Annotated in this window: 43 protein-coding genes and 1 tRNA gene; 24 read left to right on the top strand and 20 right to left on the bottom strand. The window is 70.5% G+C overall.

Annotation, left to right across the window (positions count from 1 at the left end):
- On the bottom strand, positions 1–712 hold a 712-nt coding region (locus tag Q8S40_RS10960; RefSeq protein WP_305670416.1), incomplete at its 3' end, for an ABC transporter substrate-binding protein.
- 113 nt (positions 713–825) lie between these two features.
- Positions 826–1899, bottom strand: coding sequence for an AI-2E family transporter (locus tag Q8S40_RS10955; protein ID WP_305670415.1), 1074 nt, complete (start codon positions 1897–1899; stop codon positions 826–828).
- A 159-nt stretch (positions 1900–2058) separates the two neighbouring features.
- Between Q8S40_RS10955 and otnI the strand changes: the two genes are divergently transcribed.
- The 4 genes from otnI (at position 2059) to Q8S40_RS10935 (ending at position 5542) form a co-directional block, all read left to right on the top strand.
- Entirely contained in the window at positions 2059–2838 is a 780-nt protein-coding gene (otnI, locus tag Q8S40_RS10950) for a 2-oxo-tetronate isomerase (RefSeq protein WP_305670414.1), read from the top strand.
- Positions 2839–2841: 3 nt separating this feature from the next.
- Complete coding sequence (locus Q8S40_RS10945; RefSeq protein ID WP_305670413.1) at positions 2842–3486, top strand: nicotinamidase; 645 nt, start codon at positions 2842–2844, stop codon at positions 3484–3486.
- A 38-nt stretch (positions 3487–3524) separates the two neighbouring features.
- Complete coding sequence (locus Q8S40_RS10940) at positions 3525–4409, top strand: 2-hydroxy-3-oxopropionate reductase (protein ID WP_371136827.1); 885 nt, start codon at positions 3525–3527, stop codon at positions 4407–4409.
- A gap of 257 nt (positions 4410–4666) precedes the next feature.
- Positions 4667–5542, top strand: coding sequence for a helix-turn-helix domain-containing protein (locus tag Q8S40_RS10935; RefSeq protein ID WP_304814721.1), 876 nt, complete (start codon positions 4667–4669; stop codon positions 5540–5542).
- A gap of 37 nt (positions 5543–5579) precedes the next feature.
- Here the strand turns inward: Q8S40_RS10935 and Q8S40_RS10930 are convergent, their stop codons facing one another.
- Complete coding sequence (locus tag Q8S40_RS10930) at positions 5580–8207, bottom strand: GNAT family N-acetyltransferase (RefSeq protein ID WP_305670412.1); 2628 nt, start codon at positions 8205–8207, stop codon at positions 5580–5582.
- On the opposite strand from Q8S40_RS10930, the gene Q8S40_RS10925 reads away from it, so the two are divergent.
- Complete coding sequence (locus Q8S40_RS10925) at positions 8194–9282, top strand: alpha/beta hydrolase (RefSeq protein ID WP_305670411.1); 1089 nt, start codon at positions 8194–8196, stop codon at positions 9280–9282. The genes Q8S40_RS10930 and Q8S40_RS10925 overlap by 14 nt on opposite strands.
- On the opposite strand, the gene Q8S40_RS10920 is transcribed toward Q8S40_RS10925, so the two are convergent.
- Positions 9279–10427 carry an amidohydrolase gene (locus Q8S40_RS10920; RefSeq protein ID WP_305670410.1) on the bottom strand — a complete coding sequence of 383 codons (1149 nt, stop codon included), beginning with the start codon at positions 10425–10427 and terminating at the stop codon, positions 9279–9281. The genes Q8S40_RS10925 and Q8S40_RS10920 overlap by 4 nt on opposite strands.
- Positions 10428–10534: 107 nt before the next feature.
- Between Q8S40_RS10920 and Q8S40_RS10915 the strand changes: the two genes are divergently transcribed.
- Both Q8S40_RS10915 and Q8S40_RS10910 read left to right on the top strand, forming a co-directional pair.
- The gene (locus tag Q8S40_RS10915; protein ID WP_305670409.1) at positions 10535–12442 is read left to right on the top strand and encodes an autotransporter assembly complex family protein; all 1908 of its coding nucleotides are present in this window, start codon (positions 10535–10537) and stop codon (positions 12440–12442) included.
- Positions 12426–16298 carry a translocation/assembly module TamB domain-containing protein gene (locus tag Q8S40_RS10910; protein WP_305670408.1) on the top strand — a complete coding sequence of 1291 codons (3873 nt, stop codon included), beginning with the start codon at positions 12426–12428 and terminating at the stop codon, positions 16296–16298. Before Q8S40_RS10915 ends, Q8S40_RS10910 begins: the two co-directional genes overlap by 17 nt.
- A 1-nt stretch (position 16299) precedes the next feature.
- Here the strand turns inward: Q8S40_RS10910 and Q8S40_RS10905 are convergent, their stop codons facing one another.
- Positions 16300–17982 (bottom strand): class I SAM-dependent methyltransferase, encoded by a 1683-nt coding sequence (locus Q8S40_RS10905; RefSeq protein WP_305670407.1) that lies wholly within the window; start codon positions 17980–17982, stop codon positions 16300–16302.
- 47 nt (positions 17983–18029) lie between these two features.
- Here Q8S40_RS10905 and Q8S40_RS10900 point away from each other — a divergent pair, with 47 nt between their 5' ends.
- The 3 genes from Q8S40_RS10900 to Q8S40_RS10890 are packed head-to-tail and all read left to right on the top strand — an operon-like array spanning position 18030 to position 21717.
- Positions 18030–19844 carry an ABC-F family ATP-binding cassette domain-containing protein gene (locus Q8S40_RS10900; protein WP_305670406.1) on the top strand — a complete coding sequence of 605 codons (1815 nt, stop codon included), beginning with the start codon at positions 18030–18032 and terminating at the stop codon, positions 19842–19844.
- Positions 19841–21055: a Xaa-Pro peptidase family protein gene (locus Q8S40_RS10895; protein WP_305670405.1), complete on the top strand. Its 1215-nt coding sequence runs from the start codon at positions 19841–19843 to the stop codon at positions 21053–21055. The genes Q8S40_RS10900 and Q8S40_RS10895 overlap by 4 nt, the downstream gene beginning before the upstream one ends.
- A gap of 5 nt (positions 21056–21060) precedes the next feature.
- Positions 21061–21717, top strand: a complete 657-nt coding sequence (locus Q8S40_RS10890; protein ID WP_305670404.1) for a glutathione S-transferase family protein — start codon at positions 21061–21063, stop codon at positions 21715–21717.
- Between the two features lie 3 nt (positions 21718–21720).
- Here Q8S40_RS10890 and Q8S40_RS10885 read toward each other — a convergent pair whose 3' ends face one another.
- Positions 21721–22413: a FadR/GntR family transcriptional regulator gene (locus Q8S40_RS10885; RefSeq protein ID WP_305670403.1), complete on the bottom strand. Its 693-nt coding sequence runs from the start codon at positions 22411–22413 to the stop codon at positions 21721–21723.
- A gap of 129 nt (positions 22414–22542) precedes the next feature.
- Between Q8S40_RS10885 and Q8S40_RS10880 the strand changes: the two genes are divergently transcribed.
- The 7 genes from Q8S40_RS10880 to Q8S40_RS10850 all read left to right on the top strand — a co-directional run bounded on the left by Q8S40_RS10880 (position 22543) and on the right by Q8S40_RS10850 (position 31820).
- On the top strand, positions 22543–23532 hold the full coding sequence (locus Q8S40_RS10880) for a tripartite tricarboxylate transporter substrate binding protein (protein ID WP_305670402.1): 990 nt from the start codon (positions 22543–22545) through the stop codon (positions 23530–23532).
- On the top strand, positions 23529–24992 hold the full coding sequence (locus Q8S40_RS10875; RefSeq protein WP_305670401.1) for a sulfatase: 1464 nt from the start codon (positions 23529–23531) through the stop codon (positions 24990–24992). The genes Q8S40_RS10880 and Q8S40_RS10875 overlap by 4 nt, the downstream gene beginning before the upstream one ends.
- 13 nt (positions 24993–25005) lie before the next feature.
- Complete coding sequence (locus Q8S40_RS10870; RefSeq protein WP_305670400.1) at positions 25006–25974, top strand: tripartite tricarboxylate transporter substrate binding protein; 969 nt, start codon at positions 25006–25008, stop codon at positions 25972–25974.
- A gap of 8 nt (positions 25975–25982) precedes the next feature.
- A complete protein-coding gene (locus Q8S40_RS10865) occupies positions 25983–27464 on the top strand; it encodes a sulfatase-like hydrolase/transferase (RefSeq protein WP_305670399.1) in 1482 nt (493 codons plus the stop codon).
- A gap of 4 nt (positions 27465–27468) precedes the next feature.
- Positions 27469–28401: a formylglycine-generating enzyme family protein gene (locus tag Q8S40_RS10860; RefSeq protein WP_305670398.1), complete on the top strand. Its 933-nt coding sequence runs from the start codon at positions 27469–27471 to the stop codon at positions 28399–28401.
- A gap of 210 nt (positions 28402–28611) precedes the next feature.
- A complete protein-coding gene (locus tag Q8S40_RS10855) occupies positions 28612–30564 on the top strand; it encodes a BCCT family transporter (RefSeq protein WP_305670397.1) in 1953 nt (650 codons plus the stop codon).
- 8 nt (positions 30565–30572) lie between these two features.
- A complete protein-coding gene (locus Q8S40_RS10850; protein WP_304814749.1) occupies positions 30573–31820 on the top strand; it encodes an MFS transporter in 1248 nt (415 codons plus the stop codon).
- Here the strand turns inward: Q8S40_RS10850 and Q8S40_RS10845 are convergent, their stop codons facing one another.
- The 10 genes from Q8S40_RS10845 to Q8S40_RS10800 all read right to left on the bottom strand — a co-directional run bounded on the left by Q8S40_RS10845 (position 31821) and on the right by Q8S40_RS10800 (position 40408).
- A complete protein-coding gene (locus Q8S40_RS10845; RefSeq protein WP_305670396.1) occupies positions 31821–32810 on the bottom strand; it encodes a tripartite tricarboxylate transporter substrate binding protein in 990 nt (329 codons plus the stop codon).
- Positions 32811–32842: 32 nt separating this feature from the next.
- A complete protein-coding gene (locus tag Q8S40_RS10840; protein WP_305670395.1) occupies positions 32843–34030 on the bottom strand; it encodes a hypothetical protein in 1188 nt (395 codons plus the stop codon).
- A gap of 103 nt (positions 34031–34133) precedes the next feature.
- Complete coding sequence (locus Q8S40_RS10835; protein ID WP_304814754.1) at positions 34134–34628, bottom strand: GAF domain-containing protein; 495 nt, start codon at positions 34626–34628, stop codon at positions 34134–34136.
- Complete coding sequence (locus Q8S40_RS10830) at positions 34625–35527, bottom strand: branched-chain amino acid ABC transporter permease (RefSeq protein WP_304814756.1); 903 nt, start codon at positions 35525–35527, stop codon at positions 34625–34627. The genes Q8S40_RS10835 and Q8S40_RS10830 overlap by 4 nt, the downstream gene beginning before the upstream one ends.
- Positions 35527–36399, bottom strand: coding sequence for a branched-chain amino acid ABC transporter permease (locus Q8S40_RS10825; RefSeq protein ID WP_304814758.1), 873 nt, complete (start codon positions 36397–36399; stop codon positions 35527–35529). Before Q8S40_RS10825 ends, Q8S40_RS10830 begins: the two co-directional genes overlap by 1 nt.
- Before the next feature lie 168 nt (positions 36400–36567).
- Positions 36568–37773 carry an ABC transporter substrate-binding protein gene (locus Q8S40_RS10820; protein WP_304814760.1) on the bottom strand — a complete coding sequence of 402 codons (1206 nt, stop codon included), beginning with the start codon at positions 37771–37773 and terminating at the stop codon, positions 36568–36570.
- A 31-nt stretch (positions 37774–37804) separates the two neighbouring features.
- Positions 37805–38554 carry an ABC transporter ATP-binding protein gene (locus Q8S40_RS10815; RefSeq protein ID WP_305670394.1) on the bottom strand — a complete coding sequence of 250 codons (750 nt, stop codon included), beginning with the start codon at positions 38552–38554 and terminating at the stop codon, positions 37805–37807.
- A 52-nt stretch (positions 38555–38606) separates the two neighbouring features.
- A complete protein-coding gene (locus Q8S40_RS10810; RefSeq protein WP_305670393.1) occupies positions 38607–39365 on the bottom strand; it encodes an ABC transporter ATP-binding protein in 759 nt (252 codons plus the stop codon).
- Positions 39366–39451: 86 nt separating this feature from the next.
- Positions 39452–39664 (bottom strand): hypothetical protein, encoded by a 213-nt coding sequence (locus tag Q8S40_RS10805; protein WP_305670392.1) that lies wholly within the window; start codon positions 39662–39664, stop codon positions 39452–39454.
- Between the two features lie 135 nt (positions 39665–39799).
- Positions 39800–40408 carry a nuclear transport factor 2 family protein gene (locus Q8S40_RS10800; RefSeq protein WP_305670391.1) on the bottom strand — a complete coding sequence of 203 codons (609 nt, stop codon included), beginning with the start codon at positions 40406–40408 and terminating at the stop codon, positions 39800–39802.
- Positions 40409–40523: 115 nt separating this feature from the next.
- Here Q8S40_RS10800 and Q8S40_RS10795 point away from each other — a divergent pair, with 115 nt between their 5' ends.
- Positions 40524–41510 carry a tripartite tricarboxylate transporter substrate-binding protein gene (locus Q8S40_RS10795; protein ID WP_305670390.1) on the top strand — a complete coding sequence of 329 codons (987 nt, stop codon included), beginning with the start codon at positions 40524–40526 and terminating at the stop codon, positions 41508–41510.
- A gap of 17 nt (positions 41511–41527) precedes the next feature.
- Positions 41528–42130, top strand: coding sequence for a nitroreductase family protein (locus Q8S40_RS10790; RefSeq protein ID WP_305670389.1), 603 nt, complete (start codon positions 41528–41530; stop codon positions 42128–42130).
- 76 nt (positions 42131–42206) lie between these two features.
- On the opposite strand, the gene Q8S40_RS10785 is transcribed toward Q8S40_RS10790, so the two are convergent.
- Complete coding sequence (locus tag Q8S40_RS10785; RefSeq protein ID WP_305670388.1) at positions 42207–43517, bottom strand: aspartate aminotransferase family protein; 1311 nt, start codon at positions 43515–43517, stop codon at positions 42207–42209.
- A gap of 175 nt (positions 43518–43692) precedes the next feature.
- Between Q8S40_RS10785 and Q8S40_RS10780 the strand changes: the two genes are divergently transcribed.
- Both Q8S40_RS10780 and Q8S40_RS10775 read left to right on the top strand, forming a co-directional pair.
- Positions 43693–44589: a LysR family transcriptional regulator gene (locus Q8S40_RS10780; RefSeq protein ID WP_304814118.1), complete on the top strand. Its 897-nt coding sequence runs from the start codon at positions 43693–43695 to the stop codon at positions 44587–44589.
- A 56-nt stretch (positions 44590–44645) separates the two neighbouring features.
- On the top strand, positions 44646–44909 hold the full coding sequence (locus Q8S40_RS10775; RefSeq protein ID WP_304814119.1) for a DksA/TraR family C4-type zinc finger protein: 264 nt from the start codon (positions 44646–44648) through the stop codon (positions 44907–44909).
- On the opposite strand, the gene glpD is transcribed toward Q8S40_RS10775, so the two are convergent.
- A complete protein-coding gene (glpD, locus tag Q8S40_RS10770) occupies positions 44902–46374 on the bottom strand; it encodes a glycerol-3-phosphate dehydrogenase (protein WP_305670387.1) in 1473 nt (490 codons plus the stop codon). The two genes, Q8S40_RS10775 and glpD, sit on opposite strands and share 8 nt — an antisense overlap.
- Positions 46375–46539: 165 nt before the next feature.
- Between glpD and Q8S40_RS10765 the strand changes: the two genes are divergently transcribed.
- Positions 46540–46956, top strand: a complete 417-nt coding sequence (locus Q8S40_RS10765; RefSeq protein WP_305670386.1) for a hypothetical protein — start codon at positions 46540–46542, stop codon at positions 46954–46956.
- A gap of 38 nt (positions 46957–46994) precedes the next feature.
- Here the strand turns inward: Q8S40_RS10765 and Q8S40_RS10760 are convergent.
- Both Q8S40_RS10760 and Q8S40_RS10755 read right to left on the bottom strand, forming a co-directional pair.
- A tRNA-Ser gene (locus Q8S40_RS10760) sits at positions 46995–47086 on the bottom strand.
- 95 nt (positions 47087–47181) lie between these two features.
- The gene (locus tag Q8S40_RS10755; protein WP_305670385.1) at positions 47182–47811 is read right to left on the bottom strand and encodes a glutathione S-transferase family protein; all 630 of its coding nucleotides are present in this window, start codon (positions 47809–47811) and stop codon (positions 47182–47184) included.
- 119 nt (positions 47812–47930) lie between these two features.
- Here Q8S40_RS10755 and Q8S40_RS10750 point away from each other — a divergent pair, with 119 nt between their 5' ends.
- Entirely contained in the window at positions 47931–48230 is a 300-nt protein-coding gene (locus Q8S40_RS10750) for a hypothetical protein (protein ID WP_304814124.1), read from the top strand.
- A 109-nt stretch (positions 48231–48339) separates the two neighbouring features.
- Positions 48340–49365 (top strand): SDR family oxidoreductase, encoded by a 1026-nt coding sequence (locus Q8S40_RS10745; RefSeq protein ID WP_305670384.1) that lies wholly within the window; start codon positions 48340–48342, stop codon positions 49363–49365.
- Positions 49366–49389 lie beyond the last annotated feature (24 nt).

Raw genomic sequence — 49389 nt, 5'->3', positions numbered from 1 at the left:
GCGTGGCGTCCGAGGAGATTGGCCGGAAGATGATTTCCTGCACGTTGGAACGGGCCGCATCCTGCTCCCGCCACCCATACCAGTCCGCATTGCGGCGCAGCACGGTGCGAACGTCATTCTCCCGGGATTCGAGGCGGAAGGCGCCGGTGCCGTTGGTGTTGCGGGTGGTGTGCATCTCCTCCCGCGCCCTGGTGTTCTGCGGGCGGGCCGCCCCGTTCGCCTCGGACCAGGCCTTCGACATCATGTAGACGGAGGCGAACTTGTTCGGGAGGATCGGGTCCGGGACGCGGGTGACGACGTCCACCGTCATCTCGTCCACCTTCACCACATCGGCGATCGTATCGACGAAGATGCCGAAATTGGAGGTGGGCTGGCGGGCGCGGCCGATGCTGAAGACCACGTCATCGGCGGAGAACGCCTCGCCGCCATGGAATTTGACATCCCCGCGCAGCACGAAACGCCAGCGCGTCGGCTCCACCTGGGTCCAGGACAGCGCGAGGCCCGGGCGCAGCGACAGGTCCGGGTTGCGGGCGATCAGCGGATCATAGATCTGCTGGAGCACCATGGTGACGGTCCCGACATTCTGGCTGTGGGGGTCCATGGTGTTGGGATCGCCGCTGGCGGTCCAGCGGACGGTCTGTGCCGTGGCGGGCGCTGGTGCTGTCACCCCCAGCGCAACAATGGCGGCGGCCGCCAGAAGCAGTCTTCGCATCATCCCCGAGCTCCCATTCCTGGGGGGCGGTGGGTCGTTGCGCCCACCTGCCCGCCAGCCTGCCTGCAAGCCTTCGTGCATATCGTGATGCAAACGCCGGCGGAAGGCCGAATTCAAGTCTTCGGACCGACCAGGCTGGTCGCCGCACCATTGCCTGCCCAATCGCGCAGCAGGGTGAAGCCGACCGCCAACAGAACAGGCCCAAGAAACAGGCCGAGGATGCCGAAGCCGATGACGCCACCGATCGCGCCCAGCAAGGTCAGCAGCAGCGGCAGGTCGGCGCCGCGGCTGATCAGCCAGGGGCGGATGACATTGTCCACCGAGGAAATGCCCGCCGCGCCATACACCGCCATGAACAGCCCCCAGCCCGTCTCCCCCTGGGTGAACAGCCAGATCGCGGCCGGCGCCCAGACAAGCGGCGCCCCAACCGGCAGGATGGACAGCACGCCGGCCACCACGCCCAGCAGCACCGGCTGCGGCACGCCGGCAATCCACAGCCCGAAGACCGTCATCGCCCCCTGCAGCACGGCGGTGCCCAGCAGGCCATAGACCACGCCGCGGGTGACGTTGCCGGTCAGCAGGATCAGCCGGCGCGTGCCGGGCCCGGCCATCTTCTCCATCACCGCCTCGGCATGGGCGGCCATGGCGGGGCCGTCGCGGTAAAAGAAGAAGGCCAGGAAGATCGCCATGATCAGTTCCGCCAGGCCGGACAGCACGGCCAGCAGTACCGCCAGCGCGCTGCTCGCGATCTGCCCGGCATAGGGGCTGATGGTCTCGAACAGCCCGGCGAAAGTGGTATCCCAACCACTCAGCAGGCCGCGGAAGGTCTCACCCACGAAGGGCAGGCCGCCGAGCCAGGTGGCCAGCTCCGGCAGGCCGGTGACCAGCGAACGCTCGAAGGCGGCCCGGAGACCTTCGATCTCCTCCCGCGTCGTCGGCGTGGCGAAGACCAGGGGTAGGCCGATCAGCACGAATTCCACCGTCACCATGACCAGCGCGGCGGAACCCGGCCCGAGGCCGGTCTTCTCCCGCAGCATGCGGAAGGCGGGCCAGGTGGTGTAGGCCAGGATCACCGCCCATAGCAGGGCGGAGATGAAGGGCTTGATCACCCAGAAACAGCCGAGCCCCAGCGCGAACAGCGCCGCCAGGCCGAGCAGGCGGGCGGGGCGGATGGATTCCTGGCTCATGCTGGCTCCGGTGTGGGAATCGAGACTTAGCCGAAGCCCCGGCCGGGTGCACCTACTCCGCGCATCACCCCGCAGGCACGCGGCGGGCTTGCCCCCCGGCGGGGGCCAAGGCATCACCCGCGAAACCCCCCAGGGCAAAACTCCAGGAAAGACACTGCCATGCCGCGCTTCGCTGCCAACATCTCCCTGATGTTCACCGAGCTGCCCTTCCTCGATCGCTTCGAGGCAGCGGCCAAGGCCGGCTTCAAGGCCGTGGAATTCCTGTTTCCCTATGATTTTCCCGCCGCCGAGATCGCCAGGCGTTTGAAGGCTAACGGCCTGTCCCAGGTGCTGTTCAACGGCCCGCCGGGGGACTGGAACAAGGGCGAGCGCGGCCAGGCCGCCCTGCCCGGCCGCCAGACGGAATTCAGGGAAGGCTTCAAGAAGGCGCTGGACTACGCCGCCACGCTGCAATGCCCGCGCATCCATGTGATGTCCGGCCTCGCCCCGGCGGGCGTGCCGCATGACACGATGACGGCGACGCTGGCCGCCAACCTGGCCTGGGCGGCGGAGCTGGCGCAGCCGGCCGGCGTGAAGCCGGTTATCGAGCCGATCAACCACCGCGACATCCCCGGCTTCTTCCTGAACACCACCGACCAGGCCGCGGCGATCATCGAGGCGATTGGCGCCGACAGGATCGGCATGCAGTTCGACCTGTATCACTGCCAGATCACCGAGGGCGACATCGTCAAGCGGGTGGAGAAGCACCTGCCGCTGATCGCCCATATGCAGGTGGCGGATAATCCCGGCCGCAACGAGCCGGGCACCGGCGAGGTGAACTGGCCCTTCGTCTTCGAGAAGATCGATGCGCTGGGCTTCCGCGGCTGGATCGGCTGCGAATACCGCCCGGCCGGCGAGACGGTGGCCGGCCTCGGCTGGTTCGCGCCCTACAAGGGCTGAGCCATGCCAGGCGCGCTGCACCCGGTGGAGGATCTGCTGCTGGTGGTGGACCCGCAGCCGACCTTCATGAAGCTGTGCCCGGATGAATTGCCGGTGCCGGGGGCGGAGGCGGTGATCCCGGTGATCAACCGCATCCTGGCCGGGCCAGTCGCGCGTGCCGTGGTGACGCAGGATTGGCACCACCCGGCGCATGCCTCCTTCGCCTCCCAGCACCCCGGCCGGGCGCCCTACGACCAGGTGCGGCTGGACTACGGCGCGCAGGTGCTGTGGCCGGACCATGGCGTGCGCGCCACGCCGGGCGCCGCGATCCATCCGGGCCTCGACCAGTCCAAGGTGGTGCTGGTGCTGCGCAAGGGGTTTCGCCAGGCGATCGACAGCTACTCCGCCTTCCGCGAGAACGACCGCAGCACCGGCACGGGCCTCGCCGAATGGCTGCGGGCGGTCGGCGTGCGGCGGGTCTTCATCGCCGGCATCACCCGGCCCTTTTGCGTGGACTGGACCGCGGAGGATGCGGCCAGCCTCGGCTTCGACACCTGGGTGGTGGCGGATGCCTGCGCCCGCCTCGGCCCGGAGGATGCGCTGGCGGAAAGCCAGGCGCGCCTCGAGACCGCCGGCGTGCGCTTCACCGCCGCCGCCGCCCTGACCTGATCACCCCCACCTGAACACCCCGAACGGAGAGACACGCCATGAAGATCGGTTTCATCGGCCTCGGCATCATGGGCAAGCCCATGGCGCTGCACCTGAAGACCGCCGGCCACGAGATCTGCGCGCCGGACCGCGCCAGCCTGACGGCCGAACTGCGCGCGGCGCTGACCATCCTGCCGGATGCCGCCGCGGTGGCGAAGGCGGCGGAGGTCATCATCCTGATGGTGCCCGACACCCCCGATGTGGAAGCAGCCCTGTTCGGCGCCGGCGGAGTCGCGGAGGGCCTGGCACCCGGCAAGCTGGTGATCGACATGTCCTCGATCAGCCCGACCGCCACCAAGACCTTCGCTGCCCGAGTCGCGGAGAAGGGCTGTGACTACCTGGATGCGCCCGTCTCGGGCGGCGAGGTGGGCGCCAAGAATGCCAGCCTGACCATCATGGTGGGCGGCAGCGAGCCGGCCTTCGAGCGCGCCCGGCCGCTGTTCGAGGCAATGGGCAAGAACATCACCCTGGTGGGCGAGACCGGCGCAGGCCAGACCTGCAAGGTGGCCAACCAGATCATCGTCGCCCTGACGATCGAGGCGGTGGGTGAGGCGCTGGTCTTCGCCAGCAAGGCGGGCGCCGACCCGGCCAAGGTGCGGCAGGCACTGATGGGTGGCTTGGCAACCTCGCGTATACTTGAACTGCATGGCGAGCGGATGATCAAGCGCACATTCGCGCCGGGATTCCGCATCGAACTGCATCAGAAGGACCTGAATCTGGCGCTCCAGGCTGGCAAGGAATTGGGCGTCGCGCTGCCCAACACCGCCTCCACCGCGCAGCTTTTCGCCGCCTGTGCCGCAATGGGCGGCGCAGCGGATGACCATTCTGGTATGGTTAAGGCACTGGAAACACTGGCCGCCCACAAGGTTGCCCCGGACGCCTGAAGCGAAAAGACGCGGAGCGGCGGGTCAGGGCTGCGCCCCCTGACCCGCCAGGCCGGCCGACACGCGCCGCAGGCGCAGCGTCGCAGGGTGTCCACAACTCTTGAGGGTACCCGCTCGCGGCCCGCCACAATTTTTCCGTGTTTTCGGCGTTGCGTTCGGCGCGTCTGTCCCGCATTTTGACATCACCGGCCCGATCCCTGAGATTCTGTCTCCGGCTTTAGGGTTGTATCTTGTTCACGGGACCAACGGGGGATTGCATGCGTTTCGCGGACATAGGGCAGCAATTGCGAGCCTATCGCCTCGAATCCGGCCTCCGCGCCGAGGAAATCGCGGCGCGCCTTGGCGTCTCCCGCGCCGCGCTCTATCGGTACGAGAAGGGCGAGGTCATCAAGCTGGACACGATCCGGCGCCTGGCCGAGCTGTTGAAGATCTCGCCGCTGTCGCTGCTGGGCATCGGGGTGGAATACTTCGCCCGCCCCCTCGCCTTCCAGGAACGGCTGCGGCAGGTCGAGGAACAGGCGGACCAGATCCTGATGGTCGGCGGCGCCTTCTGCTACCAGACCACGACGGATGCCTTCGATGGCGCCGTCGGCGAGGCCTGGACGGAAGCGGCGGATGCCGCGCCGGAACGCCTTCAGGCCCGCGCCAGCGCGGACCAGGCGCTCGGCCTGCTCGCCGCCCGCAAGCGCCTGCACGCCGCCCGCCGCCCGACCATCATCGCCATTCTCGGTGAGGCCGCGCTGCGTCGCTTCCTCCAGGAAGGTGTCGCCGCCGGCATGACGCTGCCCGAGCGCACCCGCCAGCGCTGCCTCGCCGCCGCGCGGGCGGAGGCCGAGGCGATCGCCGTGATGATGGAAAGCGTGCCGATCGGTGTGCAGATCGGGCTTGCCAGCGGCACCGAGCCGACCGGCGGCTTCATGGTCATGCGCGGCCGCGAGCGCGCGCATGTCGTCTCCTCCCCCTTCGCCGCGGACACGCCGCCCAATGGCGGCCTCGGCGTCGGCTCGATCACCGCGGCGGATGAGGCGGTGGCGGCGCATCAGCGCGTGGCGGAGGTCGCCTGGCGCGACGCGATGAAGGGCGCCGCCGCGGCGGCCCGGGTACGGGAACTGATCCGCGCCACGGCCGGCTGAGGGTTCCGGCGGTCAGCCGAGGCGGTCGGAAGAAGGTCTAGACCGGTGCGGACACCCGCCGCCGAGCCTCGACCACATCCTCATCCTCCGCGCAGCGTCGTGTTGTGAAGCCCAGTGCGCGCATGAAGCTCAGCATCGGCACGTTGTCGCTCAGGATCAGGCCGACCACCTCCTCGATCCCGGTGGCGGCGGCCCAGTCGAACAGCCGCTGCATCAGGTGCCGGCCGAGGCCCTGCCCCTTCATGGCGCGGTCCACCACCACGGCGAATTCGGCCGACCTGCCATCGGCCTCCCGGATCAGGCGGGACACGCCGAGCATGTCCTCCGCCCCATCGGCGCGGCGGCGCATGGCGACGAAGGCCATCTCACGGTCGTAATCGATCTGCGTCAGCCGGGCGACCTGCACCGCCGGCAGTTCCCGGAGTTGACTGAAGAAGCGCCAGCGCACATCCTCCGGCGTCAGGCGGCGGAACATCTCGGCATGCGCCTCGGCATCCTCGGGTCGCACCGGGCGGACCATCAGCACCTCGCCGGATTTCGCCGTCCAGGACGCTGCCCATTCCCCCGGATAGGGCGGCACGGCCAGCAGCGCCATCTCGCCCGCCGGGCGCAGCAGGCAGGACGCGTCGGCGGCCATCACCCCGGCAGCATCGGCAAATAGCGGGTTGACGCCAAGCGTCGCGATTTCCGGAAAATCCACCGCAACCTGGGAAAGCCGCACCAGCGCGCCGGCCACCGCATCGAGGTCCACCGCCGGATGGTCGCGGTAGCCCGCCAGCAGCGGCCCGGCGCGGGTTCGCCCGATCAGGCCGCGGGCCAGGGTCTGGTTCAGGGGCGGCAAGTCGAACCCCTCATCGCCCAGTACATCCGCCGCGGTGCCGCCCAGGCCGAAACCGAGGAAGGGGCCGAACATGGCGTCATCGCCGAGGCGCATGCGCAATTCCTGCACCCGGTTCGCGGTGCCCCAGCCAGCCTGGCGCTGCACCAGGAAGCCGGCCAGCCGCGCCGCCGGCCTTTCGCGCGCCGCACGCTCCAGCATCGCCTCCGCCGCCTCCCGCACCGCCTGTGCGTTGCGCAGGCCCAGCGCGACGCCGCCGATCTCCGTCTTGCGGCCGATATCGGGGCTGCGGAGCTTCAGCACGACGGGGAAGCCCAGCGCGCTGGCCGCCGCTTCCGCCGCCGCCACATCCGCGGCCACGCGGCCGGGCACCACCGGCAGGCCATAGGCCGCGAGCACAGCCAGCGCCTCATCCTCGGTCAGCGAAAGCCGTCCCTCCGCCCGCGCGCGGGCGAGCAGCGCGGTGACGGCGGCGCGGTCGGGCTGCAGGGCGAGCACCTCCCGCCCCGGCAGTTCGGCGGCGGCCAGGCGGTTCTGCCGGTCCTGCAGCAGATGCAGCGCGCCGCGCACGGCGCCTTCGGGGGTCGGGAACACGGCCAGGCCGGCGGCGGCGAGGCCACCACGCTGCGCGCCGGCGGTGGCCTGCCCGGCCCAGCAGACCAGGATCGGCGCGGCACGGGTTGCCTTGGCGGCGGCCGACAGCGCCGCGGCCATGGTTCCCGCATCCTCCCCAGCCACCGGGGCGTGCAGCGCAACCACCACATCCACCTGCCGCAGCCCCGCCAGCATTGAAGCGGCCTCGCCCAGCGCCGTGGCGGAGCCCTGGCCGAGGATCAGCGGATTCGCGCCGTGCCAGCCGGGACGCAGCCCGATCTCCAGCGCCGCCAACGCCTCCGGCGGCAATTCCGCCAGCTTCGCGCCGCCGGCCAGCACGCGGTCCGCCGCCAGCAGGCCGAGGCCGGTGGCGTTGGACACCAGCGCGATGCCGCCGCCCGTGGACGCATGCTGCGCGAGCTTCACCCGCGCCAGAGTCTCCGCGGCCGAGAGCAGGTCATCCAGCCCCTCCACCCGCAGCACGCCGGCGCGGCGCAGCGCCGCATCCATCACGGCATCCGAAGTGCCGGAGGGGTCGGCCAGCCTGCCACCGGCGCGGATCGCCACCACCGGCCGCATCCGCGCCGCGGCGCGGGCCGCCGAGATGAACATGCGGCGATTCTTGATGCGGCGAAGTTCCAGCAGGATGGCGCCGGTGCCCGGGTCGCGGGAGAGCCAGTCCAGCGCATGGGCGAAGCCGAGATCGTCATTCTCGCCAATGCCGATGACATGGCTGAAACCCACCGCCTCCGCCTCCGCCCAATCCAGCACGGCGCGGGTGAGCGCGGAGGATTGCCCGACCAGCGCCAGCCTGCCCTTGCGCGGTGCCAGGTGGGACAGCGACGCGTTCAGCCCGAGTCCCGGCACGCAGATGCCGAAGCTGCCCTGCCCCAAGGCCCGCACCCCGGTGCGGCGGGAGATTTCGGTCAGTCCCGGCGCCGGGCCGGGCACCACCACGGCGTGGCAGCCGCGCGCGGACAGCGCCGCCATCGCCGGCTCGATCGCCGCAGGCGCCAGGGACAGCACGGCGAGATCCGGCACCTGCGCCACCGCCGCGATGTCCACGGCCTCGGTCAGCGTGCCGGTGAATCCGCCTTCCCGCAGATTGCGCGCGAGCGGTGCGGAGGCGGGCATGGCGGGGTCGGCCAGCAACAGCACATGGCGCGGGCGGTAGAGCGCCTGCTCACGAAAGCGCACCGCGGAATGCTGGGCCAGGCTGGTGGAAAGGCTCATTGTGCAGCGCACCATGGGCTGTGTGCGCGCCAACAACAAGCCGGATGGGCTTGCCGCGCGGCGCGATCGGTTCTCCGATAGCGCGAAATCGATGAAGGGAACCACCATGCCCGCCCAAGACCCGCGCTGGGACCCGGAGATGCTTGCCTTCAATGCGATGATGGAGGCGGAGGGCGCCAAGCTGCCGCCCATCACCCTGACCCTGCCGCTGGACCAGGCCCGGGCGCAGACCGAGGCGCTGAACGTGCCGCTCTCGGCCGGTGGGCCGCAAATGGCCGAAAGCGCCGATCGCTGGCTGCCGCTGCGCGGCCGGCGCGTGCAATGCCGGCTCCACCGGCCCGGTTCAGGGGCGCCGGGTCCGGTCGCGCTGCCGGTGCTGATCTACATCCATGGCGGCGGCTGGGTCTGGAACAGCATCGACACGCATGACCGCCTGATGCGCGAATACGCCGCCGGCGCCGGCTGCGTCGTGATTGGCCCGGACTATGCGCTGAGCCCCGAGGCACCCTTCCCCCAGGCGCTGGAGGAATGTGCCGCACTGGTCCGCTGGGTGGCGGCCCATGGCGCCGAATGGGGGCTGGACCCCAGCCGCATCGTGGTGGGCGGCGACAGCGCCGGCGCCAACCTGGCGATGGGCGTGGCGCTGCTGCTGCGGCGCACCGACCCTGACCTCAAGCTGCGCGGATTATTATTGAATTACGGGGTGTTCGACGCTGACCTTGAGACGCCGTCGTACAAGGAATTCGCCGATGGCTATTTCCTGACGCGGGAGAAGATGCGCTTCTACTGGAATTGCTACGCGCCCCGCCCGGCCGATCGGCTGAACCCGCTGGCGGCGCCGCTTCTGGCCGATCTCAAGGGCTTGCCGCCCTGTCTTCTACATATCGCTGAACTGGATGTGCTGTGCTCGGAGAATCTGGCGATGGGTGACGCGCTACGCGAAGCCGGCGTGCCGGTGCAGCAGGCGCTATTTCCCGGCACGGCGCATGGCTTCCTGCGCTCGCTGAACCATGTCACGGCCGCAAGGAAGGCGGCGGCGGAAGGCGGCGCCTGGCTGAAGGGGGTGCTGGGCTAGCCGCCCAGCGCCCGCTTCGCCACCTGCGCCAGGAAGCCGCTGGCCACCGGCAGCACCGCATCGTTGAAGTCGTAATGCGGGTTGTGCAACTCGCGCCCGCCCTCTGCTGGGCCGTTGCCGATCCAGACGAAGGCGCCCGGCACTTCCTGCAGGAACCAGGAAAAATCCTCGCCGGTCATGGCCGCCGGCAGGTCGCGGCGCAGGGGGGCCACCTCGGCGGCGGCGGCGGCGGCCAGGTCGCGCTCCGCCGGGCTGTTGGCGGTGACGCCGACGCCCTGGCGCCAGCCGATTTCAGCCCGCACGGCGCAGGTGGCGGCGATGCCGTCGGCCACGCGGTGAAGGCCTTCCCGGATCGCCTCGCCCGCCGAATCGGCCAGCCAGCGGGCGGTGCCCTTCAGCACGACGCGCGCCGGGATCTGGTTCTGCGCCTCGCCACCCTCGACCATGGTCACGCTCACCACGCCGCCGGCCAGCGGGTCCAGGTTGCGGGCGACGATGCTCTGCAGCGCCACGATGCAATGGCCCGCGGCCACCATCGGGTCACGCGACAGATGCGGCAGGGCGGCATGGGCGGCGTGGCCGTCGAAGCCGATCTCGAAGCGCGCGCCAGCCGCCATCACGGCCTTGTCATGCACCGCGATGGTGCCGGCCGGCAGGCCGGGCCAGTTATGCCAGCCGAAGATGCGGTCCATCGGGAAGCGCTGGAACAGCCCATCCGCGATCATGCTGCGGGCGCCGCCGCCGCCTTCCTCCGCCGGCTGGAACACCAGATGCACCGTGCCGGTCCAGCCACCATCCGCCAGCAGCAGCTTGGCCGCGCCGAGCAGCGCCGTGGTGTGGCCATCATGGCCGCAGGCATGCATCACGCCGGGGACGGTGCTGCGATGCGGCAGCGACTCGTTCACCTCCTGGATCGGCAGCGCGTCCATGTCGCCGCGCAGGCCGACGCTGCGGTTGCCGCCGCCGCGCCGCAATGTCGCGACCACGCCATGGCCACCAAAGCCCTCGGTGATCTCGGTGACGCCCATCTCCCGCAGCCGGGCGACCACGAAGGCGGCGGTGCCCTGCTCATGCAGGGTCAACCCGGGGTTGGCGTGCAGATGGCGGCGCCAGCTTGTCAGCGTCTCGGCGAATGCGATGTCCATGCTGTAAAGCTAGCTGCTTCGGCCGATATCCTCCATCCCCGACCTGATCGCCGGGTCATTCGCACGCCGCGTGCAACCGGCGGCCATTTCGGACGCTTCCTGACTGAGTGAGACAGATTCTGAGACCAATCCTCCTTATTCCCGTCCTGGTTGCCCTGCCCCTGCTGGGCGCACCGGCGCTCGGCCAGCCCGGCGGCCAGCCAGGCGGACAACCCCGCGCGCCCGATGTGGCGCCGGCGGAGATTCCCGTTCCGGGAACGCTGCCCTACGTCACGACGCTGGCCCCGACCGGTGTGGAGGCGCTGGACGAACCGCTGCGCGAGGCCTCTCGCCTCATTCGCCTGGCGGACGAGGCGCCGGTGGATGCCTATGGCCTGGTCGCCCGTGCGCTGGGCGAGGCGCCTTTGCTCGATGCCGTCCTGCGGGCGGAGGGCTACTGGTCCGCTCAGTTCGAGATCATCATCGCCGGCAGCCCGGCCGATGCCCCGGGCCTGGGCCAGCGCCTGGCGGCCGGCACGACAACGCCCGTGCCGGTGCAGGTTCGTGTCATTCCCGGCCCGCGCTACACGCTGCGCCGCATCACGCTGCGCCCGGAAGCGCCCGCCGGCGCCGCCGCGGTGCAGGCACTCGGCGCGCCGCAAGGGCTGGAGACCGGCGCCCCGGCCCGTACCGGGCCGGTGCTGGATGCCGAATCCGATCTGCTGAGCCGGCTGCGAATCGCCGGCTACCCGCTGGCCTCGGTGGTGGACCGGGAGGTTCTGGTGAACCACGAGGTCCAGGCGATGGATGTCACCTGGATTCTCGCCCCCGGTCCCGCCGCAAGCTTCGCCCCGCCCGAAATCGCGGGCGATACCGCGGTCAGCCAGCGGCTGATCGCCCGGATCACCAACCGCCTTTCCGGCCAGCCCTACGCGCCTGCCACGCTGGAAGCCACGCGCCGCGAATTGCTGGCGCTGGGCGCCTTCGACACGGTCCGCGCCCGGGCCGGGGAACGGCTGGACGCGGCCGGGCGCCTGCCCGTCACCTTCACCATGACGGACCGTCCGCGCAATGCGGCCGGCGCGACCCTGGCCTATGAGACCAATTTCGGCCCCTCCGCCACGGTCTATTACGAACGGCGCAATGTCTTCGGCCATGCGGAGCTGCTGCGGACGGAGGCCTCCGTCTCGCGCCTCGGCAGCGATACGCGCGACGCCAATTATCGCATCGGCGCCAATTTGCGGCGCCCGGGGCTGATCGATGGCCGGACATCCCTGGTGCTGGATGCCGCCGCGCTGCGGGAGAGGCTGGATGCCTATGACCGCGACGCGATCACCACCTCGGCCCTGCTGGAGCGTCCCTTCGGCAAGCGCTGGGTGCTGCAGTCCGGCCCGACCTTCGAGACCGGGCGCATCGGCCGCGATGGCGACATGAGCGCCTTTACCCTGGCCGGCCTTGTGATGGGTGCGCGCTATGACAGCACGGATGACCCGCTGGACCCGCGCCGCGGCCTGCGCGGCACCATCAATGTCGTGCCCTATGCCGATATCGCGGAGGGCGGCGGCTTCGTCCGCGGCATCGGCACGCTGCGAACCTATTTCGACCTGGCCGGCTCGGGCGGCACGGTGCTGGCGCTGCGCGGCACGGTCGGCACCCTGGTGGGCGCGGATCGCGCGGTGCCGCTGGACAAGCGGTTCTATGCCGGCGGCGGCGGCTCCGTCCGCGGCTATGCCTATCAGAGCATCGGCCCACGCGATGCGCGGGGCCGGCCGGATGGCGGGTCGAGCCTGGTGGAAGGCTCGGTCGAGATCCGCCAGCGCGTCTCCGGCGCGCTGGGGATGGTGGCGTTCCTCGATGCCGGGTCGATCGGGCAGACGGAAACGCCGAGCTTCGACGAGGTCCGCATGGGCGCCGGCCTGGGCGTTCGCTACGCGACGGCAATCGGGCCGCTGCGACTGGACGTCGCCATTCCGCTGAACAAGCAGGACGGCGATGACGGGTATGGGTTGTATGTCGGACTTGGCCAGGCCTTCTGAGGCGCAGCCCAGCCCGCCACCCCGCCGCCGCCGCTGGCTGCGCTGGGGGCTGGGCCTGGTGCTGGCGCTGCTGCTGCTTCCGGTGCTGCTGGTGGGCGGCGGGCTGCTGTATGCGAATACGGAAGGCGGCCGCACGCGGCTGGCCGGCCTTGTGGAGTCCTTCGTCCCCGGGCTGACGCTGGAAGGGCTGCAAGGCCCCCTGCCCGGCCGGCTGGCCATCAGCCGCATCGCCATGGCGGATGAGCAGGGCATCTGGCTCGAGATCCACGATGCCGAGCTGGATTGGAACCCGATGGCGCTGCTGGACCGGCGCGCCCACATCACGCTGCTCTCGGCCGCCCGCCTCGCGCTGCACCGCCTGCCGCCCGGCGGGCCGGATGAGCCCGATGCACCGGCCGGCCCGCTGCTGCCGGAACTGCCGCAGCTTCCGGTAGCCTTGCAGCTCGACCGGCTGGAGGTGGCGCGGATCGAGCTGGCGGCGCCGGTGCTTGGCGAGGCCACGCTGCTGCGGGCGGAGGGCATGGCCCTGCTGGATGCGGCCGGGCTGACCAGCACCTTCAACATCACCGCGCCGGAGGGTGCGACCTCGCTGGCCCTGCAGGCCGCGCTGCGCCCGGCCACCGGGCGGCTTTCCGCCGAAATCCGGCTGCGCGATGCCGCTGGCGGGCCGGTCTCGCGCCTGATCGGCCAGCCCGATCGGCCGGTGGTGCTGGACCTGACGCTCGACGGGCCGGCCGAGGCCGCAGCGCTGGTCCTGCAGGCACAGGCCGGGCCGGGGCTGGCGCTGGACATCTCGGGCACCGTGCGCGCGCCGGACATGGATAATCTGGGCGCCGAGCTGCGCGGCACCGCCGACGCCAGCGCCTTCCTGGACGGCCCGCTGGCCGGGTTGGCCGGGCCGCTGGCCTTGGTGCTGGACGCCAGCCGCGGGCCGGATGGCGCCATCGCGCTGCGCGCCCTGCGGGTGGAGGGCGCCGCCGGCCAGATCGCCGCAAGCGGCCGCATCGCCGGGGACATGATGGACTCCGACCTTGCGGTGCAGGCCGCGCTCGCCGGGTCCCGGGCCTTCGCGGCGCTGCTGCCGCCGGGGATTGTGGGCTGGGACGGGCTGGACCTGCGCGGCACCGTCACCGGGCCGCTCTCGGCGCCGCAGGTGGACGCCACCCTGGCGGCGCGTGGCTTCACCTCCGCCCAGGCGCAGCTTGCCACCCTGCTCGGCGCCTCGCCACGCCTGGCGGTGCGGGCCACGGCGCCGGACCGCATCGGCCAGCTCACTATCGAGGGCGCCGCGATCCGGGCCGAGGCGAGCGGGCTGGTGGGGGAGACGCTGGACCTGCGTTTCGGCGTCGATCTCGCCTCGGTCGAGGGCGCGGCGCCGGGTGTGGCAGGTGCATTGCGGCTGACCGGCACAGCGCAGGGGCCGATCGGCGACCCGACCCTGGTGGTGCAGGCGGCCTCCGACCGGCTGGAAGTTGCGGGACATGTGCTGGAGGCGCTGGCGCTGGAGGCACGCATCGCCAGCCCGGCCTCCGCCCCCGCGGTGAACGCCCAGGCCACTGGCCGCTTCCAGGGATTGCCGCTGGCGCTCGATGTGCGCGGCGGGCCGCAGGCGGATGGGCGGCTGCGGCTGGAGGCGGCGACGGCCAGCCTCGGCCCGGCGCAGCTTGTGGCGCAGGGCGTGCTGGATCTCGCCACCACCATCTTCGACGGCACCGCCCGGCTGGCGGTGGCCGATCTGGCGCCGCTCTCGCCGGTTGCCGGCGTTCCGCTGGCCGGATCGCTGCGGGTGGATGCGACGCTGGCGGCGCAGAACGGCCAGCAGAAGGCCGAATTGCGCCTTGAGGTCCCGCGGCTATCCGCCTCCGGCACCGAGGTGCGGCGCCTGACGGCGACGGTGGATGGCACGCTTGCGGCACTGAACTTCGCCGTGGCGGGCGTGGTGGCGGAGGCCGAGATCGAGGCGCGTGGCCGGCTGACCGGCCAGCCCGACGGCGCCCAGCTTCTGGAACTCGCCGCGCTGCGCGGCACGGCGCAGGGCGAGACCGCCCGTCTCGCCGCCCCGGCGCGGATCGTGCTGCGTGCCGATGGCGCGGTGGAGGTGGCGGCGCTGTCGCTCACCAGCAGCCGCGGCGGCACGGTCGATGTGGCCGGCAGCTGGTCGAATGCCCGCGCGGATATCCGTGCGCGCATCGCCATCCCGGACCTGGCGACCCTGGCCGCGCTGCTGCCCGATGTGGCGCCGACCGGCGCGGTGGCGGGCGATGTACGGATCACCGGCCCGGGCGGTGCGCCCGAGGTCGCCGGCACGCTGCGCGTCAGCAATCTGCGTTCCACAGCCGCCTGGGCGCGCGGCCTGCCGGCGGTGGAGATCCAGGCGGAGGGCCGGCGCGGCGCGGATGGCGCCATTTCCGGCCGTGCCACCGCCAATGCCGGCAACGCCACCCGCCTGACCGCCACCGCCAACCTGCCGCGCGGGCCGGAGGGGCCGCTGGAGGGGTCGCTCGATGGCCAGGCCGATCTCGGCGCGCTGACCGCGCCGCTGCTGGCAGCCGGTGCGGACCGCGTCGCCGGGCGCCTGACGCTGGCGCTGCGTGCCGGCGGCACGGTCGCCAATCCTGTGCTGGGCGGGCAGGCGCAACTGGCGGGCGGGTCCTATCGCAATGCCGTGCTCGGCGTGGCGCTGACGCAGCTTGCTGGCACCATCTCCGCCGCCGGGCCGCAGCTTCGAGTGGATCTGACGGGTAACACCGCCGGCCAGGGGCGCATCGGGCTGAACGGCACGGTGGACCCGCTGACGGCGGGGATGCCGGTGAACCTGGCGCTGCGTGCGACGGCGGCGCAGCCGGTTTCCTCCGACCTGATCACCGCCACGCTGGATGCCGAGCTGGCGCTGACCGGCATGCTCTCGACCGGCGCCCGGCTGAGCGGGCCGTTGCGGCTGCGCCGCGCCGATATCCGCATCCCGGACCAGCTTCCGAGCACGGTCCGCAGCCTCGGCCCGGTGACCGAGGTGGGCCGTGTGCCCGGCCGCGCGCTGCCGCCGTCACGCCCGACGGCGAATGGCCGCAACGGCAACGGCCCGGCCAATGGCGGCGGCTCCGCCCTGCCGATCGCGCTCGACCTGCGGCTGGAAGCGCCGCGTGGCGTCTTCGTGCGGGGGCGCGGGCTGGATGCGGAGCTTGGCGGCTCCCTGGGTATCGGCGGCACGCTGAGCAGCCCGGAGATCACCGGCGGGCTGGCGCTGGTGCGCGGTGAGTTCCAGATCCTGGCCCGGCGGCTCACCTTCAGCCGCGGACGCCTCGATTTCAGCGGCGGGCTGATCCCCGACCTGGATTTCGAGGCGACCAGCCAGACCGGCGGCACCACCGTGCGCGCCACCGTCACCGGCCCACCGAGCCTGCCGGTCATCACCTTCTCCTCCACGCCGGAGTTGCCGCAGGATGAGGTGCTCGCCCGGCTGCTGTTCGACCGGCCGATCAGCGCGCTGTCGCCCTTCGAGATCGCGCAGATCGCCGAAGCCATCGCCGGCGCCACGGGCCTCGCCGGCGGCGGCGCCACCGGCGTGCTGAACCGGGTGCGGCAGACGCTGGGCCTGGACCGGCTGGCGGTGGGCGGCGGCGGTGAGACGGCGGCACGGCGGACGGAGGCGGAACAGCGCGGCGGCCCGACTTTGGAGGCCGGGCGCTATGTCGCCGATGGCGTCTATGTCGGCGTGCGGCAGGGCGCCGAATCCGGCTCCTCCCGCGTCGGGGTGCGGGTGGATCTGACGCCACGTATCAAGCTGGAAGCCGAGACCGGCGACCGCGAGGCCGGTGAGCGGGTCGGCGTCAGCATGGAATGGCAGTGGGGGCGGTAGCTCAGGCCAACCCCGGCACGCGCCGGAGCAGCGCCGCATCCAGTGCCGCGCGCCGCGCCCATAGGCTGCGATACCAGTCCAGCCGTGGCGCCACCTGCCGCGCCAGCAGCCGCTCCGCCCGCACCCATTCGCGTGCCGCTTCCGCCATCGCCAGGGCGCGGGCCGGCTGGTCGAGCAGGGCGCGCAATTCCCGGCCCAGGCTCGCGGCATCGGGCACGATCAGCCCCGTCCCGCCATGGCGCAGGCTGCCGGCATAGACCACCGGGCTGGCCAGGCAGCACAGGCGGTGGCCGCCGGCCTCGATGGCCTTGAGGTCCGACTTCATGCGGTTGAAGCGGGTATCGGCCAGCGGCAGGAAGGCCAGCTCGCAGCCGGCCATCAGCTTGCGGTAGCCGGCGTAATCCGTGGTGGGCGTGAAGCGCTTATGCGGCGTGCCCAGCGCGGCGAAGCTGGCCTCGTCATGCACCACCTCCACCGCCAGCCGCCCCCCCGCCTCGGTGAGGATCTGGTTCAGCATGGGCAGGAAGGGGGCGATATCGGCCTGGCGGTTCAGCGCGCCGAAGAACAGGGTCAGGCGCGACGGGTCGCGGAAATTCACGGGGTCGGGCAGTTCGGCCAGCGCGTTCGGGAAGACCGCGATCTCGTCGTTGAACGCCGAGAGCAGGTCGCGCAGCGGCGTGGTGGAGGTCTGCACCGCATGCACGCCGCGGAAGGCCAGGTGGTCGTTGCCGGCGATCGACGGCCAATGCGCCGGGTCATCGTCGAATTCCTGCACCAGCACGGCGCCGGTGGCGCGCAGGCCGCGCAGGTAGTCCACACTCTCCGGCCGATCCAGCAGGCGGCGTTGCAGGATCAGCACCCGCGGCACCTCCGGCTCCAGCTTCGGCAGTTCGGTGTCCTGCCCGGCGCGGGTGGCGACGCCCGGGCGGGTGGCAAGCGCGGCGAAGGGTTGCAGCACGCGCACATCATTCACCCCGCCCACCGGGCGCAGCGTGCGGGCGGCCAGCACAAGCGGCACCGGGCGGCGGCGCCCGGCGCGCCAGACATATTGCAGGGGGGCGGAGCGGCGCAGCCAATCCTCCCGCGTCGTGCCGAGGGCGGCGAGTGCGGGTTCCACCTCTTTCGCGAAGGCTTCGGCGCGCGGCAGGTCGAAGATGCGCGGGGCGACTTCCAGCGGCACCAGGCCGGCCGCTTCCAGGGCCTGGCGCATGCCATCGCGGGTGAACCAGCGCAGATGGGTGCGGTCGAACAGCCCGGTATCCTCGTACCGCCAGCGCCCGCCGAGCAGGCGGGCGGCGAAGGACCAGTGTTCGATATTCGGCACGCAGGCCAGCAGCACGCCATCCTCAGCCAGCAGCGCCGCATCCCGCTTCAGCACCGCCCAGGGGTCGCGCAGATGTTCCAGTACGTCGCCGAAGATCAGCGCATCCAGGCTGCCCGCGGGCACGGGTGGCGGCGCGGCCTCGATATCCAGGCGGTGCACCGCGTCGTAATGCGCCTCCGCCAGCGTGGCCAAGGCGGGGTCCGGCTCCACCGCCTCCAGCCGCGCCGCGGGGTTGCGGCGCCTGAAGGCCGCACCGAGCGCCCCGGCGCCGCAGCCGACATCCAGCACGCGCCGCGCATCCAGCGGGATGCGCGCCAGCAGATGCGGGTTGGCGGAGGCGCCGTAGGTGGGATCGGTCACGGCCGCGATGCTTGACGTGCGGCGCCATGGCACGCAATCCCCCCGCCATGGCCCTGCCCCCCCTGCTGCACCTTCGCGATATCCGCCTGCGCCTCGGCTCCACCCAATTGCTGGATGGGGCGGAAATTGCCGTCTCGGCGGGAGACCGGCTGGCGCTGGTCGGCCGCAATGGATCGGGCAAATCGACCCTGCTGAAGATCGCTGCCGGCATCATCGATTCCGATGCCGGCACGGTCTTCACCCAGCCCGGCGCCACCATCCGCTATCTGCCGCAGGAACCGGACCTCGCCGGCTTCGCCACCACCGGCGCCTATGTCGCCGCCGGCCTCGGCCCGGGGGATGACCCGCACCGGGCGCGGGTGCTGCTGGAGGGCCTCGGCCTGACCGGGGAGGAGCATCCCGGCAATCTGTCCGGCGGCGAGTCCCGGCGCGCGGCGCTGGCCCGCGTGCTGGCGCCGGAGCCGGATATCCTGCTGCTGGATGAGCCGACCAACCACCTCGACCTGCCGGCGATCGAATGGCTGGAACAGGAACTGGGCCCGCTGCGCAGCGCGCTGGTGCTGATCAGCCACGACCGGCGCTTCCTGGAACGCCTTTCCAAGTCGATGGTCTGGCTGGACCGCGGCACCACCCGCCGCCTCGACCAGGGCTTCGCCCATTTCGAGGCCTGGCGGGACCAGGTACTCGAAGAAGAAGAAATGCAGGCCCACAAGCTGGCCCGCAAGATCGTGCGGGAGGAGCATTGGCTGCGCTACGGCGTCACCGCCCGGCGCAAGCGCAATGTGAAGCGGCTGTCGGGACTGCAGGATCTTCGCAAGCGGCACCGCGAGCGGATCACGGCACCTGGCACGGTGCGGATGGCTGCGAGCGAGGGCGATGCCTCCGGCACGCTGGTGGCGGCGCTGGAAGGTGTGACCAAGGCCTTCGGCGATGCGCCGCCCGTGGTGCGCGACTTCTCCACGCGGATCATGCGCGGCGACCGGGTCGGCATCGTCGGACCCAATGGCGCGGGCAAGACCACGCTGCTGAACCTGCTGACCGGGGCGCTGAAGCCGGATGAGGGGCGCGTGCGGCTCGGCGCCAGCCTTGAGATGGTGACGATGGACCAGACGCGGGACAGCCTGGACCCGGCGACCTCCCTGCAATCGGCGCTGACCGGTGGCTCCGGCGACCAGGTGCGGATCGGCGGCGAGGTGAAGCACGTCATCGGCTACATGAAGGACTTCCTGTTCCTGCCCGAACAGGCGCGGACGCCTGTCTCGGCGCTGTCGGGCGGTGAGCGGGGGCGGCTGATGCTGGCACGCTGCCTGGCGACGCCGTCCAACCTGCTGGTGCTGGACGAGCCGACCAACGATTTGGACCTCGAAACGCTCGACCTGCTGCAGGAATTGCTGGCCGAGTATTCCGGCACCGTCATCGTCGTCAGCCATGACCGCGACTTCCTCGACCGCGTCGCGACCAATGTGATCGTCAGCGAGGGCAATGGCGCCTGGCAGGATTATGCCGGCGGCTATTCCGACATGGTGGCGCAGCGCGGCCGCGGCGTGCAGGCGAAGGCGCGCGCCGCTGCGGCCGCCGCAGCCTCCGAACGCGGCACGGTGGACGCGCCGCGGGCCGTGGCGAAAGCAAAGATGTCCTTCAAGGACAAGCACGCGCTGGAATCCCTGCCCGGTCGCATCGCGCTGCTGGAGAAGGAGATCGGCCTGCTGCAGAAGGCCCTGGCCGACCCGGCGCTCTACACCAACGACCCGCCCGGCTTCGCGGCGCGCAGCAACCTGCTGGCGAAGAAGCAGGCGGAACGCGCGGCGGCCGAGGAAGACTGGCTGCGCCTTGAGATGCTGCGGGAGGAGATCGAGGGATGACCATCGGCGTCGGCGGATCCGATTTCGCCACGGAACTCGCAGGCATCCGCAACCAGCGGGATGCGGTGCCGCCGATCGGCGCCGAGGAACATGCCCGCCGCGTGGATCGCGCCCAGGCGCGCATGGCGGAACTTGGCATTGCCGCCCTGTGGCTGGATGGCACGACGAACCTCGCCTGGATGACCGGGTTGAAGCATGGCCAGTCCGAACGCCCGGTCGGCGCCGTGCTGCCGGTGCGTGGCCCGCTGACCTATCTCTGCCCGGAATTCGAGGTGGAGAAGCTGAAGACCATGCTCACCCTGCCCGGCGAGGTCCGCGGCTGGGAGGAGGATGAGGACCCCTACGCGCTGTTCTCCGACATTCTGCGCGCATCCGACGTGGCCGGCGGCACCGTGGCGCTGGATGAGATGGCGCGGGTCTTCGTGGCGGAGGGGCTGCGCGCGGCGCTGCCGAACCACCATTTCGTGGCCTCTGGCGCCGTCACCGGCTACCTGCGCCAGCGCAAGACGGAGCATGAGGTGGCGCTGCTGCGCCAGGCGATGGGGATGACGCTGGAAATCCAGGCCGCCGCAGCCCGTGGCCTGCGCGAAGGCGTGACCACCACCGAGGTCGGCGAATTCTTGGCCGCCGCGCATCGCAAGGCCGGCTTCGATGGTGGCCCCGCCTTCTCCATCGCGTTGTTCGGCGAGGCCACCGCCTATCCGCATGGCGTGCCCTATCCGCAGGTGCTGAAGGATGGCGATGTGGTGCTGATCGATGTCGGCGCCCCGCTGCATGGCTATGTCTCCGACATCACCCGCAGCTACGTCTTCGGCACGCCGACGCAGCGCCAGCGCGACATCTGGAACCTGGACCACGCGGCGCAGGCCGCCGGCATCGCGGTGGCGAAGCCCGGCAGCACCGGCGGCGCCATCGATGATGCGGTGCGCGGCGTGGTGGTCGCCGCCGGCTTCGGCCCAGGGCACAGGACGCCGGGCCTGCCGCATCGCGCCGGGCATGGCATCGGCATGGATGTGCATGAGGGGCCGTATTTCGTGAAGGGCGGCAAGGAAATCCTCGCTCCCGGCGTCACCGGCAGCATCGAGCCGACCATCGCCATCTACGGCGAATTCGGCATCCGGCTGGAAGACCACATCGTCATCACCGAGACCGGCGCCACTTGGCTGACGCAGCCGGCGAAATCCGTCGATGACCCGTTTGGGCAGGATTGAATCAGATGCTGACGATCTATGGCTGCCTGCGCTCCCGCGCCTCCCGCAATGTGTGGCTGGCGCATGAGGCGGGGCTGGAATTCCGCCATGTGCCGGTGGTCCAGGCCTATCGCCTGGCCAACCCGGACGCGCCGGATGCGCCGCTGCACACGCGCAGCCCCGAATTCCTGTCGGTGAACCCGAACGGCCAGATCCCGTCCCTGGTGGATGGCGACCTCGTGCTGCATGAGAGCCTCGCCATCAACCTGTACCTCGCCCGCGCCCATGGCGGCACGCTGGGTCCGGCCGATGCGGCGGAGGATGGGCTGATGGGGATGTGGTCGTTCTGGGCCGCGACCGGGTTCGAGCCGCACAGCATCGAGATCCTGTACAACCGCGTCGGCAAGCCCCCGGCCGAGCGCGACGCCGCCAAGGCGGAGGCCGCCATCGCCGCGCTGCGACAGCCGGTTGCCGTGCTGAACCAGGCGCTGGCCGCCACGGGATATCTGGTCGGTGGCCGCTTCACGGTGGCGGATATCAATGTGGCGGAGGTGGTGCGCTACGCCTTGCCCGCGCCGGAGCTGTTCACCGAGGCGCCGCATGTGCTGGCCTGGATCACCGCCAGCCACGCCCGCCCGGCCTTCCGGCAGATGATGGCGGATCGGGACAAGGAAGCGGCCTGAGCGTCAGCCGCCGAGCGCCGCCATCCGGGCACGACGCACCGCCAGAAGGTGCCGGCGCATTGCGGCCCGCGCCGCCGCGGCCGCGCCGGCCGCGATGGCCTCCGCGATCTGCGCATGCTCTCCAAGATTCTGCCGGCGCCGCAGCGGCGATACCGCCAGCCGGGTGAGGCGGGAGGCGACGGGCGCGGCCTGGTCGCGCCACAGATCACCCACGATGCGCGACAGCACCGGATTGCCGGAGGCCTCGGCGATGGCCAGGTGGAAGTCCCGGTCCGCCAGGTCGCCGACGCGGCCCGCCACCGCCTCCGCGCGCATCCGGCCAAAGGCCTCGGCCACCGCCAAGCGCGCCTGCGCATCGGTGCTGCGGGCGGCCAGCGCGGCGCAATCCGGCTCCACCAGCAGCCGCGCCTCCAGCACATCGAAGGGGCCGGGCGCATCGGTGGCGTCCCGCATCGGCGGCGTGGCGGCGGCGCGCACATAGACGCCGGAGCCGCCGCGCACCTCCACCAGCCCCTCGATCTCCAGCGCGATCAGGGCCTCCCGCAATGAGGGCCGGCTGACATTCAGCCGCGGCGCCAGGTCGCGTTCCGAGGGCAGGCGGCTGCCGGGCGGCAATTCGCCGGCGGCGATCATGGCGGCGATCTGCTCGGCGATGCGGCGGAACAGGCGGCGGGGTTCAAGCGGCTGGAAGGGCATCCGGCGTGTATCCGGGCGGTTGACAGCTCTGGCAAGGCGGCGCCAGCATGGCTCAACTGGTCAGGCCACTTTGCCAAATAGACATCGGGCCAAACAAGGACCAGACCGAGAATGGGAAAGGGAAACGCCATGACGACGCCTTCGGCAATCGGCCGGCGCGCGGTGCTGCTCGGGGCTGCCGCCATGGGGCTGGCCGGCCCGGCCCTGGCGCAGGGCGCGGCACCCTGGCCCTCCCGCCCCATCCGCTTCATCGTGCCCTTCGCCCCCGGCGGCGCTTCGGACACCACGGCGCGGCTGACCGGGCAGCATCTGTCGCAACGCCTGGGCCAGCCCGTGGTGGTGGAGAACAAGGCCGGCGCGGCGTCGGTCATCGGCACGGCGGAGGCGGCGCGGGCGGCGCCGGATGGGCACACCATCCTGCTGGCGCCGCCGCCCTTCGTCATCACGCAATTCGCCTATCCGAACCTGCCCTATGACCCGGAAACCGCCTTCCGCCCGGTGATCCTGCTGGTCACCAGCCCTTCGCTGCTGTTCTCCCGCACCGGGCTGGCAACGCGCGGCTGGCCGGAAATCCTGGAAATGGCGAAGGCGCGGCCCGGCGTGCTGACCTATGGCAGCCCCGGCAATGGCAGCCTGCCGCATCTGGCGATGGAATTGCTGAAGCTGCGCGCGGGGGTGGATATCCTGCACGTGCCCTATCGCGGCGGCGGCCCTGCGGCGGCGGACCTCGCCGGCGGGCGGATCGACCTGATGATCTCAAGCCCGCTCGACATGGCGGGCAACCTCGCCGGCGGCCGCGCCGTGCCGATCGCCGCCGCCACCGCCCGCCGTGCCCGCGCCTTCCCCGACCTGCCGACGCTCGGGGAGCTCGGCGTGCCGGATTACGACAGCGCCGGCTGGTTCGGCGTGGTGATGCCCGCCGCCACGCCGGATGCCATCGCCACGCGGCTGAACGCCGAATTCCAGGCGGTGCTGCAGGTGGAGGAGGTGGCGGCGCGGCTGCTGACCCTGGGCGTCGAGCCGGCCGGCGGCAGCGCCGAGGATTTCCAGCGCCACCTCACCGCCGAACGCAATCGCTGGCGCGTCGCCGTGCCGGCTGCCGGAGTAACCGTGCAGTGAAGCGACCGAATATCCTGTGGGTCTGTACCGACCAGCAGCGCTGGGACACGATCCGCGCGCTGGGCAACGCGCATATCCGCACGCCCGCCATGGACAGCCTGGTCGCCTCCGGCACCGCCTTCACGCGCTGCTACGCGCAATCGCCGATCTGCACGCCTTCCCGCGCCAGCATGATGACCGGGCGCTACCCGGCGACGCATCAGGTGCAGCGCAACGGCAATGCCTTCTGGCCGGCGCATGAGGTGCTGGTGACCAAGCGCCTGGCCGATGCCGGCTATGATTGCGGGCTGATCGGCAAGCTGCATCTGTCCGCCGCGAAGTACCACGAAAAGCGCGTCGATGACGGCTACCGCGTCTTCCACTGGAACCACCACCCGACGCCGGATGCGGCACGCGGCGATGACTATGAGCATTGGCTGCGGCATGAGAAGGGCGTCGATCCGCAGGCCTTGTATCGCGACAAGGGCGCCTTCTGCGGCCCCGGCGTGCCGGCGGCGCTGCATCAATCCACCTGGTGCGCGGAGATGGCGATCCGCTTCATCACCGACCGACGCGACGCGCCCTGGTGCCTGTCGCTGAACTTCTTCGACCCGCACGCACCCTTCGACGCGCCGCCGGAGGCCCTGGCCGAGGTCGATGCCGCGACGCTGCCCCTGCCCTTGTGGCGCGACAGCGACGGCGAGCGCTGGGTGGATTTCCAGGATGTGGACCAGCAACAGGTCCGCCCGCAGGACCCACGCATCCGCCATGCCGAACAGCCACCGCCGCCTGCCGAGCGCGACCACGACAAGGTCGCGAGCCATGTGCCGGAGGGCTACGACGCGCTGCAGGTGAAGGCGAACTACTACGCCATGATCGAGCATCTGGACGCGCAGCTCGGCCGCATCCTGGCCGCGCTGCGCGACAGTGGCCAGGACCAGGACACGATCGTGCTGTTCCATTCCGACCATGGCGAGATGCTCGGCGACCACGGGCTGGTCCTGAAGGGCTGCCGCTTCTTCGAGGGCCTGGTGCATGTGCCGATGATCTGGTCCTGGCCGGGACACATTACGCCCGGCCTGGTGAGCGACGCGCTGGTCGAGCTGGTGGACATCGCGCCCACCCTGCTGGAGGCGGCGGGAATCGACATCCCCTGGACGGTACAGGGCAGATCGCTGCTGCCGATCCTGCAGGGCCGTGCCGACCCGGCGCGCCACAAGCCGCATGTGGTCTGCGAATTCCACGACGCCATCGGCGCCGGGCGCGACCACAGCCACGGCACCATGGTGTTCGACGGCCGCTACAAATCCGTGATCTATCACGGCCACCCCATCGGCGAGATCTTCGATCACGCAACCGACCCCGGAGAATTCGACAATCTGTGGCACGATCTGCCGCTGCGGGCGGAGCGATTGAAATTTCATCTGGATGCGATGGCCGGCACCACCAGCGCGGGTCCACCGCGCAGCGCCAATTACTGAAGGGAGGCTCACCATGATCGCTCGCAGGCTTCTGACGCTGCTTGGCGCCGGGCTGCTCGCCGCGCCGCTCCTGGCCCCGGCAGCGCAGGCCGCCTGGCCGGAACGGCCGGTGACCGTGGTGGTGCCCTACCCGCCCGGCGGTAACAACGACATCCTGGCACGCCTGCTGGCGCCGATCGTGGAACGGCAGATCGGCCAGTCCCTGGTCATCGACAACCGGGGCGGTGGCGGCGGCACGGTTGGCGCCGGTGTCGCCTCCCGCGCCGCGGCTGATGGCTATACGGTGCTGTTCGCGGATATCGGCATCCTGGCGATCGCGCCGCATCTGTTCGCGCGGCTGCCCTTCGACCCCGACGGCTTCGCGCCGATCCTGCGCCTGACGGAGGTTTCGCTGCTGGTCGGGGTGCCACGGGAATCGCCGCACCAGACACTGGCCAGCCTTCTCGATGCCGCCCGCGCGCGGCCGAATGCACTGACCTTCGCGACGCCCGGCAATGGCACGGCCGGGCATCTGGCGACCCAGATGCTGATGTCGCTGGCGAATGTGCAGATGACGCATGTGCCCTATCGCGGCAGCGCCCCGGCGCAGACGGACCTCACCGCCGGCCATGTGAACCTGCTGATCGACGGCACGCTGCTGCCCGCCGTCACCCAGGGCCAGCTGCGTGCCCTGGCCGTCACCGGCCCCAGCCGGTCGCCCTTCACGCCGGACCTGCCGACGGTGGCGGAGGCGGGGGTGGCCAACTACAATTTCCTGTCCTGGCACGGCGTGGTGGCGCCTCGCGGCACACCGGCCGAGGCGATCCGGCGCCTCAATGCCGCCTATAATGCCGCCGTGGCCGATCCCGGCGTGCAGGCCCGCGCCCGCCAGCTCGGCCTGCCGCTGAAGGGTGGAACATCGGAGGAATTCGCGGCGTTCATCGCCGCGGAGCGCGCCAAGATGGGCCCGCTGGTGCGCGACAGTGGGGCGCGGGTGGAGTGAGCGGCAGCATGAAGCGACCGAACATCATGCTGGTCACGGTGGACCAGTGGCCGGCCTCCCTCATGGGCCATGCCGGCCATCCCACCGTGCTGACGCCGACGCTGGACCAATTGGCCCGCAACGGCGTGTGCTTTCCGAACACCTATTCCGAATGCCCGATCTGCATCCCGGCACGGCGCACGCTGATGACGGGCAACACCGCGCGCATCCATGGCGACCGCAGCTTCGACCCGGTGGCGCGCATGCCGCCGCAGCCGACGCTGGCGGCCACGCTGGGGGCCGCCGGCTACCAGACCCGCGCGGTCGGCAAGCTGCATGTCTATCCGCCGCGCGACCGCATCGGCTTCGACGATGTGCATCTTGCGGAGGAAGGCCGGCCGCATCTCGGCGGCTATGACGACTACGACCTGTTCCTGGCCGACCAGGGTTTTCCGGGCCAGGGCTTCAACCATGGCATGAACAACAACGACTACCTCTGGCGGCCCTTCCACCTGCCGGAGCATTGCCATGTGACCAACTGGACCACCTGGAAGATGTGCCGCGAGATCAAGCGGCGGGACCCGACGCGGCCCGGCTTCTGGCACCTGTCCTACACCGCGCCGCACCCGCCGCTGGCGCCGTTGCAGGCCTATCTCGACATCTACCGCGATGCCGAGCCGCCGGTGCCACCGGTCGCCGACTGGGCGCAGGACGAGGCCGCCCTGCCCTATGCGCTGCGTTCCATCACCGACTACTGGTCGCATGTGAAGCCGCACCATCTGCGCGGCATCCAGCGCGCCTTCATGGCGCTGTGCACGCATATCGACCATCAGTTCCGCCTGGTGCTCGGCACGCTGCGGGAGGAAGGGCTGCTGGACGACACGGTGGTGCTGTTCACCGCCGACCATGGCGACATGCTCGGCACCCACGGCCTCTGGGCCAAGCGCATCTTCTACGAGGATAGCGCGCGGGTGCCGACCATCCTGCTCGGCCCGGCCGGCGATGCCCGCACGGCGCCCGGCAGCGTCGACCGGCGGCTGGTGCAGCTGGCGGATGTGATGCCGACGCTGCTGGACTTCGCCGGCGTCACCCCCGCCGCACCGATGGAGGGGCTTTCGATGATCGGCGATGCGCGGCGGGAAGTGCTGACGGCGGCCTGCCGCGACGATGCCTCCGCCACCCGCATGGCGACCGATGGGCGGCACAAGCTGATCTGGTATCCCAACGGCAACACGATCCAGCTGTTCGACCTGCGGGAAGATCCGCAGGAGATGCGGAACCTCGCCGGCGACCCGGCCCTGGCCGATGTGCGGGCGAAGCTGGAAGCAGCGCTCGTCGCCGAGGCCTGGGGCGTCGATACCGGCTGGATCGCGGACGGAAAGCTGGTCGGCACCCCGGCTAAGACGTTCCAGGGCCAGACCAATCGGGGCCTGTCCGGCCAGCGCGGCTTCCACTTCCCCCCGCCGCCACAGGCCGGGGCGGATGTCGTGGTGGGGACACCCGGAGGCTAGGCGCGTGGAGGCCCCCACGAAATCCTGCTGCGTGCCCGCCATGGGGCGCGCGGCAGGCCCGACCGCTAACCTGCCCGCGGCCGGTGGAGGCGACGAAAGCCTGGTGGTCGCGATCCCTGGCGGCACCGTCACCATGGGCACCGACACGCCCGTCTTCCGCGAGGATGGCGAAGGCCCGGCGCGGCGCGTGACCCTGCGCCCCTTCCGGATCGACGCCCACGCCGTCAGCAACCGCCGCTTCGCCGCCTTCATCGCCGCCACCGGCTACCGGACGGAGGCGGAGCGCTATGGCTGGTCCTATGTCTTCCACAGCTTCCTGCCGCCGGGCACGCAGGCGCCAAGCCCGGAGGGAACGCCCTGGTGGCGCCAGGTGCAGGGCGCCCATTGGGCGGCGCCGGAGGGGCCAGGTTCCTCCATCGCGGACCGGCTGGACCACCCCGCCACCCATATCGCCTGGAACGATGCCGCCGCCTTCGCCGCCTGGGCCGGCGGCCGCCTGCCGGGGGAGGCGGAATGGGAGCATGCGGCCAAGGGCGGCGTTGATGCCGCACGCTTTCCCTGGGGTGCGGCGGAGCCGGATGACGGCAACGCGCTGTGCAACATCTGGCAGGGGCGGTTTCCGGCCCAGAACACCCTGTCCGACGGCTTCCTCGGCACCGCGCCGGTGGATGCGTTCCGCCCGAACGGCTTCGGGCTGTTCAACGCCTGCGGCAACGTCTGGGAATGGTGCGCCGACCCCTTCCGCATTCGCTCCCTCTCGGCCGCGGCGAAGCAGCGCAACCAGGCCGCGGCGGCGGAGCGGGAGCGGGTGATGAAGGGTGGGTCCTACCTGTGCCACCTCAGCTACTGCTACCGCTACCGCATCGCCGCCCGGTCCGGCCGCAGCCCGGATACCTCCGCCGGGCATACCGGGTTCCGCCTGGCCTATGACCGGTAGCGAGCAGCCACAACGGCGCGCCGGCTGACCATCTGGCGCCTCGGTAGCCACTGCACCCGCGGCGCATCGGCGTAGTCTGGCGTGGTCGTTCCGGCCTCGGTGGTTTTCGGCGGCCGTGCTGGCGCCTATGGTGGGAAGCCCAGGGTTCTCCATCACCCGCAAGCAAGGCATCCGCCATGACGCGCGACCTCCGTGCACCCCGGCCCGGCCGTGGCTGAGCCACCCGCCTTTCCCAGCCGTTCCGCCATCTGCTGGCCGGTATTCCTGTCCGCGAGCTTCGTGCTGCTGGCGCTGGTTCTCTACGCCGGCCTGTGGCCGGAAGGCGCCGCCGGCACCTTCACCGCGGCGCAGGCCTGGGTGATCCAGAGCTTCGGCTGGTTCTACATGCTGGCCGTCGCGATCTTCCTGGTCGCCGCCCTGCTGCTCGCCTTCGGCCGGCATGGCGCTGTCCGGCTCGGCGCGGATGAGGAGACGCCGGAATTCGGCAATGGGTCCTGGTTCGCCATGCTGTTCAGCGCCGGCATGGGTATCGGCCTGATGTTCTTCGGCGTCGCCGAGCCGGTGATGCACTATGCCGCCCCGCCCCCCAACACCGCCGGCGTGCCGCAGAGCTTCGGCGCGGCGCGGGAGGCGATGATCTCCACCTTCTTCCACTGGGGCCTGCATGCCTGGGCGATCTACGCCATGGTGGGGCTGGTGCTGGCCTATTTCGGCTTTCGCCGCGGCCTGCCGCTGACGCTGCGTTCCGCGCTGTACCCCTTCCTTGGCGAGCGATTCCGCGGCTGGCCGGGACATGTGGTGGATAGTTTCGCGGTGATCGGCACCATGCTCGGCGTCGCCACCTCGCTCGGCTATGGCGCGGCCCAGGCCAATGCGGGGCTGGCGCACCTCACCGGCATGCCGACCGGGCCCTGGGTGCAGGTGGGGCTGATCGCGGGCATCATCACCATTGCGCTGGGCTCCGTCATGCTCGGGCTGGATGGCGGCATCCGGCGCCTGTCGATCCTCAATCTCGGCCTGGCGCTCGGGCTGATGGTGTTCGTGCTGGCCACCGGGCCGACGCTGTTCCTGGTGCAGGCCTATGTGCAGAATACCGGCGCCTACCTGGCCGATATCGTCGGCCGCACCTTCCGGCTGCATGCCTATGAACCCTCCGGCTGGCTTGGCGGCTGGACCTTGCTCTACTGGGCCTGGTGGATCGCCTGGTCGCCCTTCGTCGGCATGTTCATCGCCCGCATCAGCCGGGGCCGGACCATCAAGGAATTCGTGCTCGGCGTGCTGGTGGCGCCGGCTGGCTTCACCTTTGCCTGGATGACCGTGTTCGGAAACACCGCCATCCAGATGGACATGGCGCAGGGCGGCTGGCTCTCGGCGGCGGTGGGGGCGGATGTGACCACCGCGCTGTTCCGCTTCCTGGAAGCGCTGCCGCTTTCCGCCATCACCAGCTGGGCGGCGACGCTGCTGATCGTGACCTTCTTCGTCACCTCCGCCGACAGCGCGGCGCTGGTGGTGGACACCATCGCCTCCGGCGGGTCGGAGGAAAACCCGGTCTGGCAGCGCATCTTCTGGTGCGTCGCCATCGGCGCGCTGGCGGCGGTGCTGCTGCTGGCGGGCGGGCTTTCGGCTTTGCAGACCGCGTCCCTGATCGGCGCGCTACCCTTCACCGTGATCATGCTGATCGCGACCTGGGGGCTGGTGCGCGCGCTGAACGAGGAGGCGGATGCGCGCACCGGGCATGCGCCGGCCCGCGCCCCTGCGGCCTCCGATGGCTGGCAGCAGCGGCTGGGTGCGGCGCTGCACCGGCCGAGCCGCGCCACGGCGGAACGGCATCTGCACGCCGCCATCCGCCCGGCGCTGGAGGCGGTGGCGGAGGAGATCCGCAAGCGCGGCGGCCAGGCGGAGCTGGTGGCCGAGGATGGCCGCGCCGCGCTGGCGGCGGAGCTGCCGGGCGGTGCGCGCTTCACCTATGCGGTGCAGCTTCGCGCCATGAAGGAGGCCGCCTTCGTGCTGGCCGGCGCCCAGCCCACCGAGGCCAGCCGCCATCGCTGGTGGCGCGCGGAGGTGGCGGGCGCCGGCTATGACGTGTTCGGCTGGACGCGGGATGACATCATCGGCGATGTCATGGCCGTGCTGGACCGCGCCCTGGTCCGCGCAGGTCGCTGAGAGGCCGCATGCCGCAGGTCCTGCTCTCCGCCAGCTCGCTGTTCGCCGGCGTCGCGCTGCTGCTGACCGGGCACGGGCTGCTCACCCTGCTGCTGCCGCTGCGTGGCGTGGCGGAGGGGTTCGGACCGGTTGCCATTGGCTTGCTCGGCTCGGCCTATTTCGCGGGCTTCGTGGTGGGCTGCCTGCATGGGCCGCATCTGGTGGGGCGCGCGGGGCATATCCGGGCCTTCGCCGCGGTGGTCTGCGGAGTCTCCGCCGTCGCCTTCGCCTATCCGCTGCTGGTGGGGGAGATACCCTGGGCGCTGATGCGCTTCGGCTTCGGCTATGGGCTTGCGGTGTTCTACCTGGTGGTGGAATCCTGGCTGAACGACCGCGCCACCAACACCACCCGCGGGCTGCTGCTCGGCACCTATGTGATGATCAACCATGCCGCCATCGCGGCGGGGCAGATGACGGTGCTGGCCTATCCGGTGGGCGGGTTCGAGCTGTTCGCGGTGGCCGGCATCCTGATCAGCCTGGCCGCCATTCCGGTGGCGCTGAGCCGGTCGCCACAGCCCGCGCCGGTGACGGATGTGCGCTTCCGACCTGGCAAGCTGTGGCGTGCCTCGCCGGTCGGGCTGGTTGGCAGCCTGATGGTGGGGCTGGCGAATGGCGCCTTCTGGGGGCTGGGCGCGGTGGCGGCGACCGGCTTCGGGCTGGATGAGAACGGCGCGGCGCTGTTCATGACCGCGGCGGTGCTGGCCGGTGCCGTGACACAGATGCCGATCGGGCGGCTGTCGGACCGCATGGACCGGCGCTTCGTGCTGGCCGGGCTGCTGCTGGCCTCGATCTGCGTCGGGCTGGCGCTGGGGCTGCTGGAATTGCGGGGCATCTGGCTGCTGGTGCTGGCGGCGGCCTTCGGCGGCCTGGCGCTGCCCTGCTATTCCATCGCGGCGGCGCATGCCTATGACCATGCGGACCCATCCGACTATGTCGGCACCGCATCCTCCCTGCTGCTGGTGAACGGGCTCGGCTCCATCGCCGGGCCGATCGGGGCGGCGCTGCTGATGCGGTCCTTCCCCGGCGGCGGGCTGTTCCTGTTCATCGCGCTCACCCAGGTCGGGCTGCTGGCCTTCGTGCTGTGGCGCCTGCGCCAGCGCGCCGCCCCGGCACCGGAACTGCGCGAGAGCTTCGACATGGCGGCCACCTCGCCCGCCATGGTCGGCGCCGTCATCACCCCGGGGGCGGAGACGGCGCCGGAGGAGGCGAAGGCCTGATCAGCCGATCTGCGCGCCGGAGGCGCGGACCGCGGCGCCCCAGCGCACCCGCTCCGCCGCGATGAAGGCGGCGAAGGCGTCCGGGCTCATCGCCGGCGCCGGTTCCGCGCCGCGGGTACGCAGCGCGCCCACCATGGCCTCGTCCCGCAGCCCTTCGGTGAAGGCGGCGTTCAGCCGCGCGATGATCGGTGCCGGCGTACCGGCGGGGGCGAAGATGCCGTCCCAGGCGCTGACCTGGAAGCCCGGCAGCACCGAGGCCACGGTCGGCAGGTTCGGATGCGTGGCCAAAGGCTCGGCGGAGGTGACGGCGAGCGTCCGCACCGCCTCATTCTGCATGGCGGCGAAGGCAGCCGGGATCAGCTCGATCGCCATGTCGATGCGGCCACCGGCGAGATCCGTCATCGCCGCCGCATTGCCGCGATAGGGCACGTGCAGGATCTCCACCCCGGCCGCCATGCGGAACATCTCCGCCGCGATATGCCCGGTGGTGCCATTGCCGGCGGAGCCATAGGTCGCCTTGCCGGGATTGGCCTTCAGCCAGGCGATCAGCTCCGGCAGCGTCTGAACCGGCATGTCCCGCTTCACCAGCACCACCAGCACGATGCGCGACAGCGGCGCGACGGGGGTGAAATCCTCATGCGGGCGGAAGCCGAGCCTCGGGTACAGCGCCTCATTGATCGCATGGGTGCCGTTGGTGCCGTAGAACAGCGTGTAGCCATCCGGCGCGGCGCGGGCGGCCAGTTCCGCACCGACATTGCCGCCGGCGCCGGGGCGGTTGTCCACCACGAAATTCTGGCCCAGCCGGGCCTGCGCCGGACCGATCGTCAGCCGCGACAGCGTATCGCCGCCGCCGCCCGCCAGGAACGGCACGACCAGCCGGATCGGCCGGTCCGGATAGGCCGCCTGCGCCCGTGCGCCGCCCGCCGCCAGCAGCAGGCCGCCCGTCAGCGCACCCCGCCGTGTGAGACACGGCCCGTTTCCGATCTTCATTGTTGTTTCCCCCATTTCTTGTTGTGCGCCGGCTAAACCGGCCAGGCTTCCAGCAGATCCACTGGGTCGCCATAGGTCTCGGCGAGCGCCCGCACCTTGGGGTCGCGCAGCGACAGCAGGTAGCCATCCTCGACCAGCGGGCGGTTCCCCGCCGTCACCGTGGCGTCGTAGAGCACCAGGTCCATGTGGATATGCGGCTCCTCCCAGTTCGGCATGACCCGGCGGAGGTATTCGGAGGGCTTCGGCGCGTTGATGCCGACATGCAGGCTGCCCGGGGAGTTGGGGCCGGCCGGGTAGATGTCGAAGCGCGGCGCCTTCGGGTTATGGCCGCAGCCCAGCTCCTCCAGCGTGCCGCCGATCAGGTAGTCCCGCATCACCTCCGCCGCGAAGCCCTCGCCATGGACGGCGTGCACCAGATCGTCCTTGAACTCCACGCCGACCGGGTTCTCGAAGGGCTTGTCGAAACCCACCGCCCAATTCGCCCAGACGGTGCCGGTGACGCCCACCTTGTCCTCCGGCTGCAGGCCGACCATCGAGTATTCGAACAGGTTCGGGCCATGTGTCGGCAGGTAGTGGACGTAGCAGCCCGGCTCATCGGCGATGTTGTGGCCGCGCCAGCGATTGTGCTTCCGCAGGTGCTGGAGCATCGCATCGGTGTAGGGGATGCGGAGGTCGGTGCCGCGCGGGTCCGACAGGCGGAGCGTGAAGTCGCCCTGTTCCGGGAACAGCCTTCCGGTGGCGCGGATGATCTCGCCCAGCAGATCGACCGGGAACTGCGCCTGCGGCGTGTGCAGCAGATCGAGGTCGCGGAAGAAGGTGATCTTCACCCAGCGCTGCCCCTGGTTGCGGCGCAGCCCGATGCAATAGGGGTCGAGCACGGAGGCGAACCAGGTGGACACCACGAAAGTGGCGCGCGAGAGCAGCGCCTTGGCTTCCTCCGGCACCGTCACATAGCGGGTGCTTTCGCCCATATAGCTGGCGAAGGTGGCGCCGCGGCCGCGCGCCAGGCCCTGCACCGCCTGGATCACGCGCGGGTCCAGCAGCGGATCGGTCAGCATCACCACATGGTCGCCGGGGCGGATCGCCATGACCCGGCAGAAATTATCCACGCCGCGCATATAGGCGCCGATATCGGCCGTGGGATGCTGCACCGGGCGTGGCAGGCCACGGCGCGTCGGCGCGGCCAGGATGTCTTCGATGCGCGTCGGGAAGCGCGACATGGGGGTTCCTCCGCTGGTCGTTGAGACCCTTACATACCTAAGTATTGCGGAGGTGGGAGCCCGGCGTCCAGCCCCCCGCCGGATGCGGGGGGCTGTCTGGCGGCTACTTGTCGGAGATGACCTTCAGCACGCCGGGCACGGCCAGCGCCGCGAATTGCTGCGCGGTGGCGATATCCGCCTCGCTGTACCAGCCGGCCTCATGCAGCAGGTTGATGGTGGCGATGGTCTGGCCGTCCCAGCGGACCGGCACGTTCAGCACGCTTTCGCAGCCCAGGCTGCGGATCAGCTCGTGGTCGTAGAAGACGTCCGTGATGTCGGCATAGGTCGTGCCGATATAGGGCACGCCCTCGTTCAGCACCTTGGCGAACCAGGGCGTCGGGTTGATCGGCTTGCGGCCGCCGACAGGGTATTCCTTCGGCATGTTGGAATAATAGCGCTGGCTTTCACTCGCGCCCGGATGGATCACCAGGATGGTGAACAGCTTGTGGCCGATCGCCTGGCCCATGGCGGTATCGAGGGCGGCAAACAACGGGCCCGGCTGGCCGCCGGCCGCGATGGCGGAAATGACGGGGGAATAATCGGGAACGGGGCGGGTCATGGGGTCGCCTTGGTACGGGTTTTCTCAGGAATCAGGCCCTGCGGCCGGAAGCGCAGCAGCAGGATCAGGCTCAGCGCGATGGTGCCTTCACGCAGGGCCGCCTTCTGCACCGGGCTGATGCCCGGGATGACGGCGGAGAGGAAGCGCGTGGATTCCAGCAGCGCGATCACGAACAGCGCACCGATGATGGCACCCCGCATCGCCCCCACGCCGCCCGCGGTCAGCGCCAGCACGATGTAGATGGTCAGCAGCGGGGCGAAGCCGTCCGGCGCGATATAGGCGTTGTAATGCGCATACAGCGCCCCTGCCCCGCCGAGCACCGCCGCGCCGATGGTGAAGGCGCGCACCTTGAACCAGAGCACCGGCTTGCCGGCGACCGCGGCGATGTCCTGATCCTCCCGGATCGCGCGCAGCACGCGGCCGAAGGGGGAATGCGACAGGCGCGCGAGCAGCACGAACACCACCGCCACCGCGGTCCAGACGATGCCGAGATAGATCAGGTTGAACCCCTGCGGCGAGACATCGCCGCGCCAGGGCCCCGGAATGCCGGAGATGCCATCCGTGCCGTTGGTCAGCCAGATCTCGTTGGATGCCACAAGGCGGATCACCTCGGCGAAGCCCAGCGTGACGATGGCGAGGTAGTCGCCCCGCAGCCGCGCCACGATCAGCGCCATGATGGCGCCCGCGGCGGCGGCCATCACCGCGCCGGCGGCCCAGCCCAGCGGCATCGGCCAGAGCAGCTTGGTGGTCAGCAGCGCGGAGGCATAGGCGCCGACGGCGAAGAAGCCGACCAGGCCGAGATTGACCATCCCCGCCAGGCCCCAGATCACGTTCAGCCCCAGCGCCATCAGCGCATAGAAGCCCGCGAAGACCAGCATGGCGACCAGGTAGGCTTCCATCAGTTGCGCCCCCCCAAAATCCCCTGTGGCCGGAACATCAGCACCAGCAGGATGGCGAGGAAGGCGGTGACGGTGCGGTAGGCCGGCGACAGCACCACCCCGGCCAGCTCCTCCCCCACCCCCACCACCATGGCGCCGAGCGCGGCACCGGGGATCGACCCCAGCCCGCCGACCACGGCGGCGGCGAAGACGGAAAGCACGACGCGGAAGCCGGTCAGCGGGTCGATCGAGGTATCGATGCCGATCAGCATGCCGCCGCAGCCCGCCAGCCCGCCACCGAGGAACACCGCGACGCGGGCGATGCGGTTGGGATCGACACCCTTGATATCCGCCAGCACGGGATTGTCGGCGACAGCCCGCATCGCGCGCCCCAGCCGCGAAAAGCCCAGCAGAAGAAACAGCCCGCCCGCCGCGACGATGGCGTAGCCGGTGTTCTGCAGTTGCTGCGGATTCACGCGGATGCCATCGAAGCGCCAGTCGCGCAGGATCGGCAGGTCGTAGCCGCGCAGGTCGTTGCCGAAGCCGAAGCGGATGATGTTCTCCAGCAGGATGGTCATGGCGACGGAGGCGATGGCGACCGTCAGCGGCCCGGCCGGGCGCAGCGGCCGGAAGGCCAGTTCCTCCGCCGTCAGGGACACCAGCCCGGCCACCAGGAAGGCCAGCGGCAAGGCGAGCCCGATCGGCCAGCCATAGACCGCATTGGCGACCCAGCCGGCGAAGGCGCCCACCGTGGCGAAGCCGGCGATGGAGAAGTTCGGGTAGCGCAGCACCGCGAAGATGCAGTTGAAGCCGATGGCGGGCAGCATCAGCACGCTGCCCGCCATGACCCCGTTCAGCAAAACCTGAACGAGATCCCGCCAGTCCTGGATCATTGCGTGCCCTCAGTCGCGCCGCAGGCACGCCAGAGGCGTGACGGGCGCGGCCTCCGGCCGCTGGGCTTCGCGGCATAGGCCGCGGCGGCCGTTCGGCTGCTCGGCCCTGCGGGCCGCATCGCGCGCCCATCCTGCATCACAGGTGGCTCCTGGATCGGGGCACGCCTCTCAAACCAGTTCGAGCACCCGGTAGGCGCCGCCCTCCGCCACCTCGTAGCGGAACTTGGTGCCGCGGATGTCGCCACGGTCGTCGAATTCGCAGGGGCCGGAGGCGCCCTCGAAATTCACGGCGCGTCCGGCGGCGATCAGGCGCAGCCCGTCCGTGACATTGTCCACCTTCTCCCCATCGCCCTGGGAGATCTTGCGGACATTCTCGCGGATGACGGTGCCGGTCGCCTCGCCGCCTTGCGCGGCGGCCAGGATCGCCATGGTGGCGTGGTCGTGCACCTGCGCCGAATACGGGTCCACCTCCGTGTTGCCGAAGGCGGCCTTCAGCCGGGTGAAGGCGGGGCTGTTGAGGTCGGGGCTCGGCTGGAAGGTGGTCAGCCCATTCGTCACCTCATTCGGCAGCGTGCCGAAGACGCTGGCCGGCGCGGCATAGGCGAAGGTGAAGCGGCGGCCGTCGAAGCCGGCGCGATACAACTCCCGCAGCAGGATGGTCACATCCGGCAGGTAGCCGTTCAGCATCACGGTGTCGGAGCGCGAGCGCATGATCTGGTCCACCTCCGACCGGAAGGCGGTCTTTTCCCGCTCATAGACGATGTAGCCGGAAACGGTGCCGCCGGCGGCACCCAGCGTCGCGGTCATCACCTCCTGGCTGGACTGCGCGAAGGGCGATTGCGCCGCCATGTGGAACACCCGCCTGGCGCCCTTGCCGAGCAGCCACTTGCTGGCCGTCTCGATCTGCAGGCGGCTGTTCGGCTGGGTGCGGAAGATGTGCCCCTGATGCGGCAGCAGGGTGATGCTGTCGGCGCCCGAGACGGTAAACAGCGGCACCCGGTTTTCCCAGCACAGCGGTGCGACGGCCGTGGTGACGGAGGACGCCCAGGTGCCCATCAGCGCCTGCACGCGGTCCACATCGATCAGCTTGCGCGCGCCGCGCACGCCGGCATCGGGGTTGGTCTGGTCATCCTCGAAGGCGAGGCGCACCTGGCGGCCCTTGATGCCGCCGGCGCTGTTCGCCTGCTCCACCACGCCCTGCATGGCGCGCAGCATGGCCGGGCCATAGGGCCCGCCGGCGCCGGTCAGCGGCGGCAGCGCGCCGAACACCACCGGCTGCGTCTGCGCGAAGGCGCGACCGCCGATGGCGAAGGAGGAGACGGCGGCGGCCGCCCCGAGCAGGGCGCCGCGGCGCCCGATATTCATCTGCATCATCCGTCAGCTTCCCTTCTTTTGTTGTTGCACGTCAGCCGCCCAGAAACAGGCGGCGCACTTCGGGGTCGGAGGCAAGCTCCGCGGCGGGGCCGGTGCGGGCGACGCGGCCATCGACCATGACGATGCCATCCTCCGCGATCGCCAGCGCCTCCAGCGCATTCTGCTCCACCATCAGGATGGCGGTGCCCTCGGCATGGATGGCGGCGATGTCGTCGAACAGGCTTTCGGCGGCCTTCGGGCTGAGGCCGGCGGAAGGCTCGTCCAGCAGCAGCAGCTTCGGTGCCACCATCAGCGCCATGCCCATCGCCAGGATCTGCCGCTGCCCGCCCGAAAGCGTGCGCGCGGCGCGGCGGCGCTTCTCGGCCAGCATGGGGAAGCGGGCGAACAGCGCCTCCACCCGCTGCACCACCGTGGCGCGGGGTTCGAGGTAGCCGCCCATCTCCAGGTTCTCGCGCACCGAGAGGCTGGGGAAGATGTTCGCCTCCTGCGGCACGAAGGCGACCCCGCGGGCGGCGATGCCGCGCGGCGGCAGGCCGGTCAGCATCTCGCCGGCCAGGCGGACGCTGCCCGACTTGGCGCGCAGCATGCCGGCGATGGCCTTCAGCAGCGTGGATTTGCCGGCGCCATTGGGTCCGACGATCGCGGCCATGCGGCGCGGCGGCAGCGAGACGGTGATGCCCTTCAGGATTTCATCCGCCGCGCCATAGCCGCCGACCAGGGCTTCCACCTGCAACAGGATGCTGCCGTCAGGATTCAGACCTTCGGTGCTCGCCGCCATCATGCCGCGTCTCCGCGGCAGGATGCCCGCTGCGCCCTGCGGTCATCGTGACCGGTCATGCGTGCGCTCTCCGGCCCATATAGGCCTCCTGTACCCGCGTATCCTCCGCCACTTCGGCGAAGCTGCCTTCCACCAGGCGGCGGCCTTCCGCCATGACGATGACCGGGTCGCAGAGGGAGGCCACGAAATCCATGTGATGCTCGACGATCAGCACGGTCAGCCCCTCATCGCGCAGCGTGCCGATATGGGTGGCGATCTCGGCGGACAGGGTCGGGTTCACGCCGGCCACCGGTTCGTCCAGCAGCAGCAGGCGGGGTTCGGCCATCAGGGCGCGGCCGATCTCCATCAGCTTCTTCTGGCCGCCGGACAGTGCCGAGGCCTGGTTGTCCAGCACAGCCGTCAGGTTCAGCCGGGCGGCAACAGCCTTGGCGCGTTCGCGCAGCGCTTCCTCCCGCGCGCGCATGGCGGCGGGGCGCAGGATGGCGGCGGCGACGCCTTCGCCGGGCTGCGCCGGGCCATAGAGGAGAAGGTTCTCCAGCACCGTCAGGCGCGGAATGCCGCGGGCGATCTGGAAGCTGCGCACCAGGCCGGCGCCGGTGATGCGGTCCGGCCGCAGGCCGGTGATGTCCTGGCCGTTGAACAGCACCTGCCCGGCATCCGGCGGGATGACGCCGGAGATGCATTGGAAGGCGGTGGATTTGCCGGCGCCGTTCGGGCCGATCAGCCCGGTGACGGTGCCCGGCCGCACCTCCAGATCCAGCCCGTCCAGCGCCACCACGCCGCCGAAACGGCGCGTCAGGCCGCGGACCTGCAACAGGGGGGTCGGGGGGGAGGCATTCGTCATCAAACGGGAACGCTACACGCGCCCCCGCCGCGCCGGAAGCCCGCTCAGGCTGCGGATCAGACGGTCGCGCGTGGCCGTTTTGCGGGGCGGTAGCCAGGCCTATGCGGCAGGGCCGAAAGCAGCAGGGGGCGGGCGGGCTGCGGCTGCGACCGAAGCGGGCCCTCGGCCTCGTCCCGCATGCGCGCCAGCAGCGCCAGCTCCGCCGGTGCCGCTTCCCGCAACAGGCCCGAGGCGAGCATCCGCTCACGCCGGAAAGCCTGGTCGTCCATGCAAACCTCCTGAACCCCGGACGGGACTCGATCGCCCATCCTGGGCTCGATCCTAGCTAGCAATGGCGACAGCCATCCGGCAGGGCCATGACGCAGAGGTGACATATTTCCCTGAAGAATTGATGAAAGCGGGAGTTATTCAGCCCAGCCATGCGGTTCGCCAGCCAGCCAGCGGCGGCCGGCGGCATACAGCGCCTGCACTTTTTCACCCTTCAGCCCCGGCATGTCCGTCTTCACCTCATAGCCGATGCCGGTCTGGAGATAGGCGAGGTGGCGATAGCCCTCGGGAAAGCGCGCCAGCAGCGCCGGGTCGAGTTGCAGCTTCGCCGCCGGGTCCACCGGGTCCATCCGGTCCTTCTCATAGATCGGCTGGCGCAGCACGATGCCCCACTTGCCGTCCCGCTCCTCGATGAAGTCGTGGAAGCGGCCGGTGCAGACCACGTCCACCAGTACGCCATGCACCTCCGCCCGCTGGCTGATGGTCATTTTCGTTTGCGCGATGGCGCGGTTGCCGGCGAGGTCAACGGAGCAGCCGCCCAGGAAATGCAGGATCGAGACGCCGCGCGCCCAGCCGGCCTTGGACGCGGCGATGAAATCCGCCGCCGAGGCCTGGCACCAGGTGGCCATCATCCGCCCATCCTCATGCCAGCAGGTGGCAAAGCGGTCCCAATCCCCGGCATCGCGCCAGACCGCCCAGTTCTGCACCAGTTCGGCGACCTGCAGGCGGCGGAGAAGATCGGACATGGCGGGTTCCTCGGGCAAGGCGGCTTTGGGCTTGACGGGTGGCGACGCTGCCGTAATGGGGTGGGCAACAAACGATTGCATCGCGCTCGATTGCAACAGCACAGGGAAAATGTCCATGACCCGGGAAACACCGCGAAGCATCGGCCGTCGCACCGCCCTCGCGCTGCCTGCGCTGCTGCTGCCGCTGGCAGCCCGCGCCCAGGCGGCATGGCCGGACCGGCCGGTGCGCTTCATCCAGGGCTTCGGCGCCGGCGGCACCACGGATATCGTGGCGCGGCTGCTGGCGCCTGCCATGTCGGCCGCCTGGGGCCAGCCGGTGGTGGTTGAGAACCGCCCCGGCGCCGGTGGCACGCTGGCCGCCAATACGCTGGCCCGCGCCAATGACGGCCACACGCTGATGCTGCTGAACAACGGCTTCGCGGTGTCCGCCGCCCTGTACCGCAGCCTGCCCTACGACCCGCGCGCGGATATCGACCCGGTGGCGATGGTGGCCTCCACCGGCCTCGTGATCCTGGCCGGGCCGAACGGCCCGAAGGACATGGCGGAGCTTGTGGCGCAGGCCAAGGCGCGGCCGGATGCCATCAACTTCGCCACCGTGGGCGTCGGCAGCACGCAGCATTTCGTGGCCGAGGCGGTGCAGAGCGCGGGCGGCTTCCGCATGACCCATGTGCCCTATCGCGGCACGCCCGCCGCCATCATCGCGCTGCGCAACAACGAGGTGCAGGTGGTGGCGGAAACCGCCTCCGCCGTGCTCGGCCAGATCCGAGGCGGCGAGGTACGGGCGCTGGCCATCACCTCCGGCGAGCGGTCGCCGCTGCTGCCGGAGGTACCGACGGTGGCGGAAGCCCTCGGCCAGCCGGGCTTCGACATCGTCACCTGGTACGCCATCGGCACGCCGGCCAATGCGCCGCCCGCAATTGTGCAACGCATTACCGCCGTGGCACAGGCGATGCATGGCAATGCGGAACTTCAGGCGCGCCTCGGTGCGCTGGGTCTGACGCCGCGCGCGCCCGGCACGCCTGCCGAGACGCGCGCCACCGTGCATGCCGAAATGGCGCGCTGGGCCGAGGTGGTCGAGCGCACCAACATGGAACGACAGTAGCAAGGAATACCCGCCGCGTGACCGACCGTACCGCCCCCGTCGCCCACCCGATCAACGCCCTGATGCAGGCACGCTGGAGCCCGCGCGCCTTCACCGGCGCGCCGGTGACGGCCGCCCAGGAAGCCAGCCTGCTGGAGGCCGCGCGCTGGGCCGCCTCCTGCTTCAACGAGCAGCCCTGGGTGTTCATCACCGCCCGCAAGGATGCGGAGCCAGAGGCCTTCGCCAGGCTGGCCGGGCTGCTCAGCGTGAACAACCAGGCCTGGGCGCCGCAGGCGGGGCTGCTGATGATCGCGTTCCACCGCACCACCTTCGCCGCCAATGGCGCGGCGAATGCGGTGGCGATGTACGACCTCGGCCAGGCGGTGGCGCAGATGGCGTTGCAGGCGGTGGAGCTGGGCCTCGGCAGCCACCAGATGCGCGGCTTCGATGTGGAGCGCGCGCGGGCCGAGCTTGGCGTGCCGGAGGGCCATGAGCCGGTGGTGGCGATCGCCTTCGGCGTGACCGGCGCCCCCTCCCTGCTGCCGGAGAAGCTGGCGGAGCGGGAAGTGGCACCAAGGGTGCGGAAGCCGATCGGCGAGTTTGCCCATGTCGGGCAGTACGGGACGCCTGTGAAGGTGTGAGGGTCCGGGGGCAGAACGCCCCCACCCCAACCCTCCCCCCGCGCTTGCGGGGAGGGTCGGGGTGGGGGTTTTGCCCCTATGCCACCGCGTCGCGGATCAGCGCGCCGCGGATCTCGCAGAAATCCGCGAAGGCGGCGACGAAGCCCTCGGCCTCGGCCGCGCCCACCATCAGCGACAGCGCCACCATGCCGCGGCGGGCAATGTAGTAGCCGCGATCCAGCAGATCGAGGAACAGCAACTCCTTCAGCGCCTGGTTGCCGCTGGCCGCTTCCTCGGCGTTGCGAGGCGGCGTCGCCCTGAAATGGAAGGCCATCATGCTGCCGCGGCCGGTAATCTGGATCGGCAGGTCCCCGGCCGCATCCTGCAAAGCATGGCGCAGCGCATCGCCGCGGGCATTGTGGGTGCGCGCGACGTCCGGCGTGTAGATCTCGGACAGCGCGGCGATGCCGGCGGACATGGTCAGCGTGTTGTTGTTGAAGGTGCCGGCATGCGGCACGGCATCCGGACGGCGCGGGTCGAAGATCGCCATGAGCGCCGCGCGCCCGCCGAAGGCGCCGAAAGACATGCCGCCACCGACATACTTCCCGAGTGTCGTCAGATCCGGCGTGACGCCCGTGAGCTCCTGCAACCCGCCGGGGGCGAGGCGGCTGGTCATCACCTCGTCGAAGATCAGCACGGCGCCGGTCTCATCGGCCAGGGCACGCAGGCCGCGCAGGACATCATCCTCCGCCGCGATGCAGCCGCCGCCGCCCAGCATCGGCTCCAGGATGATAGCGGCCAGGTCGCCGGCATGTTCGCGCGCCAGTGCGGTTGCCTCCACCAGATCATTGTAGCCGGCCAGCACCACGCGATGCGGCACGTTGATCGGGTTGGCGCCCAGGCCAAAGGTCATCAGCCCGCCATGGTAGCCGCCCCGAAACCCGAGGATGGTGCTGCGGCCGGTCGAGATGGTGGCGCAGGCCAGCGCCAGCAGATTGGCCTCCGTCCCCGAATTGGTGAAGCGCAGCATCTCCAGCGACGGAAAGCGGTCCCGCACCAGCCGGGCGAAGCGCGCCTCGAAGGGGTTGTGCGCGGTCAGGTTCACGCCGGTATCCAGCGCCCGCAGCACGGCCGCGCGGATGGCCGGGTGCGAGTGGCCGAACAGCCCGGCGGTGAATTCGCCGATCATGCTGACATAGGCGTGGCCATCGAGGTCGCGCACCCGGCAGCCCTCCCCGCTTTCGGCGGTGAAGGGGAAGGGGCCGTGGAACAGCACGCTGCGGGTATTGCCGCCGGGCATCAGCTCCGCCGCCTCGCGGTGGCGCGCGGCGCTGGCGGGGCGGCGGGCGGCGTAGCCTTCCCGCGCCTCGACCAGCGCATCCTCGATCATGGCATTGCGACCGGACATCCCCGCCCTCCCCCATTGGCCTGCCGAGGCTAGACCTGCGGCGCCGGTCTAGCCAACCGGGCGCGCGCAGCACAACGTACACATCACTTGCATCCCAGGATTGACGGCGATGCTCGATGCGGAAAGAATGCCGCCGCACGATGCCGTAGGGGCATCGCAATGGAGCCTCCTCCCCATGGTGCCACCCGGCCTGCGCTGCTTCCTCGCCGTCGCCCAGGCCGGTTCGATGCGCGAGGCGGCGCAGCGGCTGCGCCTGGCGCAATCCGCCATCAGCCGCCGCATCCAGCAGCTGGAGGAGGACCTCGGCGTGCAGCTTCTGGAACGCGGCGCACGCGGTGTGGCGCTGACCCCGGCGGGCGAGATCCTGCTGCATCATGGGCGGGAGGCAACGCATCTGACGGAACGCCTGCGTGCGGACCTCGACGCGCTGCGCGGCGTGCGGCGCGGTCATGTGGTGCTGCGCCTGGTGGAAAGCTTCGCCGCCTGCGGCCTGGCCAATGCGCTGGCCAGCTTCCGCAGCGCCTACCCGGCGGTGACGCTGGATATCGCCGTGGTGGGGTCGGCGGCGATTTTGGCCGGGTTGCAGGAGCGCACCTGCCATCTCGGCGTCGCCTTCAACCCGCCCGCCGATCCGGAGGTGGAGGTGCTGGCCTCGGCGGCGGAGCCGCTGGCGGTGATGCTGGCGCCGCACCACAAGCTGGCCGGCGCCACTACGCTGACATTGGCGGATCTGGTCGGCATGCCGCTGGTCGCCCCCTCCCACCTCGGCAGTTCGCGGGCGCTGTTCGATACCGCCTGCCGCGCCGCAAGGGTGCCGATCCGCCCGGTGCTGGAGACCAATTCGGCACATGTCGCGGCGGGCTTCGTGGCGGATGGCAAGGGTGTGGCGGTGATGGTGCCGCGCGTGCTGGCGTTGCAGGTGGAGCAGGGCAAGGTGAAGGCGATCCCGCTGACCGACCCGCTGCTGAATGGCAGCCGCATCGCCCTGCTCGCCCGCCGCGGCCGCCGCCTGCCGGCGGCGGCGGAGGCGCTTTCGGCCAGCCTGGCGCGGGTGCTGGAACAGGCGGCCTGACCTTTGAAACCCCGCCTGCCCTGACCAGTTAAAGTGGCTGGACGTGGGATGGGACAATGGCAAGCGGCTGGGCGCCGGATGGCGCGGTACAGGATCAGATCGACGACACGGTGCGCGACGGCATCCTGCGCGCCCGCGCGCGGATGACCGCCGGTCCCGGCGAGATCCATTGCGTGGAATGCGGCGAGGAGATCCCGGAGGCACGTCGCGCGGCGCTGCCGGGCGTGCGGACCTGCGTCGCCTGCCAATCGGCGCGCGACCGGCGCCCCGCCGCCTTCGGCATCAACCGCCGCGGCAGCAAGGACAGCCAGCTCAAATAGCCGCCGCCACCGCCTCCCGCTCCGCCTGGGTCATGTGCAGGCCGAGGCGGGAGCGGCGCCACAGCACATCCTCCGCCGTGCGTGCCCATTCCTCATGCTTGAGCCAGTCGATTTCCCGCTGCGTCAGCCCCGCGCCGTAATCCTGGCCGAGTTCGACCATTGATGTGGCCTCGCCCAGCAATGCCGGCACCTCGCTGCCATAGGCGCGGACCAGCCGCGCGCGCAGCGTGGGCGGCAGGAAGGGGTAGCGGGTGGCGATCTCCGCCTCATACCCCGCCAGGTCGCGGCCGCCGAAATCCCCACCAGGCAGCGCGGCGCCAGCGGTCCAGGCCGGCGCCGACCGCCCCAGGGCCTTGCCGAGCTTCTCCACCGCTTCCTCCGCCAGCCGGCGATAGGTGGTGATCTTGCCGCCATAGATGCTGAGCAGTGGCGCGGCTTCGGTATCCAGCTTCAGCACATAATCCCGCGTGATGGCGGAGGGATCATCCGTGCCGTCATCAAACAAGGGCCGCACGCCGGAATAGGACCAGACGATTTCCGCCGGCGTCACCGGCCGCTTGAACTGGCGGCTGACGGCGGCGCAGAGATAGGCGGCTTCCTCCGGCGTGCAGTGCGCGGTGGCGGCGTCGCCCTCATGCGGCACGTCCGTGGTGCCGACCAGGGAGAACCTGCCCTGGTAGGGAATGACGAAGACGACCCGGCGATCGTCATTCTGCAGGATATAGGCCTGCTCCCCTTCATACAGCGCCGGCAGCACGATGTGGCTGCCGCGGATCAGGCGGACGCTGCCGGCGCGCGCGGCATGGGTCTGGTCCTGCGCCGACAGCACCCAGGGGCCGGCGGCATTGACCAGCGCCGTGCAGCGCAGCGTTTCCTCGCCACCCTCCGCCGTGCGCAGCCGCACCGTCCAGCCCTGCGCATCGCGCGCGGCATCGATGAAGGCGGTGCGGGTGCGGATGCTGGCGCCGCGGCGGGCGGCGTCCTTGGCGTTCAGCACCACGAGGCGGCTGTCCTCCACCCAACAATCCGAATAGGCGAAGCCATTGGCGATGGCCGGCGACAGCGGCGCGCCGAAGGGGTGCTTCCGGAAATCCAGGCCCTCTGCCCCCGGCAGGCTGACCCGCCGCGCCAGGTGGTCATACAGGAACAGCCCGGCGCGGATCAGCCAGCGGGGCCGCATCTCGGCCCGGTGCGGCAGCACGAAGCGCATCGGCCAGACGATATGCGGCGCGATCCGCAGCAGCACCTCGCGCTCCGCCAGCGCTTCGCGCACCAGGCGGAATTCGTAATGCTCCAGGTAGCGCAGCCCGCCATGCACCAGCTTGGAGGAGTTGGAGGAGGTGCCGCTGGCGAGGTCGCCGCGCTCCACCAGGCAGGTGGACAGCCCCCGCCCGACGGCATCCCGCGCGATGCCGGCGCCATTGATGCCCCCGCCGATTACCAGCAGGTCGAAATCATTTGCCATGTCGCTGTCATGTAAGGCGCGCGGGCGGCTGGCAAGGGCCGCGCTGGCGCATCGTCCGGGCCGCCAGGACATGGCTGATCGGCGCCGGCTGTCGCGGGCATCGGATATCCCTATTGGCACCGCCTAGGATCGTTACGATAAACGCGCAGACAAAGGAGCCCCGCGATGCTGAAACTGCCGAGCCTGACGATCCTGGCCAGCCTGGCCGCCCTGGCGCCCGCCCAGGCGCAGATCTTTGTCCCTGCCAATTCGGTCACCCTGAGCCATAGCGGCAATAATGGCTGCTCGCTCCAGGCCGGGCAGGTCTATTCCAATGGCACGGGTGAATTGATCGTCGGCTACACCAACACCGGGACCAACTGGATTGCCTTCAGCGTCCAGGTCATGCTCGTGGGCACAGGCTTCACGCGCGTGATCCAAAGCACCCATACCAACGCGCGCCCACCGGGCGCCGGCGTTGTGCGGATTCCGGGCCTGACCCCTGCCCTGCCCGAGAGCCTGAGCAATGCAGGCGCGAGCGTGACCATCCAATACTGCTCGACCGCGCCGGACCCCGGCGGCCCGCCTCGCAACTGGCGCTGAGCCACAGCCCTTGATGATGGGTAAGTCTGGATTCGCATTGGAGGAGGGGAAGGGATTCGAACCCTCGATAGGGTTTTACCCCTATAACGGTTTAGCAAACCGTCGCCTTCAGCCACTCGGCCACCCCTCCTCAGGGTGTGAAGTTGCACGACGTATGCAGCGCGTCTCATAGCGGGCCGGACCCGGGCGGGCAAGCGCCTGCCCGAGCCGATATTCAGGACGCTGTCAGGACAGCGCCACCTCGAAGCCGCGCTGGGTGGCGGGGCGGGCCATCATGCGGGCGTACCAGGCGGCCACGTTGGGCAGGTCGTCGAAGGGCACCTGGTGCCGCTCATGCCGCCAGGCCCAGCCGAGGATCGCGAAATCGGCGATGCTCGGCTCACCTTCGCTGGCCACGTAGTCGCGGCCGGCCAGGCGGCGGTCCAGTACGCCGTAAAGGCGCCTGGTTTCCTTGTGATAACGCGCGAAGCCGTATTCCCGCGCCGGGCCTTCCGGCTGCATCAGGAAATGGTGCACCTGGCCGGGCATCGGGCCGAAGCCGCCCATCTGCCACATCAGCCATTCCATCACCGCCACCTTGCCGCGCGGGTCCTTGGGCATGAATTTCCCGGTCTTCTCCGCCAGGTACAGCAGGATCGCGCCCGATTCGAAGACGCTGATCGGCTGTCCATCCGGCCCGTCGGGGTCGATGATCGCCGGAATCCGGTTGTTCGGGGAAATCTTGAGGAAGTCCGGCTTGAACTGCTCGTCCTTCGAGATGTTCACCGTATGGACGGCGTAGGGCAGCCCCATTTCCTCCAGCGCGACCGAGATCTTGCGGCCGTTCGGTGTGTTCCAGGTGTAGAGGTCGATCATCCCGATGCGTCTCCTTGCTGGAAGGTTTGATCCCACGAAGCCGTTCAACCGGAAAGCCCCGGGCGTTTGACGCAGCAGGCCCTTGACCCGGAAGCGATGGGTTTGCGACTCTGAGGGCCGTGCAGCATCTCACGCCTCTCGGTGCCGGCTCCGCCGGTGCCCGGGACGACGACACGCTCTGGGCGGTGATCGCCACCGCCGGGCGCAAATCGCGCGTGGCCAATGTCTATCGCAACCGCATGGCGGCGCTGGAGGACCGGGCCTGGCGGGCGCAGCAGGTCTCGGCCTATGAGGATTTCCTGCGGCGATCGAAACAGCCGGTGCCGCATTATTCCGTCGCGCCGATCCGCCGCGCCGACTTGCCGAAGGCCTGGAGCCCCCTGCCCGCGCTGGGCTTTCTGCGCGGCCAGTTCATCTGACCCCCATCCGCAGCCAACCGGGCCGGTTCCAGGCTCACGAGGCGTTCAGCCGGGGCAACACCTGCGATCCTGATCGGTTGAACCTCCTGGCTTAGACGGGAGCAATGTCATGACTATCCGCCTCAAGAAGCTGGCCGATCAGGTCATCGTCATCACCGGCGCCACCTCCGGCATCGGCCTCACCACCGCCTGCAAGGCGGCCCAGCGCGGCGCCGCGGTGGTGCTGGCGGCGCGCAACGCGGACGCGCTGGCCGAGATCTGCGCCGGCATCCAGGCGGGCGGCGGCCGCTGCGCCACCGTGGTCGCCGATGTCGGGGTCAGGGAGGATGTGGACCGTATCGCGGAGGTCGCCCGCCAGGAATTCGGCGGCTTCGATACCTGGGTGAACAATGCCGGCATCGGCGTCTATGCGACGCTGGAGGAAATGTCCCCTGAGGACCACGAGCGCATCTTCCAGACCAATTACTGGGGCGTGGTGCATGGGTCCCTGGTGGCGCTGAAGGAGCTGAAGCGGCGCGGCGGTGCGCTGATCAATATCGGCTCGATCTCCTCGGACATGCCGTCCCCCCTGCTGGGCGCCTATACGGCCACCAAGCACGCGGTGAAGGGCTTCACGGACAGCCTGCGGATGGAGATGCTGCACGAGGATGCGCCGGTGGCGATCACGCTGATCCAGCCCTCCGGCATCGACACGCCCTTCGGCGAGCACGCGAAGAACTACATGGACGAGGCGAGCCAGGTGCCGCCGCCGGTCTATGCGCCGGAGGTGGTGGCCAGCGCCGTGCTGCATGCGGCGGAACACCCGACGCGCAACCGCATCGTCGGTGGCTGGGGCCGCGGCATGGTGGCGGCTGCCCGCACGGTGCCGAGCCTGACGGACCGGATCTTCACCTACAGCTACTACAAGACCGCGAAGCAGCCGGGCCGCCCTCCGCGCGACACGCCGGATAACCTGCACAGCGCCGGTGAGGACGGGAACCGCTATGGCGACCAGGGCCATCAGTTCGACCGCAGCCTGTATAACAAGGCGCTGCGGAACCCTGGCACGACATTGGGCGTGATCGCCGCGGCGGGTGTGGCTGCGTTGGGGCTGCTGTCGCGCCCGGCGAGCCATCTCCAGTCGTATCGTGGCTGAGCCACGGGAACCACGGCCCGAGAC

The sequence above is a fragment of the Falsiroseomonas sp. genome (genome assembly GCF_030695085.1).
GTDB lineage: Bacteria > Pseudomonadota > Alphaproteobacteria > Acetobacterales > Acetobacteraceae > Falsiroseomonas.
Note: the sequence above shows the minus strand (reverse complement) of the source record. Positions and strands in the feature narration are given on the sequence as shown.

What these genes read in the sequence shown, in the direction of transcription:
- Q8S40_RS10870 (WP_305670400.1), top strand. Translation starts at nt 25,006, where the DNA reads ATGATCGCTCGCAGGCTTCTGACGCTGCTTGGCGCCGGGCTGCTCGCC.
- Q8S40_RS10945 (WP_305670413.1), top strand. Translation starts at nt 2,842, where the DNA reads ATGCCAGGCGCGCTGCACCCGGTGGAGGATCTGCTGCTGGTGGTGGAC.
- Q8S40_RS10895 (WP_305670405.1), top strand. Translation starts at nt 19,841, where the DNA reads ATGACCATCGGCGTCGGCGGATCCGATTTCGCCACGGAACTCGCAGGC.
- Q8S40_RS10815 (WP_305670394.1), bottom strand. Translation starts at nt 38,554, where the DNA reads ATGATGGCGGCGAGCACCGAAGGTCTGAATCCTGACGGCAGCATCCTG.
- Q8S40_RS10785 (WP_305670388.1), bottom strand. Translation starts at nt 43,517, where the DNA reads ATGTCCGGTCGCAATGCCATGATCGAGGATGCGCTGGTCGAGGCGCGG.
- glpD (WP_305670387.1), bottom strand. Translation starts at nt 46,374, where the DNA reads ATGGCAAATGATTTCGACCTGCTGGTAATCGGCGGGGGCATCAATGGC.
- Q8S40_RS10780 (WP_304814118.1), top strand. Translation starts at nt 43,693, where the DNA reads ATGGTGCCACCCGGCCTGCGCTGCTTCCTCGCCGTCGCCCAGGCCGGT.
- Q8S40_RS10850 (WP_304814749.1), top strand. Translation starts at nt 30,573, where the DNA reads ATGCCGCAGGTCCTGCTCTCCGCCAGCTCGCTGTTCGCCGGCGTCGCG.
- Q8S40_RS10830 (WP_304814756.1), bottom strand. Translation starts at nt 35,527, where the DNA reads ATGGAAGCCTACCTGGTCGCCATGCTGGTCTTCGCGGGCTTCTATGCG.
- Q8S40_RS10745 (WP_305670384.1), top strand. Translation starts at nt 48,340, where the DNA reads ATGACTATCCGCCTCAAGAAGCTGGCCGATCAGGTCATCGTCATCACC.
- Q8S40_RS10865 (WP_305670399.1), top strand. Translation starts at nt 25,983, where the DNA reads ATGAAGCGACCGAACATCATGCTGGTCACGGTGGACCAGTGGCCGGCC.
- Q8S40_RS10805 (WP_305670392.1), bottom strand. Translation starts at nt 39,664, where the DNA reads ATGGACGACCAGGCTTTCCGGCGTGAGCGGATGCTCGCCTCGGGCCTG.
- otnI (WP_305670414.1), top strand. Translation starts at nt 2,059, where the DNA reads ATGCCGCGCTTCGCTGCCAACATCTCCCTGATGTTCACCGAGCTGCCC.
- Q8S40_RS10765 (WP_305670386.1), top strand. Translation starts at nt 46,540, where the DNA reads ATGCTGAAACTGCCGAGCCTGACGATCCTGGCCAGCCTGGCCGCCCTG.
- Q8S40_RS10920 (WP_305670410.1), bottom strand. Translation starts at nt 10,427, where the DNA reads ATGGACATCGCATTCGCCGAGACGCTGACAAGCTGGCGCCGCCATCTG.
- Q8S40_RS10885 (WP_305670403.1), bottom strand. Translation starts at nt 22,413, where the DNA reads ATGCCCTTCCAGCCGCTTGAACCCCGCCGCCTGTTCCGCCGCATCGCC.
- Q8S40_RS10900 (WP_305670406.1), top strand. Translation starts at nt 18,030, where the DNA reads ATGGCCCTGCCCCCCCTGCTGCACCTTCGCGATATCCGCCTGCGCCTC.
- Q8S40_RS10820 (WP_304814760.1), bottom strand. Translation starts at nt 37,773, where the DNA reads ATGATGCAGATGAATATCGGGCGCCGCGGCGCCCTGCTCGGGGCGGCC.
- Q8S40_RS10935 (WP_304814721.1), top strand. Translation starts at nt 4,667, where the DNA reads ATGCGTTTCGCGGACATAGGGCAGCAATTGCGAGCCTATCGCCTCGAA.
- Q8S40_RS10835 (WP_304814754.1), bottom strand. Translation starts at nt 34,628, where the DNA reads ATGACCCGCCCCGTTCCCGATTATTCCCCCGTCATTTCCGCCATCGCG.
- Q8S40_RS10840 (WP_305670395.1), bottom strand. Translation starts at nt 34,030, where the DNA reads ATGTCGCGCTTCCCGACGCGCATCGAAGACATCCTGGCCGCGCCGACG.
- Q8S40_RS10755 (WP_305670385.1), bottom strand. Translation starts at nt 47,811, where the DNA reads ATGATCGACCTCTACACCTGGAACACACCGAACGGCCGCAAGATCTCG.
- Q8S40_RS10845 (WP_305670396.1), bottom strand. Translation starts at nt 32,810, where the DNA reads ATGAAGATCGGAAACGGGCCGTGTCTCACACGGCGGGGTGCGCTGACG.
- Q8S40_RS10955 (WP_305670415.1), bottom strand. Translation starts at nt 1,899, where the DNA reads ATGAGCCAGGAATCCATCCGCCCCGCCCGCCTGCTCGGCCTGGCGGCG.
- Q8S40_RS10795 (WP_305670390.1), top strand. Translation starts at nt 40,524, where the DNA reads ATGACCCGGGAAACACCGCGAAGCATCGGCCGTCGCACCGCCCTCGCG.
- Q8S40_RS10940 (WP_371136827.1), top strand. Translation starts at nt 3,525, where the DNA reads ATGAAGATCGGTTTCATCGGCCTCGGCATCATGGGCAAGCCCATGGCG.
- Q8S40_RS10825 (WP_304814758.1), bottom strand. Translation starts at nt 36,399, where the DNA reads ATGATCCAGGACTGGCGGGATCTCGTTCAGGTTTTGCTGAACGGGGTC.
- Q8S40_RS10930 (WP_305670412.1), bottom strand. Translation starts at nt 8,207, where the DNA reads ATGAGCCTTTCCACCAGCCTGGCCCAGCATTCCGCGGTGCGCTTTCGT.
- Q8S40_RS10880 (WP_305670402.1), top strand. Translation starts at nt 22,543, where the DNA reads ATGACGACGCCTTCGGCAATCGGCCGGCGCGCGGTGCTGCTCGGGGCT.
- Q8S40_RS10775 (WP_304814119.1), top strand. Translation starts at nt 44,646, where the DNA reads ATGGCAAGCGGCTGGGCGCCGGATGGCGCGGTACAGGATCAGATCGAC.
- Q8S40_RS10800 (WP_305670391.1), bottom strand. Translation starts at nt 40,408, where the DNA reads ATGTCCGATCTTCTCCGCCGCCTGCAGGTCGCCGAACTGGTGCAGAAC.
- Q8S40_RS10890 (WP_305670404.1), top strand. Translation starts at nt 21,061, where the DNA reads ATGCTGACGATCTATGGCTGCCTGCGCTCCCGCGCCTCCCGCAATGTG.